This window comes from Cupriavidus sp. FW305-26 (assembly GCF_058787975.1).
Window position 1 is genome coordinate 1 of sequence record NZ_JBYTAH010000064.1, and the last position, 44,784, is coordinate 44,784.

The following is a 44,784-nucleotide window of genomic DNA, read 5'->3' on the forward strand; positions in this document are numbered from 1 at the left end:
AAGCACCCCGCCGCTTTTAGCTCTTCCATCGTCAGCCCATAGTCGGCCATCTGATCCTGGATCCAGCGGATCGCCGCCGCCCGCTCAGTCTTTGCTGTCATCGCTGCTGTCGCTTCTGTGACTGCTCTCGCTGCCATCTTCCGGGGTGAGGGAGGCCGTCGGCGCCCCCTGATTTTCGTCCAGTTGTTCGCCCGGCTTTTCGTTTAGCCGGCTCCCGGCCTTGCGCCGCCGCGCACCACCGTCTCGCTCAGGCGGCGCCAGCCGCAACTCTGCCAGCAGCTGCCGCACCAGCGCCGCTTCGGCCTCGGCGCGCTCGGCCCGGCGCTGCGCCGCCGCGAGCTCCGCCTGCACGGTGTCCAGGTCGCTGACGGATTTGCGCTGCGCCTGCTCGGCCACCGCGAGCCGATCGGCTAGCGCCGCGGCCTGCGCTTCCAGCTTAGCCCGGCCCTCCGCCTGCGCCACGGCCGCATCACGCGCCTCGCCGCGTGCCGCCGCCAGTTCACCGCGCAACGCTTCGGCCGTGCGTTCGCTCTGCTGGCGCGCCGTGCGCTCGGCGTCGAGTTCGCGCAAGCTGCGCCGCTCGCTGGCTTCGGCGCGTTCCTGCGCGAGCGTTACCGCCTCGCGCGCCCGCTCCAGCTCGGTCGAGAATTGGGTGCGCAGCGCGTCCAGCTGGCGCCGGCCCGCCTCCAGTTCCGTCCGCCCCGCCTCGAGCCGGGCCTGCGTGGCGGCGTGGGCCTGTCGCTCGGCGGCCAGCTCCGCCTGCACGGTGTCGTGCGCCTGCCGGGCTTCGGCCAGCTGGGCCGCGATCGCCGCAGCATCCTCGCGTGCGGCCGCCGTCTCCGCGCGCGCCGCATCCCGCTCGGCTTCCGCTTCGCTCGCGGCGTGACGCGCCTCCGCGCGCAGCGTCGCCAGCTCGGCGGACGCGGCCTCGTTGGCCGCCTGCCAGATCGTCTGCACCGCATTGGCGGCGATCGACTTGAGCGCCTCCGGCAGGTCCGGATGGTCGATGGTGACGCGCGTGCGGCCGCGCAGCTCCTGCCAGAACGCCTGCAGCACCTCGGCCGGCGTGCCCATGCTGCCCTTGCGCACCAGGCTGTAGAGCTTGTTGGCGGTGGGCGTGACGCCGTAGCGGAAGAACAGCAGGCCGCACACCTCGCGGTACAGCGCGCGGGTCTCGGGAAAGCGGCTGCGCAGCTCAGCCAGGTCGGTTTGCAGCGCGGCGTCGGTCGGAGACCGCGCCAAAGCGGTCTCCTTTTTGTGCGGTGCACCTGCGTGCCACTGCCTTGTCTCGCTATCGGCAAGTTGAAAGCGCCCCCCGAAGTGGCCTGTAGTGGCCGGAGGTGTGATCAGGCTTTTGGTTTGGCTGCTGCGGCGGTAGGCGTTCTCGCCTTAATACAAGACCGACGGCAGGAACGAACCTTCCGGCTGCTGGTATAGCCCGATGCTCATCAAGGTCATCGGCTGCACAATGCGCAGCCCGCGTTCCAGGCACCAGCGCAGCAACTCCCCATTGCGCGTGGGCAGAAGGAATCCGGGGCCGGCAAAGGCGGGGGCGGCGCCGATCAGCGCTTTCATGCCCGTGTTGTTTTCAGCGACGGCGTGCCCGAAGAATCCGATGGCGGTCGCATAGGCCACAATGCGTCCGTCGTGTGCAGCCACACTCGCCGTCCCCTGGTCGATTGCATCGCGCAGTTCGCCTGCGCGCTCATGTCCGTGAACCTGCAGGCAGAGGCGGTTGCAGGCGTCGAGGTCTGATGGTACAGCCGCCCGCACTGGGTAGCCAGGGACTTTTGCATTCACTGCGCTGCCCTGCAGTACTGAAAGCGGTTCCCGCGCTTCGAAGCCAAGACGGGCGTAAAGCGACAACGAGCGATTGTGATATGCCGCCTGGACGAGTCGAATGCCGGCGGCATTCCTGCTGCGGCCGCGCTGCAGTACGTGCTCCATCAGGGCGTGTCCAACTTTCCTGTCTTGAACCGAGGGGTCGATGGTGATGGGGCCAATGCCGACGATTGGCCCACCTTCCCACAGAAAATTGCTGCCGATGACGTCGCCGTCGATTTCGGCTACGACCGAGAAGACATCCTCGCGCGAGAACAAGTCGGCCATCAGGCCAACCGCTACATCGGGCGAGGGAAAATCCGGCGGGAAGGCATGTGCCTGGGCAATCGCCGCGAAGGCGCTGAAACAGATGGCGCCGCATCGCGCGGCGTCTTCCGGCTTTCCTGATCTGAGTTGCAGCGTCATCAAGGTTCTCTTTTTTTCAAGGGCCCAGGCAACCGAAAACCATATTCCACAAAATCAATGCGTTACGCATGGACTTCACAGCTTAGAAACCGAACTGGCAATTTCAATTCGCCATAAGGCGAATTGACAAACCGGGGCGTCTTCGCTGTAAGCCTTCGATAGCATGGCCCGGTGTCGAACTTAGCACGTGTGGATAGCGGTCATGAACTCGGAAATTGCGAAAGTGTCGCCAGTCGCCAGTCGCCAGTCGCCGGGCGACCACGAGGTTGTGGCGCCGTTCGCGCAGAGTGGCGATCACGTCCGCCGGCAAGTGCGACTCGACGTTGACCATCGGCCCATGCTCGATCCGCAAGCGCGGGGCATCGCTCATGGCCTGCGGGAATCGCTGATCAATAGCCGCTGAGCGGAGCGTCAGCGCTTGTTTGACATCCGACTTTCACAATTCGGGAGAGTGGGAGTGGTTTGAACCCGATTTGGGGCCGAATGGCACCCATTACTCTCCCTTCTTCAGCCACCAGATCGGCAGCTCGCCGACGCCTTCGGCGGCGGGCTGGTATATGATATGACGCGCTCGGCTCCTATATGGTGGCCTGGCAGGCCGGCGTCGGGCTGGACCTGGCCGCCGGGCTGGCACAAATCGCATTCGCCGCGGCCTCGTGCCGGCGGCCGCCGGCGCTGGCGGCGACCTAGATTCCTGAGATGCGGGGTGGTGCCATGCCTTGGCACGTCGGCTTCGGCTCGCTAGGCTTTTAAGGGTGACCTTCCAGCGGCGGCGCACCGGTGCGCACGGCGCTAGTCCCGAGGCCAATCTGCGAGACTGGATCGATGATACACGCGCGAAACGTCATCCGCAGCATCATCCTGCTCCTGGCTGGATTCATCCTGGCAGCCTGTGGCGGCAGCGTGGACGTTGTCATCACTAGCGGCGGGTCGTCACGCGGCGCGCTCTCGGTGGTGATCTTGGGATTGCCCGCCGGCACGAGCGGCGATGTGACCGTGACCGGCCCTGGCGGCTTCCGCCAGCGCCTGGGCGCATCCGCCACGCTGACCAATCTGGCAAGCGGGGCTTACACGGTGAAGGCTGCAGCAGTGCTGACCGGCAGCACGACGCTGACTCCGCAGCCCAGCACCCAGCAGGTGGCCGTAGGCAGCACAACCGCGACAGCCACGGTGACCTATACGGCCGCCCAGTCCTTCAGCCTCGCGCTGCGGGAGGTGGCTTCCGGGCTGGCTGGGCCAGTCTTCCTGACCGCGCCGGCCAATGACACGCGGCTGTTCGTGGCCGAGCGCGCCGGGCGCATACGCATCGTGCAGAACGGTGTGCTGCTGGCGACGCCGTTCCTGGATATCTCGAACCTGACCACGACGGACGGCGAGCGCGGCTTGCTCTCGCTGGCGTTCGATCCGGCATATGCCGCCAACGGTCGCTTCTACGTCTATTACACCGACACCGCAGGCGATATCACGATCGCCCGCTACCAGGTGTCCGCGGCAAATCCCAACGTGGCGGACACGGCCGGGACCATCGTGCTGAGCATCGCGCATCCGAACTTCAACAACCACAACGGCGGGCTGCTGGCCTTCGGCCCCGACGGGATGCTCTACCTTGGCATCGGGGACGGCGGCGGCGCAGGCGATCCGTCCGGACACGCGCAGGACACCGGCTCCCTGCTGGGCAAGCTGCTGCGGATCGATGTCAGCCGCGCCGGCAGCCAGCCGTATGCCATCCCGCCCGACAATCCCTTCGCCGCCCAGGCCGGCCTGCGCGGCGAGATCTGGGCCATGGGCCTGCGCAATCCCTGGCGCTTTGCCTTCGATCCCGCCGAAGCCAGTCTCTATATTGCCGATGTGGGACAGAACCAGCGCGAGGAAATCGATGTGGCGCCATTGGCCAGCGCCGGCCTGAACTACGGCTGGAACCTGACCGAAGGCTCGTTGTGCTTGGCGTCCGTGCCATGCAGCCCACAGGGCTTTGTCCTGCCCCTGCTGGAATACGGCCACGACGCCGCTGGCGGATGCGCGGTGGTGGGCGGCTACGTCTACCGCGGCAGCGCCATGCCGGCACTGCGCGGACGCTACCTCTATTCGGACCTGTGCAGCGGCTGGCTGCGCAGCTTTGCCTACCGGGACGCGGCGGCCGAGCAACTGGACTGGGGCGTTGCCATCCCGGGCAGCGTGTTCTCGTTCGGCGCGGATGCGCAGGGCGAACTCTACGTGCTGGCCGATACCCTTGCGTCCGGCACGAGCGGCAGGGTATATCGCATCGTCGAGCGCGGCGCGCCCTAGGGCCTGACGCACTGGACTAATGTCAGGCGCAGCCAACCTGGATGTAGAAGGCTATTTTTGCCCGTCCCCCGAAAACTGGAAATCTCCCGCCAACCCTTAACAGGCAAGGCTTTGCGGGGTGCGATTGATCTTGAAAGTGGGCCGAACGAGCCCTTCCCGGCCATCGAGCCTGTATTGTTCGGGGGAACTCAGTCGGAGGACGCAGCCGGCGACAGTGAGAAGCTCAGAAGTTGTAACCTTGGTCGCACCGGTAGTGCCAGTCTGAGACAGCAAGTCGCGTACTCTGGCCGGCGCGAACCGGGACGAGTTGGGCAAGGGACACGACGATCTCGCGCTGGTTGTGCTGCATTTGAACAAAGATGGAGACGCGGCACAGCTGGTCATGAGCGAGCCCAGTGACGGAGACTCGTTCGCCGGAGCGAAGCGGGCTGGGCGATCTCGTGCACGAGCTGTTTGCGCGTGCGCGTGAGGTCGCGCAATTCCTGTGTCGCTGCGGGCGGCACGAAGCTGGCGCGGATCAGGCCATGCGCCAGCAGGTCGGCGATCCACATCGCGTCGGAATTCCACCACGGGTAATGGCACGCAGCAGCCAGCGGATATTGAATCCCACCGCACAGAGCACTGGGCGCAGCGCGTCGCCGATTTGCCCTTCAGCCAGCACCTGCGCATGCCGTGGTTGTATGGCCGATGAGGCTCAACAGCCTGGCGACGTTTGAGCCAACGGCGTTGTTCTGCATAGAGCGATGACCGCCATACGGGTTGCCGGGGAAGCTGCGCGCGCCCCATGATCCATCCCTGCCTGGCGGTGATCGTCAGGCAGACTTGCCGATGCATTCAACCTCCGGCGCATGCAGCGCGTACAGCTTGTTCTTGGGTTGCCGCCGTCCGTGGGCATCGTGAAGAAAATTTGAGGTTTGTGCGACGCAAGCGTGAGCCCTGTTTCTCATACTGCAGCACAGAGACAGCTACCCCTACTGTCCATCCAAATCTGATGTCGGGGTATGAATCATGAAGAGAGAGCAGATCAGCCGCGGTGCCAATGCAACCATGCTAGCGCAGTGCATCGCCGACGCTGCCACGCAGGTACTTGCCGCGCGAGGCGACGGCGAGCAAGCTATGAAGGGTAGCGAGGCAGGCTGGCAGGCGCCGGTCGCGCAGTGCGAAGCGGCAGGCGAGCCGCCGCTTGGCGCACACTTGGTCACGCAGCGTCGCGGCTACAGCCACCACGGCATATATGTGGGCAACGGCCGCGTGCTGCACTATGCGGGCCTTTGCCGTGGGCTGCACACCGGGCCGGTGGAAGAGCTGAGCCTGGAACACTTCGGCGCCGGCCATGGCATCGAGGTAAGAACCGAGTCGCTGCCGCGTTTTACCAGCGACCAAGTGGTCAGGCGGGCACGCTCGCGCTTGGGCGAGAACCGCTATCGCCTGCTGAGCAACAACTGCGAACACTTCTGTACCTGGTGCCTGTATGGCGAAGCCCGCAGCGAGCAGGTCCGCCAATGCGCCATCCACCCCATGCGCATACTCCGCGTGCTGAGCTCCCTGCTGTCAGTTTGGTGGAACAGCCGGCCAGCCCATGCGCTGCTTGCAGCCGGCTTCAATGATCGCTCTCCCTAGAGCATGACCTTTCCGGTGGCCTATTCGACTAAGCCGTTGATTCATAAAAATGTAGGACCGTTGCGATACGCTGCCCCAATGTCGCCGACCCGCCGGTCGTTCATGGCGTCGTCGCGACCGACGCCCCGGGCCCATTCAGGCCTTGTTGCCGAGGCTAAGATCGGCGTCCAAGTCACAGGCGGTTCGGCGCTGCGCCTGCTCGGCGACCACGAGCCGATCGGCGAGCGCCGCCGCCTCGGCTTGAGACCGCGCCAAACCGGGGCTGATTAAGCGGCAAAGCGGTGGTCGTTTTCATCGGCGATGGAGGGATACCATCGTTCAGAATGCGGGGCTGGTCATTGAGCACGGCCGTCCGGATCTGTAGCAGTGCGTGCGCGTGCTGCAGTCGCCAGGCCATCTGTTGCCGTTTGACGAATCGCTTGCTGATCACCTGGTTGACGGCCGATTCGACGAAACCCGATGCAACGTGCTCCCCGTGGCGGAAGCGGTCACCGCAGTTCACGATGAAGTGCCGGCTGTTATCCAGATAGACGATGAACTCCTCGAGCTTGCCGAGGAGCTTGGCCTCCTCGGGAATGGCCTCAGCGTCGAGATCCCAGTAGCATCGATCTGGTGTCGTCTGCGCGCAGCCTCAACAGGCATCAGTAGCAGCTACACTGGCCATGTGCGCGACGGCGTCGTCAAGCGCGCCTTACTGTACCCGATGCACTGTGGCCTTCAAAAAAGAAACACCCCCGCAAGGGTATCCTCCGGGGGCGGGCGACTCGCAAATGGACGCATAGAGGGCGCGCCCATCACTTGGGGTACTTCTTCAAGGCCTTACTTTTGTGAGCCCTCTTCGATGTACCCATCGCGGTTGGTGATTCTCGCGCCATCCGTAAACACATCCCGTCTATCGGTGGTTGCTCTGCCACCATTGGTATAGGGGTCTCGCGGCCCCATCACAGCGCCATCGGTATAGACATCGCGCATCCCGATGCCGGCATCAGCAACCCCGACACCGAGCGCGGCACTCGCCGCAACGAGCAATAAGACTTTCTTTAGCATTTTCCACCTCCTTTTCAGGCGGTTACATGGTTCCATTCAATATGATTTGCGCACTGTAGCTTAAGCAGTTGAGTAGACGATTCGGGATGACATTCCCGCGCAGGCGGGAATCCAGCGTCTTTTTAAAGTCACTGGGTTCCTGCCTTCGCGGGAACGACAGTGGTTATCTGAACGGCATCGCCCCGGGTGGCGCAGTTGCTGTGGGCACTCGTCATTCTTGCCGGATCAGCGTGCGGCGGCCTCTCTCTGGGCCGCCCGCAGGCTTTCGCGTTCCAGGATTGGTCGACATGGCTCGCCCTCAGTGCTGGGTCCAGCCACCATCCATTGCGAGCGCAGTGGCGGTCATCGAGGCACGGCCGGTCGAGGACTGGCCCGATGCCGAGCTTGACCTGGCCTACTACGAGCCCAGGCCCTTCAGCCTCGCGCCAAAAGAACCGTCGGAGCGCCCCGCAGCGCAGGCAATGTCGGTCAAGATGGAGAGCGGCTCGCGCTCCGGCAATGCCGAGGGGGTGATTGGCGCCTCCGTCGCCTTCAACAACGTCATGCACAAGATCCAGCGCGTGGCATCGACCACGGCGACGGTGCTGTTGCTTGGGGAGAGCGGCGTCGGCAAGAGCGCCTTCGCGAGGCAGATACAGCGCCTCAGCGCGCGGGCCGACAAGCCGTTCGTGGAGCTTAACTGCGCGGCAATTCCCGAGTCGCTGATGGAGGCGGAGCTCTTCGGTGTTGAGCGCGGCGCGTACACCGGCGCCGGCGAAGCGCGGCCGGGGCGCTTCCTGGTGGCGGATGGCGGCACCCTTTTCCTTGACGAGGTCGGCAGCCTGCCGATGACCGCACAGGGCAAGCTGCTACGCGTGCTCCAGACCGGTGAGTTCGAGGCATTGGGCAGCGCGGCGACCCGCAAGGTCGACGTCCGGATCATTGCCGCGACCAACGAGAACTTGTGGGCCGCCGTGAACGAAGGCCGCTTTCGAGAGGATCTCTTCTATCGCCTGAATGTCTTCCCGATCCAGATTCCGCCGCTGCGGGAACGGCGCGACGATATTCCGCTGCTCCTCGAGCACCTGCTGCGCAAGTACAGCGAACGCTATGGCCGCCGCATCCGCGGCGTGACGGCGCAGGCGTTGCAGATCCTGCTCAACTATCGCTGGCCCGGGAACGTGCGCGAGTTCGAGAACGTGATCGAGCGCGGCATCATCCTGGGCGAGGACGACCAGCCGCTGGGCTACCATCAGCTCGTCACGATCGACAGCGAGATGGGCGCGCAGGGTCCGATGGCGCTCAATGAGCTGGGCCTGCTCGCGGAGAAGCGCGACTATCACCTGGACGCTGCCTCGCCCGAAGCCAGCCACGAGGCGGAGGCCCTAGCCGTGTGGGCTGAAGGCATTGTCGCGCGCTCGCAGGTATCGATGGACGTGATCGAGAACACGCTGGTCAAGGCTGCATTCAAGGCGGCGCAGGGCAACTTCACCCGGGCGGCCAGCCTGCTTGGCCTGACGCGCGCGCAACTGTCCTATCGGATCAAGAAGATGGGAGAGGACGGCGTTTCGCTGCACTGACCGGCCGGTACGCCGGCCGACCCCCGACCATGCCCGGAGGCGTCCATGCCTGCCGGGCATTCTTTTTTGCGCACGAAACTGCGCCTGCGAAAATTCGCAAGCGGCGCAACGCCGAACTCCCTGCATCTGCGGAAAATTATCAGGTGAATCGCCCCGACGCCGCGTACTGACGCGCGCCCCGCACACCCTCGCGCTCCAAAAAACTTCAGAAATATCAACGACATGAGCCTTTTCCCCGCGCGTCCCGAGACGCCCGCGGGCGGCACTGGCACGCCGATTGCGGATAGGTAGTGACGCCGAACAAAAACGGCAGATTTTCTCAACCAAAGAATTCCGCCCGTCATCACCCGCATGGCGGGCAAGCAAGGAGACAGCATGTCGGAAATTTCCGCCCTGGGTTACGTCGTCCTCAACGTGAGCGACCTGGATCTGTGGGAATCGTTTGCCACCAACATCATGGGTCTGCAGGCCAGCCGCCGCACCAGCGGCGCGTTGTCGCTGCGCATGGACGAGTGGGCGCAGCGCATCCTGCTGGAACGCGGCGAGGACGATGACCTGGTCGCGCTCGGCTGGCACCTCGATACCCCGGAAGCCTTGCAGGACTACGTGACGGGCCTGCGCGCACGCCATGTCGAAGTCGTGCACGGCGACCGCCAGCTCGCGCAGTCGCGCCAGGCCGAGGCCGTCTACTACTGCATCGACCCGGAAGGCTTCCGCCACGAGTTCTTTTGCGGCCCGACCCATGCGCCGATGTCCCAGCCGTTCCGTTCCCCGGCTCTCGTTGGCAAGGGTTTCGAGACCGGCCGCCTTGGCGTGGGCCATGTCTTCGGCGTGTCGCGCGACTACGCGGGCGCAGTCAAATTCTGCACCGACGTGCTTGGCCTGAAGATTTCCGATTACATCCGCGACTCGGAGACGATTCCCGGCGTGACGGTGGACTCCACCTTCTTCCACGTTGCCACGGGCCGCCACCATTCCTTCGCCACGGCGGGCATGCCGTTCCCGAAGAAGATGCACCACCTGCTGCTGCAGGTGCAAGCGCTTGACGACGTCGGCCTTGCCTATGACCGCGTGCGCAAGGCCGGCGTGCCGGTGATGATGGAAATCGGCCATCATCCGAATGACGGCATGGTGTCCTTCTACTGCGTCACGCCGTCCGGCTTCGCGATCGAATTCGGCTGGGGCGGCATCGTCATCGACGATGCGCAGTGGAACGTCCGCAACTACACCCAGCTCAGCGACTGGGGCCATCGTCCCCCGATGCTGCAGCAGGCGTGAGCGCACGCCGCCATCAACCATTTCCCCAACCAGCCCAGACACAACCAATCCGAAAGGGAGACCCATATGAGCTTGTGGCTTGATTTCCTCGGCGCGGAGATCCGCTATGTGAAGACCAGCTTCGGCGCCATCCGCATCGCGGAAGCCGGCAAGGGCAATGCCGAAGCGCTGTTCCTGATGCACGGCATCGGCGGGCATATCGAAGCCTATGCGAAGAACGTGATGGCGCTGTCCGACACGTTCCACGTGATCGCGCTCGACTTCATCGGCCATGGCCTGTCGGAGAAGCGCGAAGACGTCGAATACACGCCCGTCACGTACGCCAGGCTGCTCGCCGAACTGATGGACGTGATGGGCATCCGTTCGGCCCATATCTCCGGCGAATCGCTGGGCGGGTTCGTCGCCGGTGTCTTCGCGGCCATGCACCCGGATCGCGTCAAGCGCCTGGTGCTGAACACCGCGGCGGGCATTCCCGTGGTCACGGAAAAGGGCCGGCAGGATCTGCGTGACCTGGACGAGCTGAACCGCAAGAACTTCGGCAAGCCGCCTTCGATGGAGACCATCCGCCTGCGCATGCAATGGCTGATGCACGAGTCGAACTGGCACCTCCTCGACGACGAGCTGATCGGGAGCCGGCTTGCGCTGTATAGCCGCCCCGATTTCCAGAAGACCGCGCCGCTGGTGTTCGCAGGGCCAGGCTGGCTTGGTCGGCGCAGCGGTGGCAAGCGGAAGGTTGCGTCGAGCCGGAGGGAGGTCTGCTCGATCCAGTCACGGCTGGAGCGCAAAGAGAGGCCGATGGAACGGCCCCTGAGTGGGTTGAGTGGTATGGCGGCCCCGACGGCCTGGGGCAGGAATGCGCGAGGGATCTGCCAAATCAGGATGCCACCGAACTACATGTCGCTGCGCCTGGCAGCGACATGCATTCAGGGATCCTGGCGCATTTAGTAAGGTAGTGAACAGGGAAATAGCCAGGACGCATTGCGCTAGCGCGCCGTCCATCCCCTGCGAAACGAAAGAAAGCCGGGCACAAGCCGCACGTTCACGAGGCAAACCATGCGCGCACGATTTCCGGATTTGCCTTCATCCAGTCGCGCGCGACAGCCGCCGGCGGCTTCCGGTCGACGACGATCTGCCGTTCAAGGTCCGTCACGACTGGAATCCCCAGCTGGATCCGCGACACCACGGTACGCGTGCGCGCGGGCCACGATTCCCAGACGGCCTTACGCACCACCACCACCGCGCGGTCCGTGCCAAAGATTCCCGCGGGCTCGTCGAGCACGCGCACCGGGTACAGCGCGTTGAGGTACTGCGGCTGCCACAACGGCATCACCATCCATTTGCCGGACGCGGAAGCGTTTGCCAGCCGCTTCGCCCATTCGTCGGGCTTGCCCAGCTTCAACTGGTAGCCGGCGGATTCGAGGCCGTAGCGCTGCATGATTTCCGCGGATCCGACCATCAGGCCCGATCCCGGGCCCACGCCGACGATTTCCTTGTCCATGCGGGCGATGACATCGGGCTTCTTCAGGTCATCCACCGAACGCACCACCGATGCCGGCACATGGGCCGGTACTGCCCAATACAGGCGGGCCCCCTCGTAAAGCGTGGCCGCCTCAACCAGCTGGCTGGCAAGTGGCGCCTGCAGCTTGCCATGCGCATGCGGCAGCCAGGAGGCGACAAGCATATCGACCTCCCCCTTGCCAAGGCGATCGTATATGGCCGGATGATTGCCTTCCGTCACCTTGACGCCATGGCCAAGGTCCTCGAGCACGGCCTGTATCACGGCGCCGGTCGCCACGTAGAAGGTCAGGTTGATCTGGCCCATCGTGATGGGCGCGGCGGACTGCGCATGGACCGGGCCAAAGCCGCAACAAAGGGCCAGTGCGACACCAAGAGATTTCCAGAGGCGTTTGAGCATTCGATTCTTCCTTTCACAAGCCGTTGGAGGCCGAGCGGCTTGGCCTCTTGCACGCGCGGCACTCGCGGCGTGTCGCTGGACCGCAGCCTGAACAGTAAGAGAGCCAGGCCGGTCCCGGTAATGAAAAGACTGGATTGACCGATAACGGTTGCGACAACCGCACCGGCCCCTGCGTCAGTGCCCAGGCGATCACCCCCACCGTTAAGCCACCTCGTTAAGCCACCCCGGAAACCCGCCTAATTTCCTCCGCAACGATCGCGATCAACGCCTCGGCCGCCGTGCTCAGCGGCCGTTGCGGATGGCTCACGCAAACCAGATGCCGCACGATGCGCGGCGCAATGATGGTATGCATCCGCAGCCGTCCCTCTTCCACGGCGCGCAGCACCACGATGCGCGGCAGCACAGTGGCAAAGCGCGTCGCTTGCACGAACTGGACGATGGTGCCGAGGATGTCGATCTCGAACTTCGGCGCAAGGGTGACGTCCTGCGCCTGCGTCGCCGTGTCCAGCACCACGCGCAGGCCATGCCGCTTGGTCGGCAGCACCAGTTCCAGTCCTGGCAGCTTCGCCATCTCTACCGATTCCGGCAGTTCGGGGCCGTGTTCGACGCTGGTCACCAGCACCATTTCCTCGTCGTGCAGCGGTTGCACATGCAGCGCCGGCCGGCCGCGCTGGCGATGCACCACGGCCGCGTCAAGCTGGCCGGCGGAAACGAGATCGATCAGCGCGGCACTGAAGCCGTCCGCCACGGATACCTCTACGTTCGGATAGCGCGCATTGAAGCGGGCCAGGGATCCCACCAGCACGCTCTCCGTCTCGGAGGCCACCATGCCAAGCGTGATGCGGCCGGCCATCTGCTCCTCGCGCTGCATCATCTGCTGCCGCGCGCCGGCGATGTCGCGCACGATGGGCAGGAACAGGCGGTACATCATGCGACCCGCAGCAGTCGGCACCATGCCGTGCGGGATGCGGTCGAACAGCTTCTGTCCGAACTCCTCTTCCAGCCGCGCGATCTGCATGCTGAGCGCCGGCTGCACGATATTCAGGCGCTTGGCCGCGCGCGTGACGGAGCCGTCCTCGAACAGCGCGATGAAGTACTGGATTTGCTTAAGGTCCATGGGTTGGTATCAATGGCATTGTCGTTCCGACATCAATTTTAGTGATGAAGCAAGGGCGGCTCGCGATGGCGAAAACTTGGGCATTTAACCAGCTTACTGCGCATCCGCTTGTCTCCGGGAAGACCCTTATCCATCATCAACAATGATGAACTTAATCAGAAATCAATATTAGATCTTATATCGAGATGTCACTAATCTCCGTTTGACGTTGCACGGCCCCATCGCCTTCCGGCGCGGTTCCGTCGCACGGAACGGAGTCGCAAATGAAAAGATTCGATGCTGGCGAAACGACCGGCACGGTGGAGACACAGCAGACCCGGCCGGCGCCACATGTCGGCCGCCCGATGCCGCGCGTCGAGGACGCCGCCATCCTGACCGGCCGCGGCCGCTACGCCGACGACCTCGGCGTCAGGCCCGGCACCCTGCACGCCGCCATCCTGCGCTCGCCGCACGCGCATGCCGAACTCGGCGCCATCGACTGCGCCGCCGCGTTGCAGGCGCCGGGCGTGCGTGCCGTGCTGACGGGGGCCGACCTGCCTTCCTGGTCGAAGCCCTTCGTGGTGGGCGTGAAGGCGCCGATGGAACAGTGGGCACTGGCCATGGAGCGCGTGCGCTACGTGGGCGAGCCGGTGGCCGTGGTGGTGGCCGAGAGCCGCGCACTTGCGGAGGATGCGCTCGATCTCATGCGGGTGGAGTACCGCGTGTTGCCGCCGGTGGTGTCGATCGAGGCCGCCATCGCCGACGACGCGAGCGTGCTGCATCCCGGTCTCGGCAGCAACGTGGCCAGCGACCGCCATTTCCGCTACGGCGACCCCGAGGCCGCCTTTGCCGCCGCGCCGCACCGCGTGGCGCTGACCGCCCATTACCCGCGCAACACATGCACGCCGATCGAGTGTGGCGTGGTGGTTGCCGAGCACTTGCCGGGCAACGAGGGCTACCAGGTCACTTCCAACTTCATGGGGCCGTTCTCGCTGCATGCCGTGATGGCGATGGCGCTGCAGGTCCCGGCCAACCGCCTGCGCCATGTCGCGCCGCGCGACTCGGGCGGCAGCTTCGGCGTCAAGCAGGCGGTGTTCCCCTACGTGGTGCTGATGTGCCTTGCCTCGCGCAAGGCGGGCGCGCCGGTGAAGTGGGTGGAAGACCGGCTCGAGCACCTGAGCGCCGCCACGTCTGCCACCGCGCGGCTTTCCACCCTGGAAGCCGCGGTCGAGGCGGACGGCCGCATCGTCGCGCTCTCGTACGACCAGCTCGAGGATTGTGGCGGCTACCTGCGTGCGCCGGAGCCCGCCACCTTCTACCGCATGCATGGCCTGCTGACCGGTGCCTACTCGATCCCGAACCTGTTGGTGCGCAACCGCGTGGTGCTGACCAACAAGACACCGACCGGCCTCGTGCGCGGTTTCGGCGGGCCGCAGGTGTACTTCGCGCTGGAGCGGCTGGTGCAGCGGATCGCGGTGGAGCTGGGCCTGGATCCGCTCGACGTCTACCGCCGCAACTTCGTGCCCGCCGATGCCTTTCCCTATCGCGCGGCGGCGGGCGCGCTGCTCGACTCCGGCAACTACCAGCTGGCGCTGTCGCGCGCGCTGGAAGCGGGCGACTACGGTGAACTCACTCGCCGCCGCGACGCCGCGCGCGCCGAGGGCAGGCTGTACGGCATCGGCTTCGCGGCCATCGTCGAGCCCTCGGTGTCGAACATGGGCTATATCACCACCGCGACGCCGGCCGAGGCACGCCGCAAGGCGGGCCCGAAGAACGGCGCCATCGCCAGCGCCACGGTCAGCGTGGACCTGCTCGGCGGCGTGGTGGTGACCATCGCGTCCACGCCGGCGGGACAGGGCCACATGACCGTGTCGGCGCAGGTCGTGGCCGACGTGCTCGGCATCGATCCGGGCGACGTCGTGGTCAACGTCGAGTTCGACACGCACAAGGATGCGTGGTCCGTGGCCGCCGGCAACTATTCCAGCCGCTTCGCCGGCGCCGTGGCCGGCACCGTGCACCTGGCCGCCACGCGCGTGCGCGACAAGCTGGCGCGCATCGTGGCCTCGCACCTGGGCTGCGACCCGGCCGAACTGGTCTTCGCGGATGGCCGCATCGTGCGCCGGGGCGCGCCCGATACCGCCCTGCCCTTTGCGCGCGCGGCCAGTAACGCGCCGCATTGGTCGCCGCAGCTGCTGCCGGCCGGTGAGGAGCCCGGCCTGCGCGAAACCGTGTTCTGGTCGCCCCCCAACCTCGACGCTCCGGACGAGCAGGACCGCGTCAACACCTCCGCCTGCTACGGCTTTGCCTTCGACCTGTGCGGCGTCGAGATCGACCGTGCCACCGGACGCGTGCGCATCGACCGGTACGTAACCGCGCACGACGCCGGCAAGCTGCTCAACCCGGCGCTGGCCGACGGCCAGATCCGCGGCGCCTTCGCGCAGGGGCTGGGCGCGGCGCTGATGGAGGAGTTCCGCTACGGCCCGGACGGCAGCTTCCAGTCCGGCACGCTGGCGGACTACCTGATGCCGACCACGTGCGAGGTGCCCGACCCGCTCATCGTCCACCTGGAGACGCCGAGCCCGTTCACGCCGCTCGGTGCCAAGGGCCTCGGCGAGGGCAACAACATGAGCACGCCGCCATGCGTCGCCAACGCGGTGGCCGATGCGCTCGGCGTGCGCGACATCCGCCTGCCGCTCACGCCCGCCAGGGTGATGGCGATGATCGGCTTCGACGACCCGCCGCCATCGCGTCCGGAACTGGCCGAGGCAGCAAGAGAGGCCTCGGCAAACAACAAGAGCGGCGGCAAGGGCGGCAAGGCCCTGAGCGCGCGCGGCACCGTCGACCTGGACGCCACGCCCGAGGCCGTCTTCGCCGTCCTGCTCGACCCGCAGGCGCTGGCCAAGGTCGTGCCGGGCTGCCACGCGCTCGTGCCCATCGGCGACAACCGCTATCGCGCCGACGTGACCGTGGGCGTGGGCATGATCAAGGCCCGCTACGAAGCCGAGATCGCGCTGTCCGACCTGGAGCCGCCGCATCGGTTGCGGCTCGCGGGCGCGGGCCTGTCGTCGCTCGGCAGCGCGCGCGGCGCGGGCCTGGTCGAACTGGCCCCGCACGGTGCCGGCACCCGTCTCACCTATGACTACGAGGCCGAGGTGTCCGGCAAGGTCGCCGCGGTCGGCGGCCGCATGCTCGAAGGCGCGGCCAAGGTGGTGCTGCGCCAGCTGTTCGAATCGCTCGGCCGCCAGGCCGGGGGCAAGCCCGCGCGCAAGCCGGGCTGGATCGCGCGCCTGCTGGCGCTCCTGGGAGTCCGTCGATGAAACCCGCCGCATTCGACTACCTGCGCGCCGAATCCGCGCAGCATGCGCTGGAAGCGCTGGCCCATGCCGGCGAGGGTGCCCGCGTGCTGGCCGGCGGCCAGTCGCTGATGGCCGTGCTGAACATGCGCCTCGCGCAGCCGCAACTGCTGGTCGACATCTCGCGCACCCCTGACCTGGATACCGTGCGCGTGGAAGACGGCCATCTGGTGGTGGGCGCTGCCGCCACGCAAGGCAGCGTGGAATGGCGCCCGTCATTGGCCAGCGAGGTGCCGCTGCTCGCGCTCGCCTTCCCTCATATCTCGCATTTCCAGATCCGCAACCGCGGCACCGTGTGCGGCTCCATCGCCCACGCCGATCCGAGCGCCGAGCTGCCGCTGGTGCTCACCGCGCTCGGCGGCGAGGTGGTGCTGCGCTCGCTGCGCCGGCGCCGCGTGCTGCCGGCCGCCGAGTTCTTCCGCGGCATGCTGATGACGGCGCGCGAGCCCGACGAGCTGGTGGAAGCGGTGCGCTTCCCGCTTCGGCGCCCCGGCGCGCGCTACGGCTTTGCGGAGTTCTCGGCCCGGCATGGCGACTTCGCGCTGGCGGCGTGCGCCGCCATCGTCACGGACGACGCCATTGCGCTGGCCGTGGGCGGCGTGGCTGACCGGCCGGTGCTCGAGACCTGGCCACGCCTGCAGGGCAAGGCGCTGGCCGAGGCAATCAACGATTTCAGCTGGAAGCTGGGCGCGCAGGACGACGCCCATGTCAGCGCGCAGTACCGCCGCCACCTGGTGCGGCAACTGGGCATGCGCGTAATCGAGGAGGCAAGATGAGCAAGACCCCCCACGGCGCACCTTTGGGTGCGCCCCCGGTGATGCGGCGCGATGAGCGCCAGCGCATCACCCTGACCCTGAACGGCACCGAACGCAGCGGCCTATGCGCGCCGCGCGAGCTGCTGTCCGACTTCCTGCGCCATGAGCTCGGCGCCACCGGCACCCACGTCGGCTGCGAGCACGGTGTCTGCGGCGCATGCACGGTGCGGGTGGACGGAGTCGCCGCGCGTTCCTGCCTGATGCTGGCGGTGCAGGCCGATGGCCGCGCCATCGATACCGTCGAAGGACTGGCCCCGCGCGAAGGCCTGGGCGACCTGCAGGAAGCCTTCCGCCGCCACCATGCGCTGCAGTGCGGCTTCTGCACGGCCGGCATCCTGATGTCGTGCGCGGACTACCTGGAGCGGGTGCCCGAGCCGACCGAGGCGCAGGTGCGCGACATGCTGTCCGGCCACCTGTGCCGCTGCACGGGCTACACGCCGATCGTCGCCGCCGTCCTCGACGTGGCCGCCAGCCGCGCGCGCTTGCGCCGGATTGCGGCACCCCTTGCCGAGGAGCACTGCGATGCTTGATCTCGGCCGCACCTTCCTGCAAAGCGTGGAGCGCAGCCCCCACGCCCCCGCCATCGTCGACGGCGACCTGCTGCTGACCTACGAGCAATGGCTTGCGCGCATTCGCGGCGTGGCCGCCGGCTTGCTCGACCTGGGCCTGCAGCCGGGCGACCGCGTGCTCGCCATCCTGCAGAACCGCTGGGAGATGGCGACCCTGCACTGGGCCTGCCAGTTCGCCGGCCTGGTCATCGTCCCGCTGAACTGGCGCGCCAAGCCGGACGAACTGGACTACTGCGTGCGCGACGCCGGCGTGAAGGCGCTGGTGTTCGAGCCGGTCAGCGCCGACGCGGTGCTGGACAGCCCCGCCGCGCAGGAAATCCCCTGCATCGCGCTGGACGGCGCGCCGGGCGGCTCGCTGTCGTTCGACACCCTGCTCCGTGCCACGCCCCGCCGGGACAGCACGCAGGCTGAAGCCGGCGACATCTCGCTCATGCTGTACACCTCCGGCACCACCGGCAAGCCAAAAGGTGTTCCACGCCGCCACCGGCAGGAACGCGCAGCCGCGCTGGCGCATGTTGCGCAGAACCTGTACCGGCGCGGCGAACGGACGCTGGGCGTAATGCCGCTGTACCACACCATGGGCGTGCGGTCCCTGCTGGCCATGGCGCTGGTGGACGGCCTATTCGTCTGCGTGCGGCGCTGGAGCGCGTCGCAGGCGCTGCAGGCCATCGCCGGTCATCGCGTCAGCTGCCTCTATCTCGTGCCCACGCTCTACCATGACCTGCTGGCCGAGCCCGGTTTCGACAGCAACGATGTGCGCACCGTCACCAAGCTCGGCTTCGCCGGCGCCGCCATGAACGATGGCCTGCTGACCCGGCTCGAGCACGCGTTCCGACCGGAGTTGTTCGTCAACCACTACGGCTCGTCCGAGGTCTACACCTTCAGCGTCGACCAGCACGCGGCACGCAAACCCGGCAGCGCGGGCCGCGCCGGCCTCAACACGCGGCTGCGCGTGGCGCGGCTTGACGCGGCCTCGCCCGACGAGCTGGCCGCGCCCGGCGAGGAAGGCCAGATCATCGCCGACCTGCGCGGCGACGAGGCCTTCGAGGGCTACTGGAACCGCGACGACGCCAATGCCAAGTCCCTGCGCGACGGCTGGTACTTCACCGGCGACATCGGCTACCTCGACGCTGACGGCGACCTGTTCGTCACCGGGCGGGTCGACGACATGATCATCAGCGGCGGCGAAAACATCTCGCCCGCCGATATCGAATCGGTGCTGTCCCTGCACCCCGCCGTGGACGAGGTGGCGGTGGCCGGCGTGCCCGACGCCCGCTGGGGCCAGAAGGTGGTGGCCTTCGTCAAGCCGCGCGGCTGTGTCGACGCGGGCGCGCTCGACGACTACTGCCGCGGCTCCGACCTCGTCAACTTCAAACGCCCGCGCGACTACGTGTTTGTCGCCGACATCCCGAAATCGCCGGTCGGCAAGATCCTGCGCCGCAAGCTGTCGGCGGGCGAATACAGCGCACTTTCCTCTCTTCCCCACAGCGACCCCATCAAGGAGTAACGACATGACCCAGGCCTTCGCACTGACCCATCCCGACCAGCAGCGCCTGCAGGACCTCGACGGCTTTTCCGTGGAGATCGACCCGGCCCGCGAGCGCGCGGACATCATCCTGCACCGCCCGCCTTACAACGTGATCTCGATGGCGGCCCGCGACCAGTTGCGTGCCGTGTTCGAGGCGCTGGACGCCGATGACCGCGTGCGCGTCATCGTGCTGCGCGCGCAGGGCAAGCATTTCTCCAGCGGCGGCGACATCCGCGGCTTCCTGGAAGCGTCGCCGGAGCATGTGTCGAAGCTCGCGTGGAACGTGGCGGCGCCGGCGCGCTGCAGCAAGCCGGTGATCGCGGCCAACCAGGGCTACTGCTTCGGCGTGGGCTTCGAACTGTCGCTGGCGTGCGACTTCCGCATCGCCACCGCCACAACGGAATACGCGCTGCCCGAGCAGAAGCTCGGCCAGATTCCGGGATCCGGCGGCTCGGCGCGCTTGCAGAAGATGGTGGGCGTGGGCCGCACCAAGGACATCGTCATGCGCTCGCGCCGCATCGCCGGGCGCCAGGCATACGAGTGGGGCATCGCCGTGGATTGCGTGGCTGACGCCGAGCTGGAAGCCGCCACCGATGCGCTGGTCGACGAGCTGCGCGCCTTCTCCCCGCTGGCCCAGCGCACCGCCAAGAAGCTGCTCAACGACACCGAGGACGCACCGCTGTCGACCGCCATCGAACTCGAAGGGCACTGCTACAGCCGCCTGCGCAGCTCGGACGACTTCCGCGAAGGCGTGGAAGCGTTCCACGCGAAGCGCAATCCCGATTTCCGCGGCAGCTGAGCGCGGGCGGGGCTGACCCGCCTGCCGCGCCGGAGATACGGACGCATACGGACCCATCGACGATGCCCCTGGCGGGCATCGCGGGGAGCCGTTCATTCAAAAATATATGGAGACAACGATGGAAGTGCTGGCAAATGACAAGGTGCCGACCAGCGGCGCGCAGAGCGCGGCGCCCGTGGCCGCGAACAACCGGCAGGTGCTGGGCGCGGTGACGGCTTCGTGCATGGGATGGGCGCTCGACCTGTTCGACCTGTTTATCCTGCTGTTCGTGGCGCCGGTGATCGGCAAGCTGTTCTTTCCGTCCGAGCACGCGATGCTGTCGCTGGCGGCCGTGTACGCGTCATTCGCGGTGACGCTGCTGATGCGCCCGCTCGGCTCGGCCATCTTCGGCGCGTACGCGGACCGGCACGGGCGCAAGGGTGCCATGGTGGTGGCCGTCACCGGCGTCGGCCTGTCGACTGCGGCGTTCGGGCTGCTGCCGACGGTCGCCCAGGTCGGCCTCTTCGCGCCGGCGCTGTTCATCCTGCTGCGGCTGGTGCAGGGCGTGTTCGTCGGCGGCGTGGTCGCTTCGACGCATACCATAGGCACGGAATCGGTGCCGCCGTCGTGGCGCGGCGCGGTTTCCGGCCTGGTGGGCGGCGGCGGCGCGGGCATCGGCGCGCTGCTGGCGTCGATCACTTACATGGCAATGACGGCGCTGTTTCCCGGCGACGCCTTCGAGGTCTGGGGATGGCGCTGCATGTTCTTTGCCGGCATCGTCAGCTCGGTGCTGGGGCTGGTCATCTTCAACTCGCTGGAGGAGTCGCCGCTGTGGAAGCAGCTGCAGGCGGCAAAGGCCGCCAGCGGCCACGCCAAGCCGCAAGCGCATCCGCTGCGCACGCTGTTCTCGCGCGAGTATCGTGGCATCCTGCTGGTCAACATCCTGCTGACCGTGGGCGCGGGCAGCGCCTACTACCTGACTTCCGGCTACCTTCCCACTTTTCTGAAGGTCGTGGTCAAGGCATCCCCCGGCGAGTCCTCGGCCATCCTGATGCTGAGCAGCCTCGGTGTGATCGTCGCATCGGTGGCAGCGGGGCATTTCAGCACGCTGGTCGGGCGCAAGCGCGCCTTCCTGCTGATCGGCGCCCTCAGCCTGGTGCTGATGCCCCTGCTCTACCAGTGGATGCCGGCCGCGCCAACCGCCACCTTGCGCGGCGTCTACGCGGTGGCGCTCAGCATGCTCGGGTGCGCCGGCTTCGCGCCGATCCTCATCTTCCTGAACGAGCGGTTTCCCACCAGCATCCGCGCCTCCGGCACGGGCTTGTCGTGGAACATCGGCTTCGCCATCGGCGGGATGATGCCGACGCTGGCCTCGCTCGCCGCCGGCACGCCCGCCGACCTTCCGGTGATCCTTGGTGTTTTCCTCGCGGCCGTCACGCTGGTCTATCTGGTGGGCGCTACGATCGTGCCGGAGACGCTGGGCCGTCTTGTCGAAAAGTAAGGGGCATCGCTGAGCTGCGGGGTGGCGGCCGGACTTCGTTGAGGCGCCAGCCTCCACCCCCGGGCCCCTCCCGCGGGCGGAAGAGGGGAGCAAACCGGCCCACAAGACCTGCAAGGTCTCAAGTCCGACGTATTCCGTCTTGGACAGACATATCGCCCCTACCTAGACTCCAGTCACCCCCGGGCAATGCCCGGATTCTTAACAGTGAAACCCGGCAGTCTTTTTTTTGATTCGCTCATCTATCTACCAGTAGATAGCATCACTTAAAAGCTGCAATCTCGATGACAGACTGGCCCTGCGACCAAACCCAAGGGTTGCCTGGCCGATCGGACTAGACAGGAGAGCATCATGCAAGCAAAGACCATCCTCACGGCCATCACATTGGCCGCCGCCCTGACCGCCGGCATGGCCCACGCCGCCGCTCAGCCGGAAACCGCCGGCAGAGCATTCCGCGTGAACACGCCTCGTGACGCCTACACCGACGGCGCCCGCATCAGCAACCGGGACGGCTATACCGATGGCGCCAGGATCACCAATCGGGATGGCTACATTGCCACCCGCAAGGTCGACCCCTACCTGGACGGTGCGCGCGGCAATGACCGTCGCAACCCGTTCTACGACGGCGCCAACGCAGCCGATTCGCATCCCGACCTGCAAGTGGTTGCCGGACTCGACGGCACCTGTGTCTCGGCCAGTCCTGCGCGCCAGGCAGACCCGTACCTGGATGGCGCACGCGGCAACAGCCCGCGCGATCCCTATTCAGAAGGCGCTCGCGGCGCCAATGGGTCCGGTGAGCACTTTTCGGCATAAGCGCCGGGTCATCGCGGTCACCCGTGCCTGGTCTGCGCGGCGGCCTCCGCTGCTGCCCTGCCCTCCCGGCACGACGGGTCCTGACATTTGATATGAAATCAAAAGTATTTGACCCATACACGGCTTAATCAACAAATATAAACCGCGCAAACTGCGGTCCATCGACGAACTTCCCGAGCCCGCGGCCACGTACCCCCGGTGGCCGCACCCTCCCTGATCAAGGTCCCAAAATGAGTCTACTGTTCAAGCCCTTTACCATGGGCGAGCGCCAGCTCGCTAACCGGATCGCCATGGCGCCGCTGACCCGTTCCCGCAATCCGGACGGGGTTCCCAACGACCTCAACGCGCTCTACTACAGCCAACGCGCTGACGCCGGCCTGATCGTGACCGAGGGCACGCCTCGAGAATGACTGGCCCCTGGCCATGTCCGATCGCGCGCTCCACTATGGCGGCGGCGCCGAAGGCTACACCGACTATCCCGCCTACGACGGCAAGGCCGCGGCGTAAGGCACCTGCCAGGATCTGCCACGATGAAATCCAATACCGCACTGCTAGCGCTCGCCATCGGCGCCTTCGGCATCGGCACCACCGAATTCGCCCCGATGGGGTTGCTCCCTGTGATCGCCGAAGGCGTCGACGTCAGCATCCCCACCGCGGGGATGCTGATTACCGCGTACGCGGTTGGGGTGATGGTCGGCGCGCCGGTGATGACCCTGCTGTTCAGCCGCTTTGGCAAGCGCGCCGCACTGATGGCGCTGATGGCCATCTTCACCGTTGGCAACCTGCTGTCGGCGCTGGCGCCGGGATACGCCACGCTGCTGGCGTCGCGCCTGGTCACCAGCCTCAACCATGGCGCCTTCTTCGGCCTTGGCGCCGTGGTGGCCGCGAGCGTGGTGCCGAAGGAGAAGCAGGCCAGCGCCGTGGCAACGATGTTCATGGGACTGACCATCGCCAACATCGGCGGCGTGCCGGCGGCAACCTGGATCGGGCAGCAGGTCGGCTGGCGCCTGGCGTTCGCCGGCACCGCGGTGCTGGGGCTGGTCGCCATTGCCGCGCTTTGGCTGGCGTTGCCGCAGGGCGAGCGCGGCACCCCGCCCAATGTGCGCCGGGAACTGGCCGTGCTCACCCGCCCGCCGGTGTTGCTGGCGATGGCGACAACGGTGCTGGGCGCGGGCGCCATGTTCACGCTCTACACCTATATCGCGCCAGTGCTTGCCGATCTCACCGGCGCATCCGACACCTTCGTCACCGTCTCGCTCGTGCTGATCGGCATTGGTTTCACGGTCGGCAATCACGTGGGGGGACGGCTCGCGGACTGGTCGCTCGATGGCGCGACGAAGATCGTCCTTTCGGCGCTCGCCATCATCATGCTGGTGCTCCCCTTGGCCCTCTCCCACCACGTCACCGCGGCCCTTGGACTACTGGCCTGGGGAGCCGCGACCTTCGCGGTCGTCCCGCCGGTGCAGATGCGGGTGATGGAAGCCGCGGCGGAAGCACCGGGACTCGCCTCGTCGATCAACGTCGGCGCGTTCAATCTCGGCAATGCCCTGGGCGCAGCGCTCGGTGGCGGTGTCATCAGCCTGGACCTCGGCTACAGTGCGGTGCCAGTCGCTGGCGGCCTGCTGGCTGCGGCGGGATTCCTGGTGGTGTGGCTCAGCCGGGCAGACAGGCGCGCCCTGGTCGCTTCGTGAGCGCTGTGTCGGCGCCCACGCGTCTCGCACCAATCCAGTGAGAGAGCAGGCGTCCTGCGCCGGTGACGAGTGCCCGCTTGCCTCTCACTGAGAAGCCTGACTCAGGCGGGAACCGCCGATCCGTACGGAACGTCCTTGTGCCCATAGCGCCGTACGCGGATGTTGGCCTGCTCGCCGTGCGCGGTCATGCCCTCGATGGCGCACAGCCGCGAGCAATACGACCCGATCATGGCGCTGGCTTCATCGGTCAGCACCTTCTGGTAGGTGCAGGTCTTGATGAATTTGCCGACCCACAAGCCGCCCGTGTAGCGGGCCGCCTTTCCGGTGGGGAGCGTGTGGTTCGTGCCGATGACCTTGTCTCCGTAAGCGACGTTCGTGCGCGGACCGAGGAACAGCGCGCCGTAGTGCTTCATGTGCTTCAGGAAGTAGTCCGGGTCGCGCGTCATCACCTGCACGTGCTCGGATGCAATGCGGTCCGCCTCGCTGACCATCTCTTCCAGCGTATCGACGACGATGACCTCGCCATAGTCGCGCCAGGACACGCCGGCGGTGTTGGCCGTCGGCAGAATGTTCAGGATTCTCTCGACCTCGGCCATGGTCTCTTGCGCCAGCTTGAGCGAGTTCGTCAGCAGCACGGCCGGCGTATTGAAGCCATGCTCGGCCTGGCCCAACAGGTCCGTCGCGCACAGTTCGGCATCCACGCTGTCGTCGGCAATGACGAGCGTTTCGGAGGGCCCGGCAATCAGATCGATGCCGATCCGCCCGAAGAGCTGGCGCTTCGCTTCCGCGACAAACGCGTTGCCGGGGCCTACCACCATCGATACCGGATCGATGGTTTGCGTGCCCAATGCCATGGCAGCGATGGCCTGCACCCCGCCGAAGGTGTAGATCTCGTCCGCGCCGCCGAGATGCATGGCCGCGACGACTGCGGGATTCGGCCTGCCTTGAACCGGCGGAGAAGCGGTGATGATGCGGGACACGCCTGCCACCTTGGCCGTCACGACACCCATATGGGCAGAAGCCACCAGGGGAAACTTGCCGCCCGGCACATAGCAGGCCACGCTGTCGACCGGCATGTTCTTGTGGCCGAGGACTACACCGGGGAGCGTTTCCACTTCGATATCGCGCAGCGATTCGCGCTGCGCCTGGGCAAAGTTGCGCACCTGTGCCTGGGCGAACCTGATGTCATCGAGCTGCCCCGGCGACAGGGAACGCACGCAGGCTGCGATCTCGTCTTCGGACAGACGGAAGCTTGCCGGCTGCCAGTCATCGAACTTCGCGGACAGTTCCGCGACCGCTGCGTCGCCACGTTCGGCGACATCCGCGAGAATCGCGGTCACGGTGTCGCGTACTTTCGCTGCGTCCCGCGACGACGCGTTGGCGCTGCGGCCATGCTTGAGGTGCTGGATTGCCATTTGCTGTTCCTGAGGTGGGAAAGGAAACTTGCCCTGTGATGCGGCAAGCGCAGTGAAATGCAATGTACGCGCAGATTTGCATGCAAGGCTGGTGCAAAACCTCAAGAATTTCCCTATCTGGCACCAGCATCCGGCCCAACAGGCATTAGCATTCACGCAAACGAATGCAAATCATGCAGCCAGAAAACATCAAGCGAGGCGACAAGCCGACGAACAAGGTCACGCTGGACGCGGTCGCGCAACGGCTTGGCGTATCCGTTTCGACAGTGTCCCGGGCATTGGCCGGGCACCCTGCCATCAGCATGCAAACGCGTGACGCGGTGATGGCGGTGGCAGCAGACATGGGCTACCGCGTGCCAACGGAGGGGCGGCGCGCCAAGAAGACATCGACGAAGCTGATTGGCGTCGTCGTCGGGGCGCTGCATAACCGCTTCATGACGCTGTTCCTGACGCATCTGCACGATGCCTTGCAGGAGTACGGCTATCAGATCACGTTGATGATCGATTCGATGAACGATGCCCGCAATCTCCTGGCGTTCCGGCCCTTGATCGACGGATACCTGGATGGGCTGATCTTCGCCACCGCGACGCTGGATTCGCCCGTCGTTGCGGAAATGCAGGCCCGAGGCGTGCCGCTGGTTCTCGTCGTGCGGTCCGTGGACAGGGTCAGGACCGACATTGTCGAGATCGACAACATCCACGCCGGCGCGGTCGCCGTCGAGCATCTGTTCCAGCTTGGCCATCGGCGCATCGGCCTGCTCATGGGGCCGCAGAACACCTCGACCAGCCGCGATCGGGCACAAGGCGCACTCAGGTGGCTGGCGGATGCGGGCGTGGATGCGAACCGTATCGCGCTCGTGTGGGGGGATTACACCAGCGAGTCGGGCTACTCCAGCGCGATGGGAATGCTCGATGGGCCGGACCGGGTCACGGCCATTGTTGCCGGCAATGACACGATTGCCCTGGGTGTGCTGGAGGCCGCAAAGCGGCAAGGCATTGAAGTCCCGGGGCAGTTGTCCATCATTGGCTTCGACGACATGCCGCTCGCCGGATCGCCATTGGTGGGGCTGACGTCGATCCAGCAACCCGTCGAGGCCATGGCCCGGACGGCGGCACGCCGCATGATAGAGCGCATTCGCGCGGGAGCGCTGACGCCGCCTGTCCACGATATCCTGCCCATCAAGCTTGTGCGCCGGGAATCCACGGGGCCTGCTGCACGCGGAGGGTAGCCGTACCGTCGCAAACGCGCGGTGCAAACGCGCTTCATGCCACGCCTATAACAAAAAATTATTCTTGTCGCAAAAAAAAGAATTTTTCGCGGCGGGAGCAGCCTCCTAATCTATGCCGGTCCCATACCGCTACAACGATTACTCATTGGGATGCAGCGGCAATCCATCCGCATGGCTCAGGAGACGGAATCTTGAACGCATTGATACATCGTGGCGCCACGCGCGCCAAATTCGGCCTGCTCGCATGCCTGGCCTCTCTGTCGGCAACGGGATCGATGGCGCAGACCATGCCGCCACCGGACACGCATATTGTCCGGCGTACCCATTACGATGGGATACGCGATGACCTGATCACCGGCGGCTACGGCGTCGCCGCCATGCTCTCCGGATCCGCCAGGCCGGCCTACGAGGATCCGCTGCGTCCCTCGGCGGCCGAATTGAGACGCGCCGTATTGCTCAGGCCTGGCAATCCCGCCAATGGCTTCGGCACGCTGTATGGACCCAACGTCGATCCGTCGACGGGGAAACTGTATGAGGATGACGGCAAGCTCGCCGGCGATGAAGTGCTGGCGTTCACTGCCGGTCCATCCGGGCGAAGCACAAGCATCCTGCTTCAGGTTCCGGTCACGTTCAGGCCCGACGCAGCTTGCCTGGTGGTCACCGCCACGCCGGGCAGCCAGAATGTCTGGGCCGACATGCAACGGGCGGGGTACTGGGGACTGAGGCGCGGCTGTGCCGTCGCGTGGACTGACAAGGGCACGGGCGCAGGCATCCAGGATCTCGATAGCGGAACTTCGACGACGCAGGATGGGACCACCGCCACGGCAGCCCCCGACCTGCGTCTTGACGTGCTGACAGGGGCGCCGGAAGCCCGGCAATTCGCCCATGCCAAGCCAAACCGGCTGGCCTTCAAATGGGCGAGTGCCGGGTGGAACCAGGAGGCGGATTGGGGGCGCGCCGTCCTGAATGCCGCCGCGTTCGCGCTTGCCGAGCTCGAATCGCGCACGTGGCCAGGCCAGCAGCGACTATCGCGTGAGCGCATCACGGTGATTGCATCGGGATATTCGAACGGCGGCGGGGCAGTGCTGCGGGCGGCCGAGCAGGACCACCACCATTTGCTCGACGGGGTCGTTTCGCTTGCGCCGCAGATCTATATCCGTGCCGACCCGGACATCGTGATCGACGACCGGGGCAGGCGCTGGGCCGGATCCGCTCGCAGCAGCTATGACTTCCTGTCGTATGCAAACCTGTACAAGGCCTGTGCGGCACTGGCAGTCGCCGACGATCCCCTCGCCTCCGGACTCGCCTTTGCCAGCAATCGCTGCCAGTCCCTCGCCGAGAAAGGATTGCTACGCAGCCAGACCGTGAAAGCCCAGGCGCAAGAGGCGCTACGCAAGCTGCATGACTTCGGCTTCCTGCCGGATGCCGACATCGCCACGGCAGCCTCTGCTATCGGCAACCAGGGCGTGCTGGGCCAGGCCAGCCAGTTCGGCCAGTTCCGGGTCCACGAGCACCTGTGCAAGCTCAGCTTTGCGTCGGTCGACCGTGACGGCGCACCCAGGGCGGCGGACCCGCAATTGCTGGCGCAGCGTTTCGCCCGGCTTTGGGGCGGAACGCCCGATGGATCGCAAGTTGCGCTGATCAATGACGACGATCCGCGCGGGCCTCGCGAAGACGGTCGATCGATCTCCCGCTCGACGGGACGCAACGACTACGATATGGATGCCGCCCTTTGCCTGCGCCGCCTGTTCACCGGCGAAGACCCCGCCGCCATGCGGGTGCGCCGGGGCATCGATGCGATTGCGGCTTCGGCGCGACTGCGCGGCAAGCCTGCCATCATCGTTCATGGCAGAAGCGACGAAATCGAGGGCCCGAATTTCACCAGTCGCCCTTACGCCGCGACCCAATCGCGGAATGAGCCGAGCGCGAGCCGGCTGCGTTATATCGAGGTCGTCGGCGGCATGCACGGAGAGAGCCGTATCTCTTCACCTGGCTTCGATGTGCGCATGGCACCGGTTTCCATTTATCAAGTGCGCGCGCTGGAGGCCATGCTGGCGCATCTCCGTGAAGGGAAGCCGCTGCCGGACAGCCAGGTGATTCATCCCGTTCCCCGCGCCGGCAGGCCCGGGCAAGCCGCACCGACCACGGCAGAGTCGCTCCCTCCTCTGCAGCCTCGCGCCATCGATGCGAATCGGATTTCCATCGATAACGGCCTGATGAAGATACCGTCGTAATGGCACTGCAGGTGGCGCGACGGCGCGCCACCCCACGGATTTACTCGCCGTACTGGAACAGGAGGCGCCCTTCGCCAGGCACGCCAACAGCCGCCTGCGCCGGTGCAAACGCGCCGAACATAAGCGCGAAAGCCAGCGACAAGGCCATCGGCCCTCTCATGATGCCGCCCCGGCCAGCGTTGCCTCCAGGGCCTTGAGGCCATCCCGATAAATGCCCTCGAACAGCCGCGATGCGTCGTCATCGCTCACGCCGGCCGGCGTGAACTGGCCGGACCATTCGACGCGCGATGCCTGGTCCCCGTCGATGCCGACCACGCGCAGCGTGGAGCGGTAGCCGGTGACCGGGAACGGCGCCTGCAGGATCGAGTACGTGTAGCTGCGCGCGCTGTTGTCGAAGGCCTCGAGACGTTCGACGATGGCGTCGCCGTCCGGATTGACGAGGCTGCGCACGCGGCCGCCCTCGCTCAGTTCGCTCTTGGGGATATACGGCAGCCAGTCGGGCAGCGAATCGAAGCCTCCAATCAGTTGCCAGACGCGGTCCGGTGCAACCGGCAGCGTGATCGTTGCAGAAGCTTGTGCCATGGTGGACTCCTTGAATCGAATGTGGTCCCGGATCAGTTGCTGTCGCCAGGCAGCGGCGCATTTGCCGCGACCAGGTGCTGCTCGCGCAGCTCGCGCCAGAAATCGGCTGGAATGACCGCCTTCAGCGCGGCGGTGTCCTCGGCGATGCGCTCGGGCCGGCTTGCACCCGGGATCACGGCGGCGACCGCCGGGTTGGCCAGCACGAACTGCAGCGCGGCGGCCTTGATGCTGACGCCGTGGCGTTGCGCGATCGCCTTGATGCGCTCGACCTTGCTGATGATCTCGGGCGGCGCCTTCTGGTACTCGAAGTGCGAGCCGCCGGCCAGGATGCCCGAGCTGTACGGGCCGCCGACCACGATCTCGGTCTTGCGCTCCGCGGCCTTGGGCATCAGGCGCTGCAGCGCGCGCTCATGGTCGAGCAGCGAATAGCGGCCCGCCAGCAGGAAGCCGTCCGGCTGCGCTTCAGTCAGGTCCAGCGTCAGTTCGATCGGCTCGACGCGGTTCACGCCCAGGCCCCAGGCCTTGATCACGCCCTCTTCGCGCAGCCGGGTCAGCACCTTGAAAGCGCCTTTGCGGGCGGTCTCGAAATAGGCCAGCCACTCGTCGCCGTAGAAGTCCTGGGCGATGTCGTGGACCCACACGATGTCGAGGCGGTCGGCCTTCATCCGCTTGAGGCTGTCCTCGATCGAGCGCAGCGTGGCGTCCGCCGAGTAGTCGTTGACCAGCTTGTTCGGGCGGCCGGCGGCGAACAGGCCACTTTTCTCGCCCAGCGCCCGCGCGCTGGCGTCTTCGACTTCGTCCAGGATCAGGCGGCCGACCTTGGTGCTGAGCACGTATTCGTCACGCGGGTGCCGGGACAGCGCTTCGCCCAGCCGGATTTCGGCCAGGCCCGCGCCGTAGAACGGCGCGGTGTCGTAGTAGCGCACGCCTTGCGCCCAGGCCGCGTCCACGGTGGCCTGCGCCTCCGCTTCCGGGATGTCGCGGAACATATTGCCCAGCGGGGCGGTACCAAAGCCGAGTACGTTACCGGCCAGTTTGTCCTTGATGCTCATGACTGCTCCACAAATTAAGTTGGGGTGAAGGCAGTCTAGGGTTGCCAATTAAGTCTGTCCAAGACAGAATTTGAAAGACTTGATTCCTTAGAGGTCTGAATTCAGGACTGGACATGCTAGATATCCGCCAACTTCACTATTTCGTGGCCGTGGCCGAAGACGAGCACGTCGGACGCGCCGCCGAACGGCTCCATATCTCCCAATCGCCACTTAGCCGGCAGATTGCCCAGCTCGAGGAAAAGCTCGGGCTGGTGTTGTTCGAGCGCTCCCAGCAACGCATCCGGCTCACACGCGACGGCCGCACGTTCCTGGCCGAAACCCGCGCATTCCTCACGCATGCCAACCGGCTCGAATCGCTGGCGCGACGGCTTGGCCGCGGCGACGAAGGCGGGCTGTGCATCGGCTACCTGGAATACGCGATGCACTCGGGCGTGCTGCCGAATGCCTTGCGCGAACTGCGCGACAGCCGGCCTGCGGTGCATATCGCGCTGTACAACCAGCAGTCGGACGTTCAACTGGAGGGGCTGCGCCAGCGCAGCCTCGATATCGCACTCGTCTGCGAGCCGCCGCCACCAGACGATCCAGACCTCGAGGCTGCCCAGGTGCTCAATGATCCGATGCTGCTGGCGCTGCCCGAAGGGCACCCGCTTGCCAAAGCGGAGCAGCTCAGCCCGGATGACCTGGCTGCGCAAAAATGGATCGGCGTGATGCACCAAGAAACCGCGCTGCGGCACGACACGTTCATCGCGGCTTGCGCCAGAGCCGGCTTCACGCCGACGATCACCATGGAGGCGACCGAACCGCTAGCCGCCCTGGGACTCGTGGCCGCGGGACTCGGCGTGACCACGATCCAGCAAAGCCTGCGCCACCAGGCGCCACCGGGCGTGGTGCTGCACGAGCTGTCGTGGTTCAGCTATCGCACGCCCTTGTGGGCGGCCTGGCACAAGGTCAACCTGCGGCCGCTGGTGGAGATCTTCCGCAAGACGTTGCTGCAGACGAGTGGCGTGGTGCCGGAGCTCGCAACGGCGCAGGCGGGCTGACGCACCGTCGCTCCCTGAGTGGCGTGAGCGGGTGCAGACGACCGCCGTTCAATGGCGCAGAAAGCTATTGTGTCGGCTTTCGGTCCTGTCGTTGCCATGAAGCCGCTGGCTGTTCCTTCCCTCGCCAACATTGCTGTTGAAGACCGCTAATTCTATGACTGGCGGCCACTAACTCCGCGACCGTGGCGTGTCGGCAAGGTGTTGGTAGCGTTCGCGACGCCGGACCGCTCCTCGCCCGATCCGACTGATCACAGCATTGAGATTGCCGCTGTGGACGAAGGGATGGTCTCGAGGCGGCGGTCGTGAACCTCGCAGACCGTCGGCCGACGGATTCAGCCATTCTCGTTTCCAGCGGGGCGAGAAGAGGTTCTGATAATCATATAGCCAGCCTCCCTCCGTTCGGGTCGAACGGCTGGCGTAGAGTCGAATTGCGAATACCGACGTGACGCACAGGAGGCCGGCATGAACAAGTTTAGTGGAATCGACCTGCACTCGAACAACAGTGTGGTTGTGGTCAGCGATGAAGCTGACCGGGTTATCTACCAACGCCAACGGTCGCTCGAATCTCGTCGCCTGTCAAAGGCTCGCGTGGCCTGATCGCGTTCTTCTTTGATGGCTGATCGTGGGCGGATTGCGTTATCTTCCGCCCTTCGCGGTCGTATATGCCGTAATCAAGTTCCGATAATCCGGAATATGATTCGAGAACAAGGTTCCCAGCCCTTCGATGTCGTTGCGCCAGTCGCGATGCAGTTCGCAAGCGACGCCGAACCAGGTCATCAGTTGTGCACCGGCTTCGGCCATGCGGTGCCATGCCGATTCGCGCGTCACTTCATTGAATGTCCCTGACGCATCGGTCACGACGAACACATCGTATCCTTCTTCGATCGCAGATAGCGCGGGAAACGCCACGCAGACTTCGGTCACCACTCCGGCGATCAACAACTGCTTCTTGCCCGTTGCCTTGACAGCCTTCACGAAGTCCTCATTGTCCCAGGCATTGATCTGGCCAGGGCGTGGAATGAACGGCGCGTCGGGGAACATCGTCTTCAGTTCCGGCACCAGCGGGCCGTTAGGGCCGTCTTCGAAGCTGGTGGTCAGGATCGTCGGCAGCTTGAAGTATTTCGCCAGATCCGCCAGCGCGAGGACGTTGTTCTTGAACTTGTCCGGCTCAATGTCGCGCACCAGCGACAGCAGGCCGGCCTGATGATCCACCATCAATACCGCCGCCTGGCTTTTGTCCAGACGCTTGTAGGTCTTGCTCATCTTGGGCTCCTCGTAGATGCGCGTCCGGGTACAAGAATTTGCACGGCCCAAACACGCTTGGTCATACCTGCTGCACTGCGGGTACGGCTGGCAATACTTGCAAATTTGTATGTCCCTAATAGCTCTCCGTCAACCTCTGGCGGGCGTTCTGCGCGGCTGGCCGGTCCCGGGCGTGCCATCGCCACGAAATGCGAGGGCTTCTGAAGCACGGCGCAAAGTGTCCGCTAGCACCACTGATTGCATATGCGTTGAGCGGTTTTGTAGCAATACGCATAGTTGATGGCAGCTCCCCCCGGTAGCTCGTCGTCCCCACGAGAACCTTCATGGGGAAGATGCATGCTCACTTCGAGCAACTCAAGGTGGGAATCTTGGAAACTTACGCTCGACCGACCGTCCTTCCCTATATATATCGAAGTGCGGAGGTCCGCCATCGTATTCTGCGATGGCGCCATCACTAATGATTGCTCTACAACGTTTCCTGTCATGCGCTGCGCCGCAGCAAGTGTTGCGGATCGCTATTTCCGCCAATGTCGAGACCTTGACGCTTTACCTCATTCCCTATCGCGGTAGGAATGTTCATTACTGCGCCGGCGGCGACCTGGGCCAGATGGCCCGGCGCGAAGGCTTTTCCGCAGGCACGCCCGAAGACGTGCAGTTGCGATATCGCGATACCGTACAGCGGTGCCGCTGGCCTTGCAGCAAGCCGACATCCCCACCTACTGCGACATCCGTTTCGCCAGCCCGCATGCCACCTTCTGCGTGACGTTCGCCCAATTCGGGATCGTCTCCGGCGATGGCGGCTCATGGGGCCTGCCGAAATTGCTCGGCCTGTCCAAGGCGATGGAGATGACCTTCACCGCCGCGCCAATCGACGCCAGCGAGGCGCTACGGATCGGCCTGGTTTCCGCAGTTGCCGAGGGCGACAACCTGATGCGGGATGCAAATGCACTCGCCCACGCAATCGCCGACATCCTGCCAATGCGATCCGCATGGTCAAGCGCCTGCTGCGCGATGGCCGGGCATATCGATCTGCGCGTGCATATGGACATGGCGGCCGCATTCCAGGCCATTGCCCACGCATCGCCGGAGCACCTGTCGGCAGTCGAAAGGGTGCTACGGCGGTTACGACGCGTTTGAGTCCGGGTCGTCGCCGTCCGGAAAATCGAGCGACTCGTCAGCCCTCTCAAGCCAAGCCGTGTCGAGCGACAGCCGATGTATTCCCGTTCTTGGCGTCCAATCGCCCGCGGCGAAGTTCCCCGAGTGGCTATTGTAGGCGGGCAGTGGCAACCGCTGGAAGTGGTCGGGCGTCAGCCTAATGATCCTGAGCGCGACAATTACTGAAAGGCCATGCACCTGCTGGGACTTGGCGCAAATATCCTGGAGAAGAGGCCCATGACCGCTAAGCCAAGTTGTGAGGTGGATTCTCCGCGCGCACCTGTATGAACAGATGGCGTAGCAGATCAATGGCATGTTGCACCAGTTGCACAACCAGATCGGCAATGCTCATGTCCATACTTATGGCTTGGGTGGTCGCAAAGATTACGACCCCTAGCACAGCAAGCACCGTCAAGCCGAACTTCAGATCGTCATTCACAGTGGCCTTCTCCCGCCTCTTCACCGAATTCAGGTCCATAACCGACAGGGGCGCTACACAATGGCGCACCGTTGAACAATTGGACCCATCTCACTTCCTTGTGAGCGTGGCAGAGGTGGGATGCGCCGTTCTGTGCGGCATCCCTCGCATGTGCAACTGAGCTTGATGGGGCAGGAATCAGGCCGTGCACCCCAAGACCGGTTCTTCCGGGGCCATGGCCTCGCCGCCAGAATCCAGAGCGACAGTGGCGCGGTCCGAAATGACGGAAACCAATTGCTACAGTAGTTCGAGACCCAAGTCGCCCAAGCCGATTTCAGGAACTGGGACGCCCTTTCTTTTCTGGAACAGGATATGCTGCGCCACCAGTCTGAAACGGCAAGCGACCTGCGATCGAGGATCAGATCCAATGCCCTGCACGGCGCAGCACCGACGTGAGAGCCGGATCGAATCGCAACGACAGCGCGTGCATCTGATCGCCGATTTTCTTCGCCTGCGCGACGCCGTACGCCGACAGCTCTATGTCCATCCAGCATGGTGAAGCGTAAGCGTCAGCGGAAACCATCTGGTGAGGCAGGAGCAGCGATGAGAAGGGTAGCGGCTTCACGGTATAAGGAGTGAAGCGATGGCCGAACATCGAGATGGCAGTAGCGGACACGAAGGACGGCGAGTCCACCATCGTGACCGCTGCCGCGCAGCCCTCGCCGCTGCCCAAGAGCAACGCCAGCGCAGGGGTGCTGGCCAGCATCCAGGTCGACACCTTCGTGGTCCACCTGCCGATCAATCGGCAGGAGACGCGCTATGCGCGCCTGGGCGTGCACCTGCCAAGGGCCACTCTGTGCGAATGGAAGCTGGCTTCTGCCGAGCTGCTGGCAAAGCTGCTGCCGCCTTTGCGCAACCACGTCCAGCAGGCGCCGCGCCTGCATCTGGACGACACCACGCTGCCACTACTCGAGCGCAGGCGCGCCACCACGCGGCAGGCCCATCTATGGGGTTACCTCGTGGCCGGGCTGCGGCAGGAGAACGGATTATGGGTCGACCACCAGCCAGCGGTGCTGTTCGAGTTCGCGGAATCCCGCGCCGGCGCCCATCCCCTGAACTTCCTGCGCGACTATCATGGCTACCTGCAGGCGGCTGCCTGCAGCGGCCACGATGCGCTTTGCCGTACCGGCCGGATCATCGAGGGCGGATGCTGGGCGCATTGCCGCCGACGCTTCTTCGAGATCGCCAACGCCCAGAAGACGCCAGGGCTGGCCGCGCGGGGGCATTGGCGTGGATCGCCAAGCTGTATGCCATCGAAGCCGGCATCAAGTACAGGTCACCGGAGCACAAGCTGGCGGTGCGCCAGGCCGAGGCCGTGCCGCTGCTGTCGCAGTTCCATCAGTGGCTGCAGGGTAACGCCCATGGCCTGCTGGCCAGGCATCGTTGCGCAATGGCACGCGCAAGGGCCAGGGCTGACGTACTCGGCTGAGAGCGGCTGAACGGTCGCTGCCGCCCTCGCCCCGGCCAGCGCCGATATCCGCAGGCGGCGCCTGCTCGGCGAGCCAGATGGCGGCGCGAGGTTTTGGATTTTCCGGGAAGGCGGCGGCACGTTTGTCGCGCGCCTGTGCAAAGGGCGGATTCAGGCAGTGAGCGAAACGCCCCGGGCAGCAATTATGGAATTACGGTCCGCCCTGCTTCGCTATCGCCCGGTTTGAAGTGGTCTGAGCCCATGCGGCATGGCCGTGAGCAGCGACAACATTAGGTGCAAGCGGTGACTACTTTACGTATGTGAGCGGGATGGGACAAAAGTGCGCCGAACGTCACCATGGCGTTGGGGCGGTCCATCCCGACATATACGCCGACGACGCATCTTGTCGAAACGTCGAGGGCTATGCTTAGCCATGGCCGGCCAATTGGGCGTCGGCTCGCATCATCAACCAGGATCAGATCGGCCAGCGTGTGATCAATCTGCACAATATCCATCGGACAGCGCGCCACAAGATGACCTGGTGGAATCTCAGAGCCCGGCTGCGTTGCGAGCCGAAGGGCGTCCTCTTTCCGATGGGCGGCCCATCGTCGCGAAATGGTAGATCTGCTTGGCGGACTAACACTTGCCCCTGCGCATCGCTTCCGAATTTCGACGTCGAGCTCGAAGAGCGGATGAGCGAGATGAGGCTGTCGCGGCAGCCAATCGGTCAGGACCTCATTCACGATTTCCTCGATGGTCGCTGGTAGACGCGGCTTTCACACTTTTGGGCCTCGGTCATAAGGTATCAATGCGCTCGCCACAGGATCCGCGAGAAAGCGCCGGCGCAAGTGATAAACCGTGGCCCAATGGATTCCAAGCAATTTGCCAGCAGTCTCAGCTTGCTTAAGCGTGAGGGGAGCCGTCCCAAGCGGACGCAACACCCTCGCAATCGCCAGCTCGCGCTTCGTTGCAATCCTCATCGCCATGCTCAAGGCCGTGGTCTTACATACGCGGACAGATTTCCTTTATCGTCGCTGCCGTCTGTAGCTTTGCGAGCGGCGTCTGCACGATTGGTTGCCAGACCGGCCTGATCGTTGTGTCTGGCTCCGCTTTTGGTGTGCTTGTTGGTATCCGTGCTTCTCGCCTGGTGGTCCTACCGACAGTACCAAGGGCTGGGTCTTCCTGAAAGCGAAAGTGCGTCACATCACTAGGGCAACCGACGGATCCGTCAGAAATTTTGTGTTTAGGCATAACATGTCACCAAGGAGCATGTATGCCACTAAAAACCACGACCAGTCAGGCTGCCAACCGTGAACCGCCGCCCCATTCCCGAGGACCTGATTGCCCATTTCGTAAATGGGTCCGATGCCTGCCGAGGCGGTTCAAGACGCCTCGATGGCATTCAAAAAGGCCCTGATTGAGCGCGCCCTGGGCGGAGTAGACTGTCCTGACCGAGGACGGTCCACTGCGGGTCGATATTCCACGCCACCGTGTCAAGATGCGTGAGGACGGCGTGGTACGTAACAAGGCCGTCAACCTGGCCTTGGGCGTGCTGCCGGATGGCACGCGCGACATCCTGGGCCTGTGGGATATTCATGCGGCCAGGCATCGCCGATGCGTACAGCGCGCCTTCGGGTCGCATCGGCATTGCCGCCGCCATGAGCAGCTGCTCGTAGGTAGCGTGCAGCTCCCATTCTGCCTTCGCCGCCGTCGAGCCACACTCGCGGACGTTCCATCCGTTGATCTCGTCGGCCCGCGCCTTCAATAGGCGCGCGGCTTCGCGGAGGATTTCAGCGCGTTTATCGAAGCTTGTGGACGCCCATCCTGGCTGCGCACGCTGCGCGGCATTAGCTGCCCGGTCGATATCATCCGCAAGGCCGATTCCGATCGTCGCCAGGATCTTCCCCGTCGACGGCTCGACGACGTCCGCAACGCTGCCAGTGCCAGGCACCCAACCGTTCGAGAAGATCCGCCCTTCCCATGCGCATGAATTGCTATTGGTCATTAATGTCTCCGCAAATACTGTAGGAATATCGCCAGCGTCATCAATCGGCAGAGCCGGCCAGAACCCGCGCGACGCCTGACTCCCTCTTGCCGTGATCCGAGATTAGGAAGACCGCGATCGCGGCCACCACGCCGGGGATGGCAAACACCATGAAGTTGAACGTGTTAGGAAACTGCTGGCTCAGGAGGTAGCCACCCAGTGCGGGCCCTGACACTGCGCCGAGCCGCCCGGCTGCTGCGGCCCAACCGACTCCGGTCGACCGTACGTGCGCGGGATATAACTGGGCTGCGAAGGCATGTACGATTGGGGTTGCCCAGCCCCCGATTTCGGAATATATTTTTCTCCACAAAGACCCCATCGGGGAGACTCCCCTATGAGCGTATACGTCGCACGTGATCGAGCAAGCGCGCTTGAGCACATCAGTTCGCGCGTAGATAGTACTGTCGATCTAGACTATGAAACCGCGTGGGAAGACGCGCTCGAACTCGGACGACTTGGGCAACAGCGCGGCATCGTCGTACAGTTCCGAACCATCGAACATGTCTGTGTGGAGTCTGCAGATGCGCTAGCCAGAGGGCTCCGCGGAGAAAAACTCACATTCCGACAGCGACACCTCTACTGCCGGTTCGACATGACGGCATTATCCGAGGACTGTCTGTGCGAACTCGAGGCACTCGCTATCAAGCACGGCGACTACATCCTGCCTGGTCACTTGCTGCAAGAAGCCACGCTCATCTGGAACTAGCCAGTTCATGCTGTCCCAACAGCGATACGTTGGGCGGCATCTCGCATGTCGGGCCACCGGCTGACGCAGGCAAGGGACTTCGCGCTCGCATGCCATCGCAAAAGAACTCCGCTGAAGAGCAAGAATGTTGTCTTCCCGGCATGCCGGCCAGACTGCTTCCGGGAGATAGCAAATCTACTTAAGAAGAATCCCTACGGGCGGAAGCATCCCGGCAAAAGTAGGATGACGGGACGAACTTTGCATGAAGGAATATGTCATGCGTCCCCGCTATGCGACTGAGAAGGATTGGCCTGAGGTTGAGGCCCTCCTGCGTGCTTCCTCACTTTGCGTCGAGGGGGTACGCGAACATATCACCCATTTCATCATGGTCCGCGACAATGCCGGGCTCCTCGGATGTGCCGGCGTAGAGCGCTATGGGGAAACAGGACTTCTTCGAGGACTGGCTGTTGCGCAGCGCGCAAGGTCTGCAGGTCTCGGCGAGCTTCTGCTTTCCGCAATCGTGGCAGACGTCCGGCTGCAAGGGGTCGCATCAATAGTGTTGCAGACCAAGACCGCATCCGGCTATTTCGCGCGCCTCGGCTTCGCGCCAATCAACCTTTCTGACCTGCCGCCTGCCGTAATGCGCTCGCAGGAACTCAACCGTCCCCCAGCCGATGTCGGGACGCTGATGCAAATTGCCTTGTAGTAGCTCGCTCGCAAGTTCATTCGCCGGAGCGGGCAGCCAGGCGCATTGCGGAGCCACGGAGGACGGCTCGCAACGTTGAAGTCGATGCAAGAATTTCCACCACGCCAGGGTCATCGCGGCTTTGGCTTCCTTGACCTTGCTGCCCTATTCCCTTCGAGCCGCTTGAATTTCCCGAAGTCTTCTTCATGCGCCCTGCTCCCGACCGTGGGCTTTTCGGGGAGCGGTTTAAGCCATTAGCGCGGCACGATTTGAGGCCAACAGCCGTGTTCAACCGGCACCGACTTCGTTCGTGAGTGGCTTGCCGCTTTCGAACTCCGTCACGCTGCGCAAGGTTGTTTCGCAAATGGTCGTCACGGCCTCGCGCGTGAGGAAGGCTTGGTGCCCGGTCACGATCACGTTAGGAAACGTGATTAGCTGCTGCAGCACGGAGTCGTCGACGATGATGCCGGACAGGTCGCGGAAGAACAGGCCCGCCTCCTGCTCGTACACGTCGATCGCCAGCCCGCCGAGTTGCCCGCTCCGGAGCGCTTCGATGACTGCTTCCGTGTCGATCAGCCCGCCGCGGCTAGTGTTGATGAGCAAGGCCCCCGGCTTGGCGCGCGACAGCGTTTCGGCATTGATGATGTGATGGGTCTCGGGCGTGAGCGGGCAATGCAGCGAGATGCAGTCCGCGCTTGCGCCGATTTCTCCCTCGTCCGCGTAGCGTCCACCAAGGGCCTCGAATTCCGGGGACGGGTACTTGTCGTAGCCGATCACGTTGCAACCGAACCCGACCATGATTTTCGCAAACACGCGCCCGATCTTGCCGGTGCCGATCACGGCCACGGTCTTGCCGCACAGGTCAAAGCCCATCAGGCCTTCGAGCGAGAAATTGAAGTCCCGCGTGCGATTGTAGGCCCGGTGGATCTTGCGGTTGACCGCCATCAGCAGGGCCGCCGCGTGCTCGGCGACCGCGTTGGGCGAGTAGTCGACAACGCGCACCACCTTGATCCCGAGCGCCTGCGCGGCTTTCAGGTCGACGTTGTTGAACCCCGTGCAGCGCAGCGCGACCAGCTTGGTGCCGCCGCGTCCGAGCGCTTCCAGCACGGTCGCATCGGCCCGGTCATTGACGAAGATGCACACTGCGCCGTGGCCCGCGGCGAGGCCCACCGTCTCATTGTCCAAGGGAACTTCGAAGTACTTGAGCTGATGGCCTTCGGCCGCATTCGCGGCATCGAGATGTTGACGATCATAGGACTTTGCGCTGAAGACGGCGATTTCCATGATGTGTCTCCGCGGCGAATCGCATGGCGCGCTTCGCCCAGGTTGCCCTGCACTATCCGCCAGCCAGTGTGGCGGCGACCTGTACGAACAGGATTTTCACGATGGTCATTGACGGGAAGATCATCGAGTAGCCGAGGTCGGGCCGGTCGGTGGGCGCGACGCGGTTGGCAAAGGCAAGGATGGCGGGATTGCCGGTGGCGCCGCAGATCACGCCCACCGCCAGGTCGAACGGCAGCCTGAAGACCCAGAGGCAGAAAATCGCAGTAATCAGCAGCAGGGCAAGCAGGATCACCACGCCATAGATCAGGAAGGACACCCCGGTTACGCCGATGGTGGCGAAGAACTTCGGCCCGGATGCAATGCCCACCTGTGCCAGGAAGATGGTCAGCCCGAAGTTGCGCAGGACCAGGTTGGCCGACAGCGGCATGGTCCAGACGAACGGTCCGAGACGGCGCACCCGGCCGAGCATGAGGGCGACCAGCAGCAGCGCCGCTAGCCCCAGCGCCAGCGTGCCGACGCCGGGAATCGGCACCGGGATCAGCCCCACCAGCAGCCCGAGGGCCGCGCCGATGCCGATCGAGATAAAGCTCAGCTCGGCGGTGCCCTTGATGGAGTCGCCGAACAGCGCGCGAATCGGCTTCATGTGGGCGCGATTGACCAGCAGGCCGACGCGGTCACCGAACTCGAGGGTGAGGTCATCGCGGGGCATCAGGTCCGCATCACCGCGCCGCACATGGGCGATCGAGCAGACCATGCCTTCGGGAAAGCGGATATCGCGCAGCGTGTGCCCGACCACGAGCCGGCTTGAGGCGAACACGCGCATATAGTCCAGATCTTCGCGATGGCTTGTCATGCGGCCCGGCTGCAGTTCCCCGCACAGCGAGGTGGCTTCACGCAGCACGGCCGGGTCAGTGGCGGTCGCGAGCAGCACGTCGTTGGCCTGCAGGACCAGGTCGTCGGCGGAGGGGTGGTTGTGGTGGGCGCGACGCACGGCGGCAATCGCCACCCCGTCCGGTAGGCGCGCTACCACCTCCGACAGCCGCGCGCCGATAAACGCCGGGTTCGTCAGCGCAATCTCGGCGGTCTCGATCAGCTTTGGCGGCGGCCGCACGATATTCGGCTTGAGCAGCGCGGTGAGGGCATACAGAAACAGGATCGGCCCTGCCACGCCGACTGGGTATGCGACGCTGTAGCCCACCGCGGCGCCGTCGCTCTTCATCGCCGCCATCGCGGCCTGCAGGCTTGCCGTGCTGGTGCCCGCGCCGGAGAACATGCCTAGCGACTCGTCTAGCTTCACGCCGACCAGCGGCACCAACGCAACCGCGAGCAGTCCGGAGCCAACCACGCCAAGGACCGCAGCGGCGTTGGCCTTGATGCCATCGGGGCTGGTCAGACCCTTAAAGAACTGCTCCCCGTACTGGATCCCAATGCCATAGAGAAAGAGCAGCAGCCCTAGGGTGCCAAGGATGGCAGGCGGCGCGGATTTCGGCGCGAACCCGCCGATCGCCAGCCCCACGAACAGCACCGCGCCCGAACCGAGCGACACGCCCTTGATATTGATCTCGCCGAAGACATAGCCCAGTGCAACCGTGAGGAACAGCGTGAGCAGCGGCTGGGTTTCGAGCAATGTCCGGACTGCATCCATGGCAGCTCCTTTCTGATGGGCAGGAGCAAGGGGGGGCAGCGATAAGCAACTGCGCAGGGTCACGCGCGCACTGCGCGGACGGGGTTGACAACCGTTGTTCCGGGCATGCGTTATCGAGTGCGGCTTGCATGAACCCGATCATCGTGACAGGCACCGGCCGGCACGGCGGCAACCACCGGAATGCCCCTCGAAAATATACGATGCGCCGCACAAGTTCAAGAATTGAAGCGGCGCGCGGTCAAACAGGCGGTTGGCACCTCCAGATACAAATCTTCTGCCAAACCCTATCTCCACCTTACGGTAGCGCCGGCCTCACTTTCCCCCACATGATCATCGCGTCGGCGAGATCTTCGCAGCGCATCCAAAGCCGCCGGAAATCCACCAATCTGCTGGCATCCGGTATGTCGGGTGGGAACGGGCACGAATCCGTGCGGAATATGCAGGCTATCGCCGGTCAATTCGACGTACGGCTCAGCTTCCAGGATCCATCAGAAGGCAGCCCGGTTTCTGGGGTCACGCTGATCCTGCCAAGCCGCGGTGCAGGCAATACCCGCAAATGGGGCTGTGCGACAACGCTGCATGGGACTAAATTACGGCAATGCCGAAACCCCTTTCCCCTGCTTCTGAAACAGCCGGCACCGGACGCCTGCCATACCGAATCGACCTGGAGTTCGCGCGTGGCCTGGTCTGGTTCCGGCGCGACCTGCGCGCCGACGACCATGCAGCGCTGCACTATGCCCTCAAGCACTGCCGCCAAGTGTGGTGCGTGTTTGTCTTCGATCGCGAAATCCTTGACCCGCTGATTGCACGCGGACGCAAGGTCGATCGACGTGCAGAGTTCATCCTGAGGTCGTTAGAGCCGTTACGCAGGACGCTGACCGATGCGGGCGGCGGCCTGATCGTGCTTGACGATATCGCGCGCGATGCCATTCCCAGGCTGGCGGCCGAACTCGATGCCGATGCCGTCTTCACGAACCACGACTACGAACCTGCCGCGAAGCGGCGTGACACGGCCGTGCGTCAGGCACTGGCTTCCGACTCCCGAGTGCTGTTCACATTCAAGGACCAGGTTATCTTCGAGGCTGACGAGCTCTTGACCGGCCAAGGCCAGCCCTTCAGCGTCTTCGCGCCGTACAAGAATGCGTGGTTACGCGCAGTGCAGCCGTTCGACCTTCGACCGTATCCAGTCGACCAGTATCTGGGCGCGCTGGCACCGGTGCCCCGTCAGTATCAAAAGGCTTCGCCGATGCTGCACGATCTCGGCTTCGCTGCCAGCAATCTTGCCGAGATTGCAATGCCCACGGGCAGTGATGGCGCCCGTGCACTGTTCGATGAATTCATCGACCGCATCGGCGATTATGGCTACCGGCGAGATTTCCCCTCGCTGCGCGGCCCGAGCTACCTATCGGTACACCTGCGCTTCGGCACGATCTCCATCCGCACGCTGGCGCGAGCCGCGCTTGACGCCGTACTGCGCGGCGGCAGCGAAAGCGCCGGCGCGGCCGTCTGGCTATCCGAACTGATCTGGCGCGACTTCTATTTCATGATCCTCCACCACCATCCCCGCGTGGCCGACGGCAAGTCTTTCCGCCCCGAATACGATGCGCTGCAGTGGGTCGACTCTGTCACGGGTGACAAATACTTTCAGGCATGGTGCGACGCGCAGACCGGCTATCCGCTGGTCGATGCCGCGATGCTGCAGATCCGCCAGAGCGGCTACATGCATAATCGTCTACGGATGGTGACTGCGAGCTTTCTCGTCAAGGATCTCGGCGTCGACTGGCGACGCGGCGAGCAATATTTCGCCGACCAGCTCAATGATTTCGATTTCTCGGCCAACAACGGCGGGTGGCAGTGGGCTGCGTCAACGGGCTGCGATGCACAGCCGTACTTCCGTATCTTCAATCCGGTCAAGCAATCGGAGAAATTTGATCCACAGGGGCGATTTATTCGCAAGTACTTGCCGGTGCTGGCACAGATGCCGGACCAGTACATCCATGCGCCATGGACGGCGCCTGTGAATGTACTGGCTACAGCGGGGGTGAAGCTTGGAGAGAACTATCCACCCCCGATCGTGCAGCACGAAGTTGCGCGGAAACAGACCCTTGAAAGGTATGCGGCGATAAGGAAATCGATATAGCCGTTGCAGATCGCGATTCCGGCTAATGGCGTTCGACCGGCTCGAGCGCCCTCCACTCCCCGCCTGCTCTCCGGGCCATCGCACTAAGCCACTAGGGCGCGGAAAACGCCGCGCCGATTTGCCGTGCCCGTTTCATCTCGTCGCCGTGCAGGTAGATCGAGGTGGTCGAGATCGAGGCGTGACGCAGGTTGTCCCTCACTGTCGTCAATTCCGCGCCGCGCGCCAGTGCATGAGTCGCATGAGTGTGCCGCTTATCTTCCCGGCGATATAAGCGCCACTATATACCCTACCGGATTATGTCGGGTAACACGATTGAGCTCCGACGATCGACCAAAGATTGCGGTCATAAAGC

At 64.7% G+C, this 44,784-nt stretch carries 38 protein-coding genes and 10 pseudogenes; 27 read left to right on the forward strand and 21 right to left on the reverse strand.

Annotation, left to right across the window (positions count from 1 at the left end; all coding sequences use genetic code 11):
- Positions 1–84: 84 nt before the first annotated feature.
- The gene (locus AC3WQZ_RS27575; protein WP_492301629.1) at positions 85–1,242 is read right to left on the reverse strand and encodes a DNA-binding protein; all 1,158 of its coding nucleotides are present in this window, start codon (positions 1,240–1,242) and stop codon (positions 85–87) included.
- A gap of 147 nt (positions 1,243–1,389) precedes the next feature.
- The gene (locus AC3WQZ_RS27580; RefSeq protein WP_010812031.1) at positions 1,390–2,247 is read right to left on the reverse strand and encodes a GNAT family N-acetyltransferase; all 858 of its coding nucleotides are present in this window, start codon (positions 2,245–2,247) and stop codon (positions 1,390–1,392) included.
- A 202-nt stretch (positions 2,248–2,449) separates the two neighbouring features.
- Between AC3WQZ_RS27580 and AC3WQZ_RS27585 the strand changes: the two genes are divergently transcribed.
- The 3 genes and pseudogenes from AC3WQZ_RS27585 (at position 2,450) to AC3WQZ_RS27595 (ending at position 4,533) form a co-directional block, all read left to right on the forward strand.
- Entirely contained in the window at positions 2,450–2,650 is a 201-nt protein-coding gene (locus AC3WQZ_RS27585; RefSeq protein WP_492301631.1) for a hypothetical protein, read from the forward strand.
- A gap of 100 nt (positions 2,651–2,750) precedes the next feature.
- Positions 2,751–2,937: pseudogene (locus AC3WQZ_RS27590) on the forward strand (MFS transporter); the annotation flags it as partial.
- A 135-nt stretch (positions 2,938–3,072) separates the two neighbouring features.
- Positions 3,073–4,533 carry a PQQ-dependent sugar dehydrogenase gene (locus tag AC3WQZ_RS27595; protein ID WP_492301632.1) on the forward strand — a complete coding sequence of 487 codons (1,461 nt, stop codon included), beginning with the start codon at positions 3,073–3,075 and terminating at the stop codon, positions 4,531–4,533.
- Between the two features lie 223 nt (positions 4,534–4,756).
- Here the strand turns inward: AC3WQZ_RS27595 and AC3WQZ_RS27600 are convergent.
- The 3 pseudogenes from AC3WQZ_RS27600 to AC3WQZ_RS27610 form a co-directional block, all read right to left on the reverse strand.
- Positions 4,757–4,927 (reverse strand): annotated as a pseudogene (locus AC3WQZ_RS27600) (calcium-binding protein); the annotation flags it as partial.
- A 43-nt stretch (positions 4,928–4,970) separates the two neighbouring features.
- Positions 4,971–5,093 (reverse strand): annotated as a pseudogene (locus tag AC3WQZ_RS27605) (IS110 family transposase); the annotation flags it as partial.
- Positions 5,093–5,417, reverse strand: a pseudogene (locus tag AC3WQZ_RS27610) (IS5/IS1182 family transposase); the annotation flags it as partial. The pseudogenes AC3WQZ_RS27610 and AC3WQZ_RS27605, both read right to left, overlap by 1 nt.
- 124 nt (positions 5,418–5,541) lie before the next feature.
- On the opposite strand from AC3WQZ_RS27610, the gene AC3WQZ_RS27615 reads away from it, so the two are divergent.
- Positions 5,542–6,153 (forward strand): lecithin retinol acyltransferase family protein, encoded by a 612-nt coding sequence (locus tag AC3WQZ_RS27615; protein ID WP_011615336.1) that lies wholly within the window; start codon positions 5,542–5,544, stop codon positions 6,151–6,153.
- A 266-nt stretch (positions 6,154–6,419) separates the two neighbouring features.
- Here AC3WQZ_RS27615 and AC3WQZ_RS27620 read toward each other — a convergent pair.
- Together AC3WQZ_RS27620 and AC3WQZ_RS27625 are read right to left on the reverse strand one after the other, a co-directional pair.
- A pseudogene (locus AC3WQZ_RS27620) lies at positions 6,420–6,751 on the reverse strand (ISKra4-like element ISBte1 family transposase); the annotation flags it as partial.
- Positions 6,752–6,972: 221 nt separating this feature from the next.
- A complete protein-coding gene (locus AC3WQZ_RS27625; protein ID WP_010812026.1) occupies positions 6,973–7,200 on the reverse strand; it encodes a hypothetical protein in 228 nt (75 codons plus the stop codon).
- Positions 7,201–7,487: 287 nt separating this feature from the next.
- On the opposite strand from AC3WQZ_RS27625, the gene AC3WQZ_RS27630 reads away from it, so the two are divergent.
- The 3 genes from AC3WQZ_RS27630 to AC3WQZ_RS27640 all read left to right on the forward strand — a co-directional run bounded on the left by AC3WQZ_RS27630 (position 7,488) and on the right by AC3WQZ_RS27640 (position 10,982).
- Positions 7,488–8,759: a sigma-54 interaction domain-containing protein gene (locus AC3WQZ_RS27630; protein WP_492301633.1), complete on the forward strand. Its 1,272-nt coding sequence runs from the start codon at positions 7,488–7,490 to the stop codon at positions 8,757–8,759.
- Positions 8,760–9,134: 375 nt separating this feature from the next.
- Positions 9,135–10,037 (forward strand): VOC family protein, encoded by a 903-nt coding sequence (locus AC3WQZ_RS27635; RefSeq protein ID WP_492301635.1) that lies wholly within the window; start codon positions 9,135–9,137, stop codon positions 10,035–10,037.
- A gap of 66 nt (positions 10,038–10,103) precedes the next feature.
- On the forward strand, positions 10,104–10,982 hold the full coding sequence (locus AC3WQZ_RS27640; RefSeq protein WP_492301636.1) for an alpha/beta fold hydrolase: 879 nt from the start codon (positions 10,104–10,106) through the stop codon (positions 10,980–10,982).
- A 94-nt stretch (positions 10,983–11,076) separates the two neighbouring features.
- Here the strand turns inward: AC3WQZ_RS27640 and AC3WQZ_RS27645 are convergent, their stop codons facing one another.
- Positions 11,077–11,952, reverse strand: a complete 876-nt coding sequence (locus tag AC3WQZ_RS27645) for a glycine betaine ABC transporter substrate-binding protein (RefSeq protein ID WP_439668869.1) — start codon at positions 11,950–11,952, stop codon at positions 11,077–11,079.
- A gap of 214 nt (positions 11,953–12,166) precedes the next feature.
- Positions 12,167–13,069, reverse strand: coding sequence for a LysR family transcriptional regulator (locus tag AC3WQZ_RS27650; protein ID WP_010811800.1), 903 nt, complete (start codon positions 13,067–13,069; stop codon positions 12,167–12,169).
- A gap of 263 nt (positions 13,070–13,332) precedes the next feature.
- Between AC3WQZ_RS27650 and AC3WQZ_RS27655 the strand changes: the two genes are divergently transcribed.
- The 9 genes and pseudogenes from AC3WQZ_RS27655 (at position 13,333) to AC3WQZ_RS27695 (ending at position 24,093) form a co-directional block, all read left to right on the forward strand.
- Positions 13,333–16,365, forward strand: coding sequence for a xanthine dehydrogenase family protein molybdopterin-binding subunit (locus AC3WQZ_RS27655; protein ID WP_492301638.1), 3,033 nt, complete (start codon positions 13,333–13,335; stop codon positions 16,363–16,365).
- Positions 16,362–17,177 (forward strand): FAD binding domain-containing protein, encoded by an 816-nt coding sequence (locus tag AC3WQZ_RS27660; RefSeq protein ID WP_010811798.1) that lies wholly within the window; start codon positions 16,362–16,364, stop codon positions 17,175–17,177. The genes AC3WQZ_RS27655 and AC3WQZ_RS27660 overlap by 4 nt, the downstream gene beginning before the upstream one ends.
- Entirely contained in the window at positions 17,174–17,746 is a 573-nt protein-coding gene (locus tag AC3WQZ_RS27665; protein ID WP_010811797.1) for a (2Fe-2S)-binding protein, read from the forward strand. Before AC3WQZ_RS27660 ends, AC3WQZ_RS27665 begins: the two co-directional genes overlap by 4 nt.
- Positions 17,739–19,292, forward strand: a complete 1,554-nt coding sequence (locus tag AC3WQZ_RS27670) for an AMP-binding protein (protein ID WP_011615240.1) — start codon at positions 17,739–17,741, stop codon at positions 19,290–19,292. Before AC3WQZ_RS27665 ends, AC3WQZ_RS27670 begins: the two co-directional genes overlap by 8 nt.
- 4 nt (positions 19,293–19,296) lie before the next feature.
- Positions 19,297–20,112 (forward strand): enoyl-CoA hydratase/isomerase family protein, encoded by an 816-nt coding sequence (locus AC3WQZ_RS27675; protein ID WP_492301639.1) that lies wholly within the window; start codon positions 19,297–19,299, stop codon positions 20,110–20,112.
- 118 nt (positions 20,113–20,230) lie between these two features.
- Complete coding sequence (locus tag AC3WQZ_RS27680; protein WP_010811794.1) at positions 20,231–21,592, forward strand: MFS transporter; 1,362 nt, start codon at positions 20,231–20,233, stop codon at positions 21,590–21,592.
- A 348-nt stretch (positions 21,593–21,940) separates the two neighbouring features.
- A complete protein-coding gene (locus tag AC3WQZ_RS27685) occupies positions 21,941–22,402 on the forward strand; it encodes a hypothetical protein (RefSeq protein WP_010811793.1) in 462 nt (153 codons plus the stop codon).
- Positions 22,403–22,632: 230 nt separating this feature from the next.
- Positions 22,633–22,803 (forward strand): annotated as a pseudogene (locus AC3WQZ_RS27690) (oxidoreductase); the annotation flags it as partial.
- 129 nt (positions 22,804–22,932) lie between these two features.
- Positions 22,933–24,093 (forward strand): MFS transporter, encoded by a 1,161-nt coding sequence (locus AC3WQZ_RS27695; protein WP_010811792.1) that lies wholly within the window; start codon positions 22,933–22,935, stop codon positions 24,091–24,093.
- 101 nt (positions 24,094–24,194) lie between these two features.
- On the opposite strand, the gene hisD is transcribed toward AC3WQZ_RS27695, so the two are convergent.
- The gene (hisD, locus tag AC3WQZ_RS27700) at positions 24,195–25,508 is read right to left on the reverse strand and encodes a histidinol dehydrogenase (protein ID WP_010811791.1); all 1,314 of its coding nucleotides are present in this window, start codon (positions 25,506–25,508) and stop codon (positions 24,195–24,197) included.
- A gap of 164 nt (positions 25,509–25,672) precedes the next feature.
- On the opposite strand from hisD, the gene AC3WQZ_RS27705 reads away from it, so the two are divergent.
- Together AC3WQZ_RS27705 and AC3WQZ_RS27710 are read left to right on the forward strand one after the other, a co-directional pair.
- The gene (locus AC3WQZ_RS27705; RefSeq protein WP_234788250.1) at positions 25,673–26,737 is read left to right on the forward strand and encodes a LacI family DNA-binding transcriptional regulator; all 1,065 of its coding nucleotides are present in this window, start codon (positions 25,673–25,675) and stop codon (positions 26,735–26,737) included.
- A 191-nt stretch (positions 26,738–26,928) separates the two neighbouring features.
- On the forward strand, positions 26,929–28,971 hold the full coding sequence (locus AC3WQZ_RS27710) for a 3-hydroxybutyrate oligomer hydrolase family protein (protein ID WP_143010742.1): 2,043 nt from the start codon (positions 26,929–26,931) through the stop codon (positions 28,969–28,971).
- Between the two features lie 156 nt (positions 28,972–29,127).
- Here AC3WQZ_RS27710 and AC3WQZ_RS27715 read toward each other — a convergent pair whose 3' ends face one another.
- Together AC3WQZ_RS27715 and AC3WQZ_RS27720 are read right to left on the reverse strand one after the other, a co-directional pair.
- Positions 29,128–29,553, reverse strand: coding sequence for an SRPBCC family protein (locus AC3WQZ_RS27715; RefSeq protein WP_010811788.1), 426 nt, complete (start codon positions 29,551–29,553; stop codon positions 29,128–29,130).
- Between the two features lie 32 nt (positions 29,554–29,585).
- Positions 29,586–30,605, reverse strand: coding sequence for an aldo/keto reductase (locus AC3WQZ_RS27720; protein WP_010811787.1), 1,020 nt, complete (start codon positions 30,603–30,605; stop codon positions 29,586–29,588).
- Between the two features lie 113 nt (positions 30,606–30,718).
- Between AC3WQZ_RS27720 and AC3WQZ_RS27725 the strand changes: the two genes are divergently transcribed.
- Together AC3WQZ_RS27725 and AC3WQZ_RS27730 are read left to right on the forward strand one after the other, a co-directional pair.
- The gene (locus tag AC3WQZ_RS27725) at positions 30,719–31,645 is read left to right on the forward strand and encodes a LysR substrate-binding domain-containing protein (RefSeq protein WP_011615232.1); all 927 of its coding nucleotides are present in this window, start codon (positions 30,719–30,721) and stop codon (positions 31,643–31,645) included.
- Between the two features lie 462 nt (positions 31,646–32,107).
- Positions 32,108–32,242, forward strand: a complete 135-nt coding sequence (locus AC3WQZ_RS27730; RefSeq protein ID WP_255266305.1) for a hypothetical protein — start codon at positions 32,108–32,110, stop codon at positions 32,240–32,242.
- Positions 32,243–32,281: 39 nt separating this feature from the next.
- On the opposite strand, the gene ycaC is transcribed toward AC3WQZ_RS27730, so the two are convergent.
- The gene (ycaC, locus tag AC3WQZ_RS27735; protein WP_010811785.1) at positions 32,282–32,908 is read right to left on the reverse strand and encodes an isochorismate family cysteine hydrolase YcaC; all 627 of its coding nucleotides are present in this window, start codon (positions 32,906–32,908) and stop codon (positions 32,282–32,284) included.
- Between the two features lie 693 nt (positions 32,909–33,601).
- Here ycaC and AC3WQZ_RS27740 point away from each other — a divergent pair.
- Entirely contained in the window at positions 33,602–34,045 is a 444-nt protein-coding gene (locus tag AC3WQZ_RS27740; protein ID WP_231881402.1) for an enoyl-CoA hydratase/isomerase family protein, read from the forward strand.
- Positions 34,046–34,307: 262 nt separating this feature from the next.
- On the opposite strand, the gene AC3WQZ_RS27745 is transcribed toward AC3WQZ_RS27740, so the two are convergent.
- Together AC3WQZ_RS27745 and AC3WQZ_RS27750 are read right to left on the reverse strand one after the other, a co-directional pair.
- Entirely contained in the window at positions 34,308–34,502 is a 195-nt protein-coding gene (locus AC3WQZ_RS27745) for a hypothetical protein (protein ID WP_081050336.1), read from the reverse strand.
- A 397-nt stretch (positions 34,503–34,899) separates the two neighbouring features.
- Positions 34,900–35,157: a hypothetical protein gene (locus tag AC3WQZ_RS27750; RefSeq protein ID WP_492301641.1), complete on the reverse strand. Its 258-nt coding sequence runs from the start codon at positions 35,155–35,157 to the stop codon at positions 34,900–34,902.
- Here AC3WQZ_RS27750 and AC3WQZ_RS27755 point away from each other — a divergent pair.
- Together AC3WQZ_RS27755 and AC3WQZ_RS27760 are read left to right on the forward strand one after the other, a co-directional pair.
- Positions 35,141–35,731: pseudogene (locus AC3WQZ_RS27755) on the forward strand (IS66 family transposase); the annotation flags it as partial. The gene AC3WQZ_RS27750 and the pseudogene AC3WQZ_RS27755 overlap by 17 nt on opposite strands.
- Positions 35,689–35,970 (forward strand): IS66 family transposase, encoded by a 282-nt coding sequence (locus tag AC3WQZ_RS27760; protein WP_492301646.1) that lies wholly within the window; start codon positions 35,689–35,691, stop codon positions 35,968–35,970. The pseudogene AC3WQZ_RS27755 and the gene AC3WQZ_RS27760, both read left to right, overlap by 43 nt.
- Before the next feature lie 269 nt (positions 35,971–36,239).
- Here AC3WQZ_RS27760 and AC3WQZ_RS27765 read toward each other — a convergent pair whose 3' ends face one another.
- Complete coding sequence (locus tag AC3WQZ_RS27765; RefSeq protein ID WP_492301642.1) at positions 36,240–36,464, reverse strand: TnsB C-terminal domain-containing protein; 225 nt, start codon at positions 36,462–36,464, stop codon at positions 36,240–36,242.
- 758 nt (positions 36,465–37,222) lie between these two features.
- Between AC3WQZ_RS27765 and AC3WQZ_RS27770 the strand changes: the two are divergent.
- A pseudogene (locus AC3WQZ_RS27770) lies at positions 37,223–37,537 on the forward strand (transposase); the annotation flags it as partial.
- Positions 37,538–37,555: 18 nt separating this feature from the next.
- Here AC3WQZ_RS27770 and AC3WQZ_RS27775 read toward each other — a convergent pair.
- Together AC3WQZ_RS27775 and AC3WQZ_RS27780 are read right to left on the reverse strand one after the other, a co-directional pair.
- A pseudogene (locus AC3WQZ_RS27775) lies at positions 37,556–37,954 on the reverse strand (aldehyde dehydrogenase family protein); the annotation flags it as partial.
- A 40-nt stretch (positions 37,955–37,994) separates the two neighbouring features.
- A complete protein-coding gene (locus AC3WQZ_RS27780; protein WP_492301643.1) occupies positions 37,995–38,312 on the reverse strand; it encodes an MFS transporter in 318 nt (105 codons plus the stop codon).
- Positions 38,313–38,327: 15 nt separating this feature from the next.
- On the opposite strand from AC3WQZ_RS27780, the gene AC3WQZ_RS27785 reads away from it, so the two are divergent.
- Together AC3WQZ_RS27785 and AC3WQZ_RS27790 are read left to right on the forward strand one after the other, a co-directional pair.
- Complete coding sequence (locus AC3WQZ_RS27785) at positions 38,328–38,699, forward strand: hypothetical protein (protein WP_010811779.1); 372 nt, start codon at positions 38,328–38,330, stop codon at positions 38,697–38,699.
- 241 nt (positions 38,700–38,940) lie between these two features.
- A complete protein-coding gene (locus AC3WQZ_RS27790) occupies positions 38,941–39,384 on the forward strand; it encodes a GNAT family N-acetyltransferase (protein WP_011615230.1) in 444 nt (147 codons plus the stop codon).
- Positions 39,385–39,651: 267 nt separating this feature from the next.
- Here AC3WQZ_RS27790 and AC3WQZ_RS27795 read toward each other — a convergent pair whose 3' ends face one another.
- Both AC3WQZ_RS27795 and AC3WQZ_RS27800 read right to left on the reverse strand, forming a co-directional pair.
- On the reverse strand, positions 39,652–40,647 hold the full coding sequence (locus AC3WQZ_RS27795; protein ID WP_010811777.1) for a 2-hydroxyacid dehydrogenase: 996 nt from the start codon (positions 40,645–40,647) through the stop codon (positions 39,652–39,654).
- A gap of 52 nt (positions 40,648–40,699) precedes the next feature.
- Positions 40,700–42,292: an aspartate:alanine exchanger family transporter gene (locus AC3WQZ_RS27800; protein ID WP_492301647.1), complete on the reverse strand. Its 1,593-nt coding sequence runs from the start codon at positions 42,290–42,292 to the stop codon at positions 40,700–40,702.
- A gap of 598 nt (positions 42,293–42,890) precedes the next feature.
- Between AC3WQZ_RS27800 and AC3WQZ_RS27805 the strand changes: the two genes are divergently transcribed.
- Entirely contained in the window at positions 42,891–44,432 is a 1,542-nt protein-coding gene (locus tag AC3WQZ_RS27805; RefSeq protein ID WP_492301645.1) for a cryptochrome/photolyase family protein, read from the forward strand.
- Positions 44,433–44,523: 91 nt separating this feature from the next.
- On the opposite strand, the pseudogene AC3WQZ_RS27810 reads toward AC3WQZ_RS27805, so the two are convergent.
- Positions 44,524–44,682: pseudogene (locus AC3WQZ_RS27810) on the reverse strand (tyrosine-type recombinase/integrase); the annotation flags it as partial.
- Positions 44,683–44,784: the final 102 nt, after the last annotated feature.

Excerpts from the sequence above, each read along its gene's own strand:
- AC3WQZ_RS27580 (WP_010812031.1), bottom strand. The coding sequence starts at position 2,247 with ATGACGCTGCAACTCAGATCAGGAAAGCCGGAAGACGCCGCGCGATGC.
- AC3WQZ_RS27585 (WP_492301631.1), top strand. The coding sequence starts at position 2,450 with ATGAACTCGGAAATTGCGAAAGTGTCGCCAGTCGCCAGTCGCCAGTCG.
- AC3WQZ_RS27595 (WP_492301632.1), top strand. The coding sequence starts at position 3,073 with ATGATACACGCGCGAAACGTCATCCGCAGCATCATCCTGCTCCTGGCT.
- AC3WQZ_RS27615 (WP_011615336.1), top strand. The coding sequence starts at position 5,542 with ATGAAGAGAGAGCAGATCAGCCGCGGTGCCAATGCAACCATGCTAGCG.
- AC3WQZ_RS27625 (WP_010812026.1), bottom strand. The coding sequence starts at position 7,200 with ATGCTAAAGAAAGTCTTATTGCTCGTTGCGGCGAGTGCCGCGCTCGGT.
- AC3WQZ_RS27630 (WP_492301633.1), top strand. The coding sequence starts at position 7,488 with ATGGCTCGCCCTCAGTGCTGGGTCCAGCCACCATCCATTGCGAGCGCA.
- AC3WQZ_RS27635 (WP_492301635.1), top strand. The coding sequence starts at position 9,135 with ATGTCGGAAATTTCCGCCCTGGGTTACGTCGTCCTCAACGTGAGCGAC.
- AC3WQZ_RS27640 (WP_492301636.1), top strand. The coding sequence starts at position 10,104 with ATGAGCTTGTGGCTTGATTTCCTCGGCGCGGAGATCCGCTATGTGAAG.
- AC3WQZ_RS27645 (WP_439668869.1), bottom strand. The coding sequence starts at position 11,952 with ATGCTCAAACGCCTCTGGAAATCTCTTGGTGTCGCACTGGCCCTTTGT.
- AC3WQZ_RS27650 (WP_010811800.1), bottom strand. The coding sequence starts at position 13,069 with ATGGACCTTAAGCAAATCCAGTACTTCATCGCGCTGTTCGAGGACGGC.
- AC3WQZ_RS27655 (WP_492301638.1), top strand. The coding sequence starts at position 13,333 with ATGAAAAGATTCGATGCTGGCGAAACGACCGGCACGGTGGAGACACAG.
- AC3WQZ_RS27660 (WP_010811798.1), top strand. The coding sequence starts at position 16,362 with ATGAAACCCGCCGCATTCGACTACCTGCGCGCCGAATCCGCGCAGCAT.
- AC3WQZ_RS27665 (WP_010811797.1), top strand. The coding sequence starts at position 17,174 with ATGAGCAAGACCCCCCACGGCGCACCTTTGGGTGCGCCCCCGGTGATG.
- AC3WQZ_RS27670 (WP_011615240.1), top strand. The coding sequence starts at position 17,739 with ATGCTTGATCTCGGCCGCACCTTCCTGCAAAGCGTGGAGCGCAGCCCC.
- AC3WQZ_RS27675 (WP_492301639.1), top strand. The coding sequence starts at position 19,297 with ATGACCCAGGCCTTCGCACTGACCCATCCCGACCAGCAGCGCCTGCAG.
- AC3WQZ_RS27680 (WP_010811794.1), top strand. The coding sequence starts at position 20,231 with ATGGAAGTGCTGGCAAATGACAAGGTGCCGACCAGCGGCGCGCAGAGC.
- AC3WQZ_RS27685 (WP_010811793.1), top strand. The coding sequence starts at position 21,941 with ATGCAAGCAAAGACCATCCTCACGGCCATCACATTGGCCGCCGCCCTG.
- AC3WQZ_RS27695 (WP_010811792.1), top strand. The coding sequence starts at position 22,933 with ATGAAATCCAATACCGCACTGCTAGCGCTCGCCATCGGCGCCTTCGGC.
- hisD (WP_010811791.1), bottom strand. The coding sequence starts at position 25,508 with ATGGCAATCCAGCACCTCAAGCATGGCCGCAGCGCCAACGCGTCGTCG.
- AC3WQZ_RS27705 (WP_234788250.1), top strand. The coding sequence starts at position 25,673 with ATGCAAATCATGCAGCCAGAAAACATCAAGCGAGGCGACAAGCCGACG.
- AC3WQZ_RS27715 (WP_010811788.1), bottom strand. The coding sequence starts at position 29,553 with ATGGCACAAGCTTCTGCAACGATCACGCTGCCGGTTGCACCGGACCGC.
- AC3WQZ_RS27720 (WP_010811787.1), bottom strand. The coding sequence starts at position 30,605 with ATGAGCATCAAGGACAAACTGGCCGGTAACGTACTCGGCTTTGGTACC.
- AC3WQZ_RS27725 (WP_011615232.1), top strand. The coding sequence starts at position 30,719 with ATGCTAGATATCCGCCAACTTCACTATTTCGTGGCCGTGGCCGAAGAC.
- AC3WQZ_RS27730 (WP_255266305.1), top strand. The coding sequence starts at position 32,108 with ATGAACAAGTTTAGTGGAATCGACCTGCACTCGAACAACAGTGTGGTT.
- ycaC (WP_010811785.1), bottom strand. The coding sequence starts at position 32,908 with ATGAGCAAGACCTACAAGCGTCTGGACAAAAGCCAGGCGGCGGTATTG.
- AC3WQZ_RS27760 (WP_492301646.1), top strand. The coding sequence starts at position 35,689 with ATGCTGGGCGCATTGCCGCCGACGCTTCTTCGAGATCGCCAACGCCCA.
- AC3WQZ_RS27765 (WP_492301642.1), bottom strand. The coding sequence starts at position 36,464 with ATGGATATTGTGCAGATTGATCACACGCTGGCCGATCTGATCCTGGTT.
- AC3WQZ_RS27780 (WP_492301643.1), bottom strand. The coding sequence starts at position 38,312 with ATGGGGTCTTTGTGGAGAAAAATATATTCCGAAATCGGGGGCTGGGCA.
- AC3WQZ_RS27785 (WP_010811779.1), top strand. The coding sequence starts at position 38,328 with ATGAGCGTATACGTCGCACGTGATCGAGCAAGCGCGCTTGAGCACATC.
- AC3WQZ_RS27790 (WP_011615230.1), top strand. The coding sequence starts at position 38,941 with ATGAAGGAATATGTCATGCGTCCCCGCTATGCGACTGAGAAGGATTGG.
- AC3WQZ_RS27795 (WP_010811777.1), bottom strand. The coding sequence starts at position 40,647 with ATGGAAATCGCCGTCTTCAGCGCAAAGTCCTATGATCGTCAACATCTC.
- AC3WQZ_RS27800 (WP_492301647.1), bottom strand. The coding sequence starts at position 42,292 with ATGGATGCAGTCCGGACATTGCTCGAAACCCAGCCGCTGCTCACGCTG.
- AC3WQZ_RS27805 (WP_492301645.1), top strand. The coding sequence starts at position 42,891 with ATGCCGAAACCCCTTTCCCCTGCTTCTGAAACAGCCGGCACCGGACGC.